The 55,893-nt window shown below is 66.4% G+C and carries 52 protein-coding genes and 2 tRNA genes; 23 read left to right on the top strand and 31 right to left on the bottom strand.

Features of this window, described 5'->3' with window-relative positions:
- Positions 1-23 precede the first annotated feature (23 nt).
- The gene (locus tag ML540_RS03525) at positions 24-1,031 is read left to right on the top strand and encodes a zinc-binding alcohol dehydrogenase family protein (protein WP_243358565.1); all 1,008 of its coding nucleotides are present in this window, start codon (positions 24-26) and stop codon (positions 1,029-1,031) included.
- Between the two features lie 56 nt (positions 1,032-1,087).
- Here the strand turns inward: ML540_RS03525 and ML540_RS03520 are convergent, their stop codons facing one another.
- Positions 1,088-1,681 (bottom strand): peptidylprolyl isomerase, encoded by a 594-nt coding sequence (locus tag ML540_RS03520; RefSeq protein ID WP_243358564.1) that lies wholly within the window; start codon positions 1,679-1,681, stop codon positions 1,088-1,090.
- Positions 1,682-1,851: 170 nt separating this feature from the next.
- On the opposite strand from ML540_RS03520, the gene ML540_RS03515 reads away from it, so the two are divergent.
- Complete coding sequence (locus ML540_RS03515; protein WP_243358563.1) at positions 1,852-3,114, top strand: ADP-ribosylglycohydrolase family protein; 1,263 nt, start codon at positions 1,852-1,854, stop codon at positions 3,112-3,114.
- A gap of 79 nt (positions 3,115-3,193) precedes the next feature.
- Here the strand turns inward: ML540_RS03515 and ML540_RS03510 are convergent, their stop codons facing one another.
- The 9 genes from ML540_RS03510 to ML540_RS03470 all read right to left on the bottom strand — a co-directional run bounded on the left by ML540_RS03510 (position 3,194) and on the right by ML540_RS03470 (position 13,797).
- A complete protein-coding gene (locus tag ML540_RS03510) occupies positions 3,194-5,335 on the bottom strand; it encodes a response regulator (protein ID WP_243358562.1) in 2,142 nt (713 codons plus the stop codon).
- 122 nt (positions 5,336-5,457) lie between these two features.
- Positions 5,458-6,063 carry a PqiC family protein gene (locus ML540_RS03505; protein WP_243358561.1) on the bottom strand — a complete coding sequence of 202 codons (606 nt, stop codon included), beginning with the start codon at positions 6,061-6,063 and terminating at the stop codon, positions 5,458-5,460.
- 3 nt (positions 6,064-6,066) lie between these two features.
- The gene (locus ML540_RS03500; protein WP_243358560.1) at positions 6,067-7,074 is read right to left on the bottom strand and encodes an MlaD family protein; all 1,008 of its coding nucleotides are present in this window, start codon (positions 7,072-7,074) and stop codon (positions 6,067-6,069) included.
- 51 nt (positions 7,075-7,125) lie between these two features.
- A complete protein-coding gene (locus tag ML540_RS03495; RefSeq protein WP_243358559.1) occupies positions 7,126-7,899 on the bottom strand; it encodes an ABC transporter ATP-binding protein in 774 nt (257 codons plus the stop codon).
- Between the two features lie 7 nt (positions 7,900-7,906).
- The gene (locus ML540_RS03490; RefSeq protein WP_243358558.1) at positions 7,907-9,061 is read right to left on the bottom strand and encodes an ABC transporter permease; all 1,155 of its coding nucleotides are present in this window, start codon (positions 9,059-9,061) and stop codon (positions 7,907-7,909) included.
- Positions 9,062-9,303: 242 nt separating this feature from the next.
- A complete protein-coding gene (locus ML540_RS03485; RefSeq protein ID WP_243358557.1) occupies positions 9,304-9,684 on the bottom strand; it encodes a response regulator in 381 nt (126 codons plus the stop codon).
- On the bottom strand, positions 9,677-11,089 hold the full coding sequence (locus ML540_RS03480) for a sensor histidine kinase (protein ID WP_243358554.1): 1,413 nt from the start codon (positions 11,087-11,089) through the stop codon (positions 9,677-9,679). The genes ML540_RS03485 and ML540_RS03480 overlap by 8 nt, the downstream gene beginning before the upstream one ends.
- Positions 11,079-12,308: a general secretion pathway protein GspE gene (locus ML540_RS03475; protein ID WP_243358552.1), complete on the bottom strand. Its 1,230-nt coding sequence runs from the start codon at positions 12,306-12,308 to the stop codon at positions 11,079-11,081. The genes ML540_RS03480 and ML540_RS03475 overlap by 11 nt, the downstream gene beginning before the upstream one ends.
- Positions 12,298-13,797 carry a YidH family protein gene (locus ML540_RS03470; protein ID WP_243358551.1) on the bottom strand — a complete coding sequence of 500 codons (1,500 nt, stop codon included), beginning with the start codon at positions 13,795-13,797 and terminating at the stop codon, positions 12,298-12,300. The genes ML540_RS03475 and ML540_RS03470 overlap by 11 nt, the downstream gene beginning before the upstream one ends.
- A gap of 422 nt (positions 13,798-14,219) precedes the next feature.
- On the opposite strand from ML540_RS03470, the gene ML540_RS03465 reads away from it, so the two are divergent.
- Positions 14,220-16,133, top strand: a complete 1,914-nt coding sequence (locus tag ML540_RS03465) for an autotransporter outer membrane beta-barrel domain-containing protein (protein WP_243358550.1) — start codon at positions 14,220-14,222, stop codon at positions 16,131-16,133.
- Positions 16,134-16,312: 179 nt separating this feature from the next.
- Here the strand turns inward: ML540_RS03465 and ML540_RS03460 are convergent.
- From ML540_RS03460 to ML540_RS03415, 10 genes are all read right to left on the bottom strand, one after another.
- Positions 16,313-16,388: transfer RNA gene (locus ML540_RS03460), tRNA-Glu, on the bottom strand.
- Between the two features lie 6 nt (positions 16,389-16,394).
- Positions 16,395-16,470 (bottom strand) — tRNA-Lys (locus tag ML540_RS03455).
- Positions 16,471-16,538: 68 nt separating this feature from the next.
- Complete coding sequence (locus tag ML540_RS03450) at positions 16,539-17,477, bottom strand: Lcl C-terminal domain-containing protein (protein WP_243358549.1); 939 nt, start codon at positions 17,475-17,477, stop codon at positions 16,539-16,541.
- 6 nt (positions 17,478-17,483) lie between these two features.
- Positions 17,484-19,067, bottom strand: a complete 1,584-nt coding sequence (locus ML540_RS03445) for a GHMP family kinase ATP-binding protein (RefSeq protein ID WP_243358548.1) — start codon at positions 19,065-19,067, stop codon at positions 17,484-17,486.
- Positions 19,068-19,098: 31 nt separating this feature from the next.
- Positions 19,099-20,529, bottom strand: coding sequence for a B12-binding domain-containing radical SAM protein (locus tag ML540_RS03440; RefSeq protein ID WP_243358547.1), 1,431 nt, complete (start codon positions 20,527-20,529; stop codon positions 19,099-19,101).
- A gap of 58 nt (positions 20,530-20,587) precedes the next feature.
- Positions 20,588-21,277, bottom strand: coding sequence for a GNAT family N-acetyltransferase (locus tag ML540_RS03435; protein ID WP_243358546.1), 690 nt, complete (start codon positions 21,275-21,277; stop codon positions 20,588-20,590).
- A 9-nt stretch (positions 21,278-21,286) separates the two neighbouring features.
- On the bottom strand, positions 21,287-21,988 hold the full coding sequence (locus ML540_RS03430) for a nucleotidyltransferase family protein (RefSeq protein ID WP_243358545.1): 702 nt from the start codon (positions 21,986-21,988) through the stop codon (positions 21,287-21,289).
- Complete coding sequence (locus ML540_RS03425; RefSeq protein WP_243358544.1) at positions 21,988-23,094, bottom strand: radical SAM protein; 1,107 nt, start codon at positions 23,092-23,094, stop codon at positions 21,988-21,990. Before ML540_RS03425 ends, ML540_RS03430 begins: the two co-directional genes overlap by 1 nt.
- A 168-nt stretch (positions 23,095-23,262) precedes the next feature.
- Positions 23,263-24,021 (bottom strand): NYN domain-containing protein, encoded by a 759-nt coding sequence (locus ML540_RS03420; protein ID WP_243358541.1) that lies wholly within the window; start codon positions 24,019-24,021, stop codon positions 23,263-23,265.
- A gap of 118 nt (positions 24,022-24,139) precedes the next feature.
- Entirely contained in the window at positions 24,140-26,692 is a 2,553-nt protein-coding gene (locus tag ML540_RS03415) for a molybdopterin-dependent oxidoreductase (RefSeq protein WP_243358538.1), read from the bottom strand.
- 168 nt (positions 26,693-26,860) lie between these two features.
- Here ML540_RS03415 and ML540_RS03410 point away from each other — a divergent pair, with 168 nt between their 5' ends.
- Positions 26,861-27,472, top strand: a complete 612-nt coding sequence (locus tag ML540_RS03410) for a phage adaptor protein (RefSeq protein ID WP_243358537.1) — start codon at positions 26,861-26,863, stop codon at positions 27,470-27,472.
- Positions 27,473-27,583: 111 nt separating this feature from the next.
- Positions 27,584-28,480 (top strand): NAD(+) diphosphatase, encoded by an 897-nt coding sequence (gene nudC / locus ML540_RS03405; RefSeq protein WP_243358534.1) that lies wholly within the window; start codon positions 27,584-27,586, stop codon positions 28,478-28,480.
- Positions 28,481-28,559: 79 nt separating this feature from the next.
- Here the strand turns inward: nudC and ML540_RS03400 are convergent, their stop codons facing one another.
- Positions 28,560-28,952: a hypothetical protein gene (locus ML540_RS03400; RefSeq protein ID WP_243358532.1), complete on the bottom strand. Its 393-nt coding sequence runs from the start codon at positions 28,950-28,952 to the stop codon at positions 28,560-28,562.
- A 92-nt stretch (positions 28,953-29,044) separates the two neighbouring features.
- A complete protein-coding gene (locus ML540_RS03395) occupies positions 29,045-29,632 on the bottom strand; it encodes an ERICH6/C3orf20 family protein (RefSeq protein WP_243358530.1) in 588 nt (195 codons plus the stop codon).
- Positions 29,633-29,788: 156 nt separating this feature from the next.
- Here ML540_RS03395 and ML540_RS03390 point away from each other — a divergent pair, with 156 nt between their 5' ends.
- The 4 genes from ML540_RS03390 (at position 29,789) to ML540_RS03375 (ending at position 35,254) form a co-directional block, all read left to right on the top strand.
- A complete protein-coding gene (locus ML540_RS03390) occupies positions 29,789-31,099 on the top strand; it encodes a terminase large subunit domain-containing protein (protein ID WP_243358529.1) in 1,311 nt (436 codons plus the stop codon).
- A 9-nt stretch (positions 31,100-31,108) separates the two neighbouring features.
- Positions 31,109-33,283, top strand: coding sequence for a portal protein (locus ML540_RS03385; protein WP_243358528.1), 2,175 nt, complete (start codon positions 31,109-31,111; stop codon positions 33,281-33,283).
- Positions 33,280-33,570, top strand: coding sequence for a hypothetical protein (locus ML540_RS03380; RefSeq protein WP_243358527.1), 291 nt, complete (start codon positions 33,280-33,282; stop codon positions 33,568-33,570). Before ML540_RS03385 ends, ML540_RS03380 begins: the two co-directional genes overlap by 4 nt.
- A gap of 94 nt (positions 33,571-33,664) precedes the next feature.
- A complete protein-coding gene (locus tag ML540_RS03375) occupies positions 33,665-35,254 on the top strand; it encodes a lytic transglycosylase domain-containing protein (protein ID WP_243358526.1) in 1,590 nt (529 codons plus the stop codon).
- 14 nt (positions 35,255-35,268) lie between these two features.
- On the opposite strand, the gene ML540_RS03370 is transcribed toward ML540_RS03375, so the two are convergent.
- Positions 35,269-35,826 carry a hypothetical protein gene (locus ML540_RS03370; RefSeq protein WP_243358525.1) on the bottom strand — a complete coding sequence of 186 codons (558 nt, stop codon included), beginning with the start codon at positions 35,824-35,826 and terminating at the stop codon, positions 35,269-35,271.
- A 332-nt stretch (positions 35,827-36,158) separates the two neighbouring features.
- Here ML540_RS03370 and ML540_RS03365 point away from each other — a divergent pair, with 332 nt between their 5' ends.
- Genes ML540_RS03365 through ML540_RS03350 form a run of 4 tightly spaced genes read left to right on the top strand, consistent with a single transcriptional unit; the run spans position 36,159 to position 39,234 of the window.
- Complete coding sequence (locus tag ML540_RS03365; RefSeq protein WP_243358524.1) at positions 36,159-37,523, top strand: PP2C family protein-serine/threonine phosphatase; 1,365 nt, start codon at positions 36,159-36,161, stop codon at positions 37,521-37,523.
- Between the two features lie 54 nt (positions 37,524-37,577).
- A complete protein-coding gene (locus tag ML540_RS03360) occupies positions 37,578-37,820 on the top strand; it encodes a hypothetical protein (protein ID WP_243358523.1) in 243 nt (80 codons plus the stop codon).
- Positions 37,817-38,485, top strand: a complete 669-nt coding sequence (modB, locus tag ML540_RS03355) for a molybdate ABC transporter permease subunit (RefSeq protein ID WP_243358522.1) — start codon at positions 37,817-37,819, stop codon at positions 38,483-38,485. The genes ML540_RS03360 and modB overlap by 4 nt, the downstream gene beginning before the upstream one ends.
- Positions 38,482-39,234, top strand: a complete 753-nt coding sequence (locus ML540_RS03350) for an ATP-binding cassette domain-containing protein (protein WP_243358521.1) — start codon at positions 38,482-38,484, stop codon at positions 39,232-39,234. Before modB ends, ML540_RS03350 begins: the two co-directional genes overlap by 4 nt.
- A gap of 207 nt (positions 39,235-39,441) precedes the next feature.
- Here ML540_RS03350 and ML540_RS03345 read toward each other — a convergent pair whose 3' ends face one another.
- The 5 genes from ML540_RS03345 to ML540_RS03325 form a co-directional block, all read right to left on the bottom strand.
- Positions 39,442-40,893: an outer membrane homotrimeric porin gene (locus tag ML540_RS03345; RefSeq protein ID WP_243358520.1), complete on the bottom strand. Its 1,452-nt coding sequence runs from the start codon at positions 40,891-40,893 to the stop codon at positions 39,442-39,444.
- A gap of 96 nt (positions 40,894-40,989) precedes the next feature.
- Positions 40,990-41,832: a menaquinone biosynthetic enzyme MqnA/MqnD family protein gene (locus ML540_RS03340; protein WP_243358519.1), complete on the bottom strand. Its 843-nt coding sequence runs from the start codon at positions 41,830-41,832 to the stop codon at positions 40,990-40,992.
- Complete coding sequence (gene mqnC / locus ML540_RS03335) at positions 41,829-42,908, bottom strand: cyclic dehypoxanthinyl futalosine synthase (RefSeq protein WP_243359642.1); 1,080 nt, start codon at positions 42,906-42,908, stop codon at positions 41,829-41,831. Before mqnC ends, ML540_RS03340 begins: the two co-directional genes overlap by 4 nt.
- A 5-nt stretch (positions 42,909-42,913) precedes the next feature.
- The gene (gene mqnE, locus ML540_RS03330; protein WP_243358518.1) at positions 42,914-44,005 is read right to left on the bottom strand and encodes an aminofutalosine synthase MqnE; all 1,092 of its coding nucleotides are present in this window, start codon (positions 44,003-44,005) and stop codon (positions 42,914-42,916) included.
- A complete protein-coding gene (locus tag ML540_RS03325) occupies positions 43,998-44,642 on the bottom strand; it encodes a TetR/AcrR family transcriptional regulator (protein WP_243358517.1) in 645 nt (214 codons plus the stop codon). The genes mqnE and ML540_RS03325 overlap by 8 nt, the downstream gene beginning before the upstream one ends.
- Before the next feature lie 25 nt (positions 44,643-44,667).
- On the opposite strand from ML540_RS03325, the gene ML540_RS03320 reads away from it, so the two are divergent.
- Complete coding sequence (locus ML540_RS03320; RefSeq protein ID WP_243358516.1) at positions 44,668-45,525, top strand: 1,4-dihydroxy-6-naphtoate synthase; 858 nt, start codon at positions 44,668-44,670, stop codon at positions 45,523-45,525.
- Positions 45,526-45,557: 32 nt separating this feature from the next.
- Here ML540_RS03320 and ML540_RS03315 read toward each other — a convergent pair whose 3' ends face one another.
- Together ML540_RS03315 and ML540_RS03310 are read right to left on the bottom strand one after the other, a co-directional pair.
- On the bottom strand, positions 45,558-45,995 hold the full coding sequence (locus tag ML540_RS03315; protein WP_243358514.1) for a hypothetical protein: 438 nt from the start codon (positions 45,993-45,995) through the stop codon (positions 45,558-45,560).
- Between the two features lie 20 nt (positions 45,996-46,015).
- The gene (locus tag ML540_RS03310) at positions 46,016-46,813 is read right to left on the bottom strand and encodes a bestrophin-like domain (protein ID WP_243358512.1); all 798 of its coding nucleotides are present in this window, start codon (positions 46,811-46,813) and stop codon (positions 46,016-46,018) included.
- A gap of 101 nt (positions 46,814-46,914) precedes the next feature.
- Between ML540_RS03310 and ML540_RS17910 the strand changes: the two genes are divergently transcribed.
- Entirely contained in the window at positions 46,915-47,064 is a 150-nt protein-coding gene (locus tag ML540_RS17910) for a redoxin domain-containing protein (protein WP_341482619.1), read from the top strand.
- A gap of 12 nt (positions 47,065-47,076) precedes the next feature.
- The gene (locus ML540_RS03305; protein ID WP_341482631.1) at positions 47,077-47,403 is read left to right on the top strand and encodes a peroxiredoxin; all 327 of its coding nucleotides are present in this window, start codon (positions 47,077-47,079) and stop codon (positions 47,401-47,403) included.
- An 18-nt stretch (positions 47,404-47,421) separates the two neighbouring features.
- Here the strand turns inward: ML540_RS03305 and ML540_RS03300 are convergent, their stop codons facing one another.
- The gene (locus ML540_RS03300; protein ID WP_243358509.1) at positions 47,422-47,625 is read right to left on the bottom strand and encodes a hypothetical protein; all 204 of its coding nucleotides are present in this window, start codon (positions 47,623-47,625) and stop codon (positions 47,422-47,424) included.
- Between the two features lie 155 nt (positions 47,626-47,780).
- Here ML540_RS03300 and ML540_RS03295 point away from each other — a divergent pair, with 155 nt between their 5' ends.
- From ML540_RS03295 to ML540_RS03265, 7 genes are all read left to right on the top strand, one after another.
- The gene (locus ML540_RS03295; protein WP_243358507.1) at positions 47,781-48,446 is read left to right on the top strand and encodes a TIGR04211 family SH3 domain-containing protein; all 666 of its coding nucleotides are present in this window, start codon (positions 47,781-47,783) and stop codon (positions 48,444-48,446) included.
- A 222-nt stretch (positions 48,447-48,668) separates the two neighbouring features.
- The gene (locus ML540_RS03290) at positions 48,669-49,640 is read left to right on the top strand and encodes a chromate resistance protein ChrB domain-containing protein (RefSeq protein ID WP_243358506.1); all 972 of its coding nucleotides are present in this window, start codon (positions 48,669-48,671) and stop codon (positions 49,638-49,640) included.
- Positions 49,641-49,694: 54 nt separating this feature from the next.
- The gene (locus tag ML540_RS03285) at positions 49,695-50,906 is read left to right on the top strand and encodes an MFS transporter (RefSeq protein ID WP_243358505.1); all 1,212 of its coding nucleotides are present in this window, start codon (positions 49,695-49,697) and stop codon (positions 50,904-50,906) included.
- Complete coding sequence (locus ML540_RS03280) at positions 50,896-51,648, top strand: LamG domain-containing protein (protein ID WP_243358504.1); 753 nt, start codon at positions 50,896-50,898, stop codon at positions 51,646-51,648. Before ML540_RS03285 ends, ML540_RS03280 begins: the two co-directional genes overlap by 11 nt.
- Positions 51,641-52,813: an MFS transporter gene (locus ML540_RS03275; RefSeq protein ID WP_243358503.1), complete on the top strand. Its 1,173-nt coding sequence runs from the start codon at positions 51,641-51,643 to the stop codon at positions 52,811-52,813. The genes ML540_RS03280 and ML540_RS03275 overlap by 8 nt, the downstream gene beginning before the upstream one ends.
- A gap of 74 nt (positions 52,814-52,887) precedes the next feature.
- Positions 52,888-54,165 carry a chromate efflux transporter gene (chrA, locus tag ML540_RS03270; RefSeq protein WP_243358502.1) on the top strand — a complete coding sequence of 426 codons (1,278 nt, stop codon included), beginning with the start codon at positions 52,888-52,890 and terminating at the stop codon, positions 54,163-54,165.
- Positions 54,166-54,187: 22 nt separating this feature from the next.
- Complete coding sequence (locus ML540_RS03265) at positions 54,188-55,789, top strand: ammonia-forming cytochrome c nitrite reductase subunit c552 (RefSeq protein ID WP_243358501.1); 1,602 nt, start codon at positions 54,188-54,190, stop codon at positions 55,787-55,789.
- Positions 55,790-55,893 lie beyond the last annotated feature (104 nt).

The raw sequence follows: 55,893 nt of genomic DNA, 5'->3' as shown, positions 1-55,893 counted from the left end.
ATGCCCCCCGGAGGAAGACAGACATGATCACCATCGCGGCGAAAGGCGGCAGCGACGCCCGAGACCCCGGCGCGTTCCGGGTCGTGGAGGCGGACGTCCCGGCTCCGTCCGGCAGGGACATCCTGGTGAAAGTCCAGGCAATTTCCGTGAACCCCGTGGATGCCAAAGTGCGCAAGCGCACCCCGGCCGGGCAGGACATCGTGCTCGGCTGGGATGCCTGCGGCATCGTGGAGGCCGCTGGCCCCGAGGCCGGTTTCTTCCGGCCAGGCGACCGCGTTTATTACGCGGGAGCGCTGACCCGGCCCGGCACCTACGCCCAATACCATCTGGTGGACGAGCGCCTCGCGGGCGCGGCCCCGAAGAAACTCCCGGCGGCCGAAGCGGCTGCCATGCCCCTGACCACGGTGACGGCCTACGAGGCGCTGTTCGACAGGCTGGGGTTCGTCCCCGAGGCCGGGGGCAACGCCGGGCGCACCCTGTTGATCGTGGGCGGCGCGGGCGGGGTGGGCTCCATGGCCGTACAGCTGGCCGCCTGGGCGGGCATCGACACTGTGGCCACGGCCTCGCGCCCGGACACCGTGGAGTGGTGCAAGAGCCTCGGCGCGCGCCGCATCGTGGACCACCGCCAGCCCCTGTCCAAGGCCGTGCGGGATGCGGGCCTTCAGTTCGTGGACGCCGTCTTCTGCACCACGCACATGGAGAAGCACTGGACGGAGATGGCGGAGATCGTCGCGCCGCAGGGGAAGGTGGCGCTCATCGACGACCCGTCGGGGCCGCTGGACATCACGGCCTTCAAACGCAAGTGCGCCAGCATCCACTGGGAGTTCATGTTCGCCCGCTCGCTCTACGCCACGCCGGACATGGACCGCCAGGGGCAGATGCTCTCCCGGGTGGCCGGACTGGTGGACGCGGGCATCATACGCAGCACCCTGCGGGAGACACTCGCCGGGCTCACCCCGGAGAACGTGCGCGACGCGCACATCCGCCAGGAGAGCGCCACCATGATCGGCAAGCAGGTGATCGTGCTCTAGGAGCGAAAAAGCCGCCGCGCGCAATCGCGCGCGGCGGCCTCCCATCTTAACCCGCCCTACTTCGTCACGATCTCGGCCTTGATTATTTCCACGGGCTCCAGGGGCACGTCCGCCATGCCGCCCTTGCGGCCGGTGGGCACGGCCTTGATGGCGTCCACCACCTCCTTGCCCTCCACCACCTTGCCGAACACCGCGTAGCCCCAGCCGGACATGGTCTTGCCGGTATGGTTCAGGTTGGCGTTGTTCACCACGTTGATGAAGAACTGCGAGGTGGCCGAGTCCGGGTCCGAGGTGCGGGCCATGGCGATGGTGTAGGCATCGTTCTTCAGGCCGTTGTCCGCCTCGTTCTTGATGGGCGCGCGCCCGGGCTTGGGAGCCAGATTTTTGTCCATGCCGCCTCCCTGGATCATGAAGCCGCTTATGACCCGGTGGAAGACCAGGCCGTCGTAGTAGCCGTCCTTCACGTACTTGAGAAAGTTGTCCACCGTGGCCGGGGCCTTGGCGGGGTCGAGTTCCAGCACGATGACGCCCTTGCTGGTGGTGAGCTTCACCTGGGGGTTGGCCGCCTGGGCCTCGGCCGGTCCGCACAGGGGCAGGACGCAGGCCAGGCCCAGAAAGGCAGCGATCAGGACGGTGAAAATGCGGTTCATGGGTCTCTCCTCGAAATGGTGTCGCGGCGCACGCCGGGCGGGCGCGCCTGCGGATTGGTACAACGCTTCGCCCGCCAAGGCCAGCGCACGGCGGCTCCGGCCCGGGCTTGACCTTGCGCCCCGCGTCCCCCTATGGACGTTTCATCGTAAAACCCGTCCGGGAGGCAGCCATGACCAGCACGAAAGCCATACGCGCCAGGCGCCTGCGAAACGCCCTGTGGGGCCTGTTCGCCGGTGACGCCCTGGCCATGCCCGCGCACTGGTACTACAACATCGGCAACATCCGCCGGGACTTCGACGGCGGGGTGCGGGGCTACGAGGCCCCGCGCCATCCCCATCCCGAAAGCTTCATGACCGGCATGACCTACGAGCCGGACGTGGACACCGCCCGCCGTCTCGGCAGGCCGTTCGACATCCTCCACGGCAACGCCCGCTTCTACAGGACCACCTACACCACCCTGGGCATCGACACGCCCGAGCGAGAGACCGCGCACGGCCACCTCACCCCGCGCCTGGCGGAGCGCTACCACTACCACCACGGTCTGAGCGCCGGGCGGAACACCCTGGGGGCCGGACTTGCGCGGGTGCTCATGCGCTCGGTGGCGCGCTGCGGCAGGTATGACCAGCGGGCCTTCCTGGAGGACTTCATCACCTACATGACCACCCCGGGAGCCAACCCCGACCCGTACACGGAGATCTACCTGCGGCGCTGGTTCGAGAACTACAGCCGCGGGCTGGCGCCGCACTCCTGCGCCTGGCAGCAGCGCGCGCTGTGGTCCATAAGCGGCCACGGCGGGGTGGTCCGCCCCCTGCTTTTGGGCATGGCGGCCGGATCCGCGTACCAGGGGCTCGGGGTGGCCGTGGGGCACATGGTCCTGACCCACCGCTCCGAGACCGTGGCCTCGGCGCTCGGCGTGCTCACGCCGCTGGCCCACGAGCTTCTGGACGGCTCGGACGCGCCGGAAGCCCTGGCGCGCCACGCCCGGTCCGTCCGCATGCCGAGGATCACCGGGGCGGAACTTTTCGCGGCCTACCGCGCCCACGGCGGGCCCGACAACATCAACCCGGACGAGATGTGGCGGATGCACAACGAGCTGCGCGAGGAGGCGTTCGACCTGGAGCGCTTTACCCGCGAGCACCCGGAGACAGAATCCGCTGCGGCGGTGCTGGCCACGGCCTGCTATCCGGAGCACGGCCTGCCCCTGATGCTCCATCTGGCCTTCAGTCACGGGGCGGCCCTGGACGCGGTCCTTCTGGCCAACGCCAACGCCGGGGGCGACAACGTGCACCGGGGGATGATCCTGGGGCTTTTGCTCGGGGCATCTTGCGGTGAACTGCCCGGATGGCTGCTCGAGGGTCTCACGGAGCGCGAGGCCCTTGAGCAGGAGATCGGAGCGTTCGTGGAACTGGCCGCAAGCGGGAAGGTCTGCTGAGGGGCGGCTGCCCGGGCACGCTCCGGATGCTCTCCGGGGAGTCTCGCTGGAATCGCCCCGGCCTGGAACGTCAGCCATGTCACCTTCCGGCCAGCACCCGCCTGATGACTTCGGCCAGCTCCGAAATGCGCACCGGCTTGGAGACGTAGTCGTCCATGCCGGCGGCCAGGAACCGCTCCCTGTCCCCGGCCATGGCGTAGGCCGTCATGGCCACGATGGGAATCCGGGCCTTGTTCCCGATGGAACGGTCCGTCCGGATCTTTCGGGTGGCCTCGAGGCCGTTCATGACCGGCATCTGTATGTCCATGAGAACGAGGTCGAAATCCCCGGCAGCGACCGCTTCCAGGGCCTCCTGCCCATCGCGGGCGGTTGCGACCTCGTGCCCCCTTTTCTCGAGCAACCGCTGCATGCTCATGCGGTTCACCGCCTCGTCCTCGACCAGCAACAGCCGCAGGCCGGACTCCCACGCTTCGTATGCGGCCCTGTAGGCCTGCTCCCCGGCGAGGGCGGCTCCCTCCCGGGGCAACCCGAGGGGCAGCGAGCAGTAGACAGTGGTGCCGTGGCCTTCCACGCTGTCGATGGTCAGCGAACCGCGCATGAGGTCTACCAGGTGCTTGGCGATGGAAAGGCCCAGCCCGGCTCCCTGGCGGGTGCGGGTGTAGTCGTTCTCCAACTGAGTGAAGGGATCGCAGACCAGGGAGATCTTGTCGTCGGGAATGCCCATGCCCGTATCAGCCACCACGAAGAGGAGCCGCGCCATGCCCGGTTTCGGGGGCGTCAGGGGGTGCACCTCCACCCGGACCTCGCCGTGGGTGGTGAACTTCATGGCGTTGCCCACGAAGTTGAACAGCACCTGGCGGATGCGCACGTCGTCGCCCACCAGAACGCGGGGGGTGTCTGGGTCCACGCTGATGTTCAGGGGCAGACGGGCCTCGTGGGAGAGCGGCTGGAAGGTCTCTGCGATGGAAGACAGGATGTCCTCCAGGGTGAAGGTCCGCTCGTACAGATTCATCCGCCCGGCCTCGATGCGCGAAAGGTCCAGGATGTCCCCGAGCAGCCGGGTCAGCCTGTTGCCTGAGCGGATGGCCATGTCCACGCATTCGCGCTGCTCGTCGTCCAGGTGGGTGGTTTCCAGTATCTGGAGCATGCCCAGCAGGCCGTTCAGGGGCGTGCGTATCTCGTGGCTCATGTTGGCCAGAAACTCGCTCTTGACCACGCTCGCGGCCTCGGCGGCGGCCACGGCCCGCTGCAGTCTGGCCTCGGCCAGGCGCTGCAGTTCCTCGGCCCGGTCCACGGAGCCGCCGATGGTGCGCCCGGCGTGGACCACCACGGCGATGGACAAAGACAGGAACACCACGGTCCAGATGCTGTGCAGGAGCGCGGTGTTGATGTCCACGGAGCGCAGGATGAAGACGCTCAGCATGGGGTAGAGCAGGATGCACGCCCCCAGCACCGGGGGGAACGTGCGCATGAGCCTGGCCTGTACCGTCCCGCCGCTCAAAAGTCTCAGGGGGAAGCGACGCTCCCCGGCGGCGAAGACGATGCCGTGGCCCAGGATCAGAAAACCCAAGGCCGTGGAGGCCGCCACCGGCACCGCGCGGCTGCCGTAGAACAGCGGAGAGCCGTACAGGTAGCCAAGCAGGCAGGTGAGACCGGCCAGGATGCAGGCGGCCCCGAACAGGCCCGCACCGTGGCCGCGCCCGTCATCGACGGATGCGGGCGCGCCGTCCGGTCCCAGCAGGAAAAGTCCGGTCCCGCCAAGGAGAAAGAAGCTCGCCGTGGCCGGAGACATGGGCGTGAAGGGGATGGCCAGCAGCGCCTGGATGTGATGCGCCAAGAAATCGAGGGGGTTGGCGGACACGCGTAGGAAATACCCCAGGATGACCAGCAGTCCGACCGCCATGGCCGAACCGGCGGCCAGCCACAGCAAGGCGGCGCGCCAGCGCCCGTCCGGTCGGGGAAGGGAGCGGCAGGCCAGGCCCGCCCCCATGAGCACGAGAAGCAGGGACGTGCTCAAAGCCATGGGCACGTATCCCGGCACGAGGCTGCTCAGGAAGAGCCAGCCCGTAAGCCCGGCCGCGAGGCCCAGCCCCCCCACCCCAGCCGTGGCCAGGCCGCATATCGCGGCCAGGCGCCGCGCGCGGATCTCCGACGTTCCTAAGACGCTCGCAGCAGGCAGTTGGATTCGGGCAGCCGATTGCTGGCGCAGGGTCGTTCCCATACTCCTCCCGGTGAAACCGTGCGCCCTGGACGAAACCGAGCACGGACGAACACATTAGCACGCATTCGTCGCGATTAGGAAGCCCATCCTTGCATCTCGCGGGGACTTGCCCGCACATTTTTCTACCGGGCAATCGAGGAGAGCGCAGCGGCCACTTCCTTGGCGAAGCGGTCAACCAGTCGGCCCTGGGCGGCCACCAGGGCCGCGTGGTCGATGCCCGCGCAGGGCTCGCGCAGCACGGAGCTCTTCCAGGCGAGCACGCGACCGTCCTTGTCGGCGATGGACCAGTCCGCGTGCAGGAGCGCGTCCTTGCCCAGGGAACCGTCGAAGGTGCGTACCTGCACGGCCACCTGGTAGTCCGGCCGCACGCCGCCCGGCCAGGGGTAGCCCATGACCGGCCGGGCGCAGACCATGCGCGAGAGCGCGTCGGTGAGGGCGCGGGAGAAGTTGGCCTGGACCGGCTCGATCCACTGGTCGAACTCGGCCAGGAGCATGCGGTTGCCCTCGCCACGGGTCACGATCTGGGTGCGGTCCAGGTAGGCGGGGGTGTCCACCGGCCCGATGCCCAGGCTGTAGCAGGGACCGGCCGGTTTCTGCTCAGGCTCCGGGGCCTCGGCGGCCAGGGAGTAGAAGCGGGTCGGGGCGCTCTTGCCGCACGCGCCCAGCAGGGGAAGCATGAGGGCCAGGCAGGCCAGGAGGGTCACGGAAAACTGTGCTTTGCGGTGCATGGTCTATCTCCTGTTGCCGCCCTTGCCCTGGATGAGGGCTTCGGGGTGGCGCTCAAGATAATCCGCCAGGCCCCTGATGGCCTTGGCGGCCTGGGCGATCTCGGCCAGGGCGCGGTTCAGTTCCACCACGGTGGCGGCATCCGGGCTGACCACCTTCTGGAACTTGGTCAGGGCGCTCTTGCCGTCGGCCACGGCCCCGTCCAGGGAGTCCAGGGTCTTGCGCGTGGAGGCGGTCAGCTTGTCGGTGCGCTGGTCCAGGTTCACGGCCAGCTCGTTGTAGCTGCGCACGGCCTGTTCCAGGTTCTTGGCCAGCCCGTCCACCCTGCCCCGCAGGTCGTCCACCAGCTGCGTCCCGGAGGTCAGGGCGGTGTCGATCTTGGCGGGAATCTTGGCCGTCTCGGGCGAGTTGACCAGGCGCTCCACGCCGTTGACCGCGCTCAACAGGTGGGCCACCAATTCCTCCAGGGGGAGCGACTTCAAGGTCTGGGTCAGCTTCTCGAATTCAGAGGGGATGGTGGGTATTTCCAGGTCGTCGCCGTCGCCGTGCAGCCTGACCGGCGTGTCCGGGCGCATGTCCAGGGACACGGCCAGCTGGCCGGTGACGAAGCTCTGGGTCACGAGCTGTGCGCGCAGGCCCTTGTCGATCAGGGCCTGCACGAGTGCCTTCGGGCTCTGCTTGCGCGCCTCGAGAAGCGTTTCCCCTTCCGCCGCTCCTGCCTTCTGCAGGTTCACCTTGCCGCCCACGATCTCGACAACCACGGGGATGGCGAACTTGAGCCCGGTGGGATCGGCCTCGATGCGCACGTCCTTGACCGAGCCCAGCGGGACCCCCCGGAAGATGACCGGAGACCCCACTTCGAGCCCGGACACGGACCCGTCGAAGAACATGATGGCCGTCATCTTCTTGGTGAAGAACATGCCCGAGCCGAATGCGGCCATGGCCGCGACAGCCAGAAGCGCCGCGCCCAGCACGAACAGGCCGATCATGGTTTTGTTCGATTTCGCGCTCACGACCGGAGCTCCTCTTGTGTGCGTCTGCACGTGCGGTTGCTTGGCATGGCCCTACTCCTCGCCCCTGGTCAGGAAGTGGCGCAGGGCTGGATCTTGAGATGTTTCAAGAAGATGCGTGGGGTTACCGCTGGCGGTCATGGTGCGGGTGCCCACGTCGAGAAACACGGAATTGCTGCCGATGGCGAAGATGCTGGCCAACTCGTGGGTGACCACCACGAAGGTGGCCTGAAGGCTGTCGCGCAGTTCCAGGATCAGGTCGTCCAGCAGGCGGGCACTCACCGGGTCGAGCCCTGCCGAGGGCTCGTCGAAGAAGAGGATGTCCGGGTCCAGGGCCATGGCCCTGGCCAGCCCGGCCCGCTTGCACATGCCGCCGCTGATCTGGGAAGGATAGTAGTTCTCGAATCCGGCCAGCCCCACCAGGGCCAGCTTGAACGAGGCCATGTCGCGTATTTCGGCGTCGGAGAGCCTGGTGTACTGCTTGAGCGGCAGGGCGATGTTCTCGGCCAGGGTCATGGAGCTGAAGAGCGCGCCGCTCTGGAAAAGAAGCCCGGTGCGGCGAAGGATGCGCGTCCTGGCCGCCTCGTCCGCGTCCCAGAGGCTTTCGTCCCCCCCGTAGAGCACCTTGCCCTGGGCAGGCTCCTTGAGGCCCACCAGCACGCGTAGCAGGGTGCTCTTGCCGCAGCCGCTGCCGCCCATGATGATGAACACGTCCCCCCGGTTCACCGTGAAGTTGAGGCCGCGCATGAGCACGAAGTCCCCATAGGCCATGGTCAGGTCCTTCACGACGATGCCCGGCCGGGGTGTTTGCGTGGTCTGCTCCGTCATGCCCGCCTCAGATGCCCAGAATGTTGCACAGCCAGGTGAGCACGGCCGTGGCCACCACGATGCTGAGGATGCCCGTGACCACGGCGGAAGTCGTGGCCTGGCCCACGCCCATGGCGCTGCGTCCGCAGCGCATGCCCCGGTAGCACCCGGCCAGGGCCACCAGCACGCCGAACACCATGCTGTGGGTCAGCCCGATCCAGAAGTTGGCCAAGGGGATGGAGTGGAAGGTCTGGGACAGGTACAGCTCGGGGTTGATGCCGAGCATGGCCACGCCCACGACGAATCCGCCCAGCACGCCCATGAGGTCGGCGTAGACGCACAGAAGAGGCATCATCAGCACCAGCGCCAGCATGCGCGGCATCACCAGGAACTCAGCCGGGGAGAAGCCGAAGGTGCGCAGGGCGTCGATCTCCTCGTTGACCTGCATGGTGCCGAGCTCGGCGGCGAAGGCGGCCCCGGTGCGGCCGGCCATGATGATGCCGGTCATGATGGCTCCCATGACCCGGATCATGGAGATGCCCACGATGGTGGAGACGTATATCTGGGCCCCGAACTGAAGCAGCTGGATGGAGGCCACGAAGGCCAGGATCAGGCCCACGAGAAGGCTGATGAGCGAGACGATGGGCAGGGCGTCCACGCCGACCTGGCGCATGAGGAGCGTAAGCCCCGAGGCTTGGAACACCGCCCTGCCCCGCACCAGGTTCACGCAGGCCAGGGTGACGTCGCCGACGAATTCGAGAAGGTCGGGAATGCCGTGCCACGCTTCGAGGCACCAGGCGCCGATCCGGGACAGGAACGGCTCGCGGGCCTTGGAGGAGGCCGCGCCCGTGCGCTCGGGCACCTTTTCCGCCAGCTCCAGGAGCGCGCGGGCCCCCTCGGGCAGGCCCGACAGGTCGGCGGGAACGGAGCTTGCCCGGGCCAGGGCCAGAAGCGACCGGCAGAAGATCAGCAGCCGGCTGTCCCAGGCGCCAAGGCCGGACGAGTCGAAGCGCAACGCTCCGGGCTTGGGGGAGGCCGCGAGCAGGCGCTTCGCGTCCGCCGCACCCGGGACGGTGGCCCCCATGTCCCACGTGCCCGACAGGGTCACGAGCACGCCGCCCCCGGCCGAAGCCACGCTGCAGAGGGCGTCGGAAGCACCCGGATTCAGGATTTTTCCAGCCATGCGTTTTTCCTAACGGAAAAAGTCTGTCCGGGGAACCCCCCAATGGTGAGCTGGGGCGTCCCCCCCCAACACATGGCAAAGTTGTCGTCCCTGCTGACGGCCTCCCACGCCAGCAGGCGCGAAAGCCGCCCCAGATCCGGTTCGGCTTGGGGCACCCAGGCCTCCGGCCTGGCGCGAGGGGCAGAATCGGCACGCCGGCGCGGGTTCATCCGTCACGCGGGAGCGCGCCCGCACCCGTTGCGTCAGGCGGCGGGCGGAACGCTTTCGAGCGCCCGGCTCACCGACGCGACGAAATCCTTGATCTTGAACGGTTTCGGGAAGAAGTCGAAAACCTGCCCGCGAAGGGCCTCGATGGCGGTATTCAGGTGCGCGAAGGCCGTGATCATGATCACCTGGGTCCTGGGGGAGGCCTGCTTCACGACCTTGAGCACCTCCATGCCGTCGATATTCTTCATCTTCAGGTCGGTGACCACCACGTCGAAGTGCTTCTCCTTGAAACGCTCCAGCGCCTTGGCGGGGTCGATGAACGTCTCGACCTCGAAACCGGCGGCCTCGAGATGGTACTTGGACATGTCCCCCACGATTTTCTCGTCGTCGATAACCATGACCGTCGGCTTACTCATCGTCATCCTCCATCGGTTTCGCGGCCGGAAGCACAATTTCGAAGGTGGTTCCCTTGTTCACTTCGCTTTGCGCGGTGATCGTCCCAAGGTGGTTCTTGATGATCCCGTAGCTGACGGAAAGCCCGAGCCCGGTCCCGTCCACCCCCTTGGTGGAGAAGAAGGGATCGAAGATGTTGCTCAGTATTTCCGGAGGAATACCCTTTCCCGTATCCTGGAAATCGATGACGACGCCCTCATACCCCGGGGCAGGCTTGGTCCTGATGGCCAGGGTCTGCCCGGGGGACATTGCCTGGATGGCGTTGGTGATGATGTTCACGAACACCTGGCAGATCTGGTGTTCGTCCATGCGCACGCACGGCAGGCCCTCGGCCAAGTCCAGGACGACCTCGATGTTCGACACGTCGAGCATGTTCCGGACCAGCTGCAGCGTCCGCCTGACGACATCGTTCACATCCCCGCACAGGAAGGAGGCCACCTTGGGCTTGGCGAAATCCAGGAGGTTGATGACGATGGCCTGGATCCGCTCGCATTCCGCCGTGACCTTGCGCATGAAGCCGATACGCTCCTCCCGGGGGAGGATGTCGTACACGGCCTCGTATGTCTGGGCGATCATGGAGATGTTGTTGAGGGGGTTGGTGATCTCGTGCGCCACGCCGGCGGTGAGGATGCCCAGGGAGTTGAGCTTCCTGGATTGGACGAGCTCGTCCTCGCGCAGGCGCAGTTGCTCCGACATGGTGTTCATGGCCCTGATGACGGCCCCCAGTTCGTCGCTGGACACAGGGCCGTCGATCTTGCGGAAACGGCCCTCGGAGATGTCCATGGCCAGCTGGCTCACCTTGTTCAGGGAGGCGAGAATCCGGCGGTAGATCAACGGCGTGAAGAACACGGCCAGGATCAGGATCAGGAGGAAGGACGCGAGCATGCCCTGCTTGGTCTTGGTTATGAGAGCGCCGATCTTGGTCCGCTCGTCCTCGGTGAGGCGGTTGGACACCTCCATGAGCCGCCTGCCCGCCTCCCGGAGGATGTTCTCCGAGGCCTCGTCCCTGCTCTTGCCGGTGGCGATGCGTTCGACCTGTTGCCGGTATTGTCCCAGGGCGAGCCGCAGGTCCTGGTATTTCTGCAGTCCGATGGCCCGGACCATGTCCTGGTTGAGGCTGTCCAGAGTTTCGCCGGCGGCCTGGACCATGACCAGGATGTCGTCGATGGCGAGGTCGTCCTTGAACAGGAAGTAGTTCTTCTCGGAAAGGCGCATCTCGAGGAAGGACGAGTTGAGCCGCTCCTGTATCTCCATGTACCGGCTGGAGGCGCTCAGGTTGCCCACGTCCCGGACGGCGAACACCCCGGTCAGGACGAGGAGCCCGATGATGATGGCTCCGTGCAGGATGAGCGTCTTTTTAATCGTCATCTTGGTCGAACCATATGCAGCGGGGGGTTTCGGCATATTCCTTGCGAACGGGCCAGTACCAGGCGGCTCCGTCGGCGATCATCGCCACGCCGGCCGCTATGAGCAGGACATCCAGCGAGCTCTGGGCGCTCAAGCCGAAATAGCTGAGCAGGCCGAGGCCAAGGCTCAGGATGGTCACGCCGGTGCGGAAAAAGGCCAGCCCGGTGCGGGCGCGCGCGGCCAGGGTGCGGTAACAGGCCAGCACGGTCCGCTGGGCGGCCAGCACGTTGCGCTCCCGGGCCAGGGTGATGCGCTCCCGGTACCCACCCCTGGGCATGGTTATGGAAGAATAGGTCGTCAGGCAATCCCCCAGGCGCCCGAGCATGGTCTGCTTCGAGTCCTGATCCGCGGGGCGCGGCAGATCGAGGAAATGGTACTCTTCCAGGAAGTGCAGCACGGCGGAGGTGGCCTCGACCAGGCTCTGGTCGGAGGTGTGCTTCCAGGCCCGCCGCTGGCGGACGTAGGCCCACAGGCTGACGGCGCCCAGGCCGAGGCCAACCGCCACGGCGATCCAGGGGAGCAGGGGAATCGCGGCAGGCTGCCCCATCCGGAACAGGCTGTTGCCCATGCCGATCAGTCCCAGGCTCCACCGCATGACGTTGAGCCAGGTGCGCCCGTACGCGAGGTTCGTCCTCTGGCAGGCCAGCTTGGTGCGCCACAGGGCCATGGTGTTTCGCCAGAAGGCCATGGCCGTCCGCTGGACGCCGACGGGGCCGTTGGCGTCGCGCATGGCGAAGTCCTGGGCGAACCATTCCACCTCCTCGCGCAGGCAGGCCATGTATTTCTTCGGCCGCCCGGGGAAGAGGCTTTCGATCTCGCGCATGGTTTCCGGATCGTCGAACACGCTCACCGCGAACGTCAGCATGTCCCTTTCGCGGCAGACGGGGAACCAGTGCCCCGCAACAGGCCCCTTGGCCTGGAAGGCCAGCCGGGCCAGATCCTCCGGGATCGGCAGGCGCTCGTCGTACGCCAGGACGGGAAGCTTGTAATACTCGCCCAGGGCCTGGCGGAGATCCCCCCGGGTCAGGCCGAGCCGCTGCCGGAAGAACACCTCGGGGTGGACGGCGTCGGCGAGCCAGGCCTTGTCCGCCGCTTCCAGGTCCCGGCGGGAGAGAAGCCCGCGCGACTCAAGCGGGGAGTAGGGGCGCGTCGCCTCAGAGAGCACGGCGTCAGCGGTCATTGCCCAGCTCGAATGTTTTCCACTGCCCGGGGGGCAGGGAGTAATCCGGCACCGCGATTTCCATCTCGCAGTCGCAGAAGGGAAGCTGCCAGCGATCCCGCCGGGCAGGAAGATGCCAGTAGAGGCCGTCGGCGAGCAGCAGGACGCCTACCGCCATGATGACGCTTTCCAGCACGACCCAGGCCAGGCCGTGCCCGGGGCCGGTCAGGAGAAGGCCCAGGCCGACGGCCACGAAGTTGACGCCGGTGCGCACGTAGGCCATCCCGGTGCGCGAGCACGCCAGGCTCGTCCTGAACCGGGACATGACATTGCGCCGTTCGGCCAGGAGGGTCCTTTCCAGGGCCAGCCCGGTCGACCCCCATATCCCGGGGCTGCACCCGGGCGCGACCAGCGGGACGCAGCGGTAGCGCCGGTCGTCGTGCTCCTCGTGCGCGGGCGGCAGGAGCATCCCCCACGCGCCGCCCTTTTCCCCGGCCCTCTCCGCCTCGTCCAGGCTGGTCTTCCCCGCTCCGTGCCCGGCCAGATACCAGCTCAAGCCTTCCAGCGTGAGGACCACTCCCACCGCCATCAGAAAGAGCCCCGCCGCGTCGGCCGGCTGCGCGTGCAGCCTTCTCAGGAAGGCGATGCCCAGGCCGCAGAGGGAAATGCCTGTACGCACCAGGGCCATGCCCGTGCGGGACTTGGACATGACGGTGCGGAAATAGGCTTGCCGGGTCCTCTCCATGGCCAGTTCGGTGCGTTCCAGGGCCAAAAAACGCCTGCGCATCACCGGCGAGTGGCGCTCGCAGTCCTTGACCCATCCGCCCGCGCCCGGGACCGGCGGAGTGCGCGTAATGGCGATGCGCTCATCTTCGAGCCGGGCGACGGGAACGGTGATGTCCGGCCCGGGCGGGGCAGGAGCCCTCAACGGCCTGCGGCGGGCCAGGCGGCGGGCCGGGATGTACCAGATGAGGCCGTCCACGACCAGGATGCCCCCGCAGACCGCCAGGACGGCCTCCGGGATCAGGGCCAGGCCGGTACCGAACACCTTCACGAGCACCAGGGAAACCGTGATCAGGGCCAGGCCGGTGCGCAGCATGGCCAGGCCGGTGCGGCCCTTGCTGAGCAGGCTGCGGTAACTGGAGAGCTGGGAGCGGACCGCGGCCAGGAAGGTCCTGGTCCGGGCCAAGCTGGTGCGCCCAGCGACAGGGGGAAAGCCGGGGTTCACGTCCTGGGCGTGTTCGATAAAACGCCGGACAGTGGCTTCATCGGCCTTGGAGAGGGAGACGCTGCCCACCTTGAGCAGTTCCGCGGCTTCGCGGATGACCTGGGCGGAATCTTCACGGCAGGTGGCAACCCAGGCCCAGCCGCCTTCCTTGCGCAGAGGCGTCCAGCCCCGAGCCTTGAGTTCCTCCAGGTCGATCCCGGCGGCGAGGGATTCCGGAGGCGCGAGGGCTTCCTCAAATAAGACGACAGCCGGTACACGGCTGTTCTGCACGGAATCGTCCACGAGCACTCCCCCATTAAAAGACATGGGAAATGATACATCGACTCATGGCTTCCCTACCCGGTTCAAGGCTGGCAAAGCCGACGGATTCCCACCGCGGTCCATAACCCGGACGCACCAGCGCCTTTGACATACCACTTCTGTTTAATCAAGGCTGCGTTCCCCCGTGACCAGGCACAAGAAATAGGCGGTGCACTGATTTCCACGTTCTCGCGTCAGTCCGAGCGGCATATTCAGCTCTTCAATTGATGGGGCTGGGACCATATACTCATGTACCGTTTTTTTTAATCACTTATTCGCAAAAACATTCCAGAAAGCACTACCGTAATCACGCGAAAACATATATGCGTCTTCCCGGCTCAACCATCATTATTCGAGGATCTTTGACCGTAGTGTGATCTCCCCTCTTATCCGGAAAGGCCACAATGAAACAACTCGCCCTTGTCGCTGCCTTGTTCGTCTGCATCCTCCTCGGCACGCCCGGCGCAGCCGACGCGGCCAGACTCAACCAGTATGTGGGGTTTGGCGACAGCACCCAGGACAGCGGCTATTTCCGCTACAACACTACGGGAAGCGCGGTTTTCGATAAAACCATTGCCGACGCCGTGGCCCGCGGCGCCAGCGGTGCATTCGTCGGCCCCGGAGTGATGAACTCCGCCATTTTGGCCGGCAAGTTTGGCTTGAACGGCGCGGCGATCGGCGGCGGGGGGTTCAACTACGCCAACGGCGGCGCTTTTTCGGCCCCGCTACGCCCTTCCGCCGGCGATCCCTATCTTTCCGGCGTATCAGCCCCCACCAACGTGTCCACCAACCAGCAGATACAGAACTACCTTCTCTCAACCGGTGGCGCGGCCAATCCCAACGCCCTCTATGTGATCAAGACCAGCGACAACGACCTGCAGTTCGTGCGGGCCATGCCCCCGGCCTGGGCCGCTGCCAATCCCAATTTCCTCTCCAACCTGGCTGCCGGCGAGGCGATGAGCGCGGCGGCTCTTCAGGCGGCCGGAGCGCGAACCCTCATGGTTCCCAATTCGTACAACTACGCCGTCTTCGCCGGTCTGGGCGGGGGGCTCGCCCCGGAAAACGCGGACCTGTACGCGAGGTCCCTCTCTTACGGGCAAGCACGCTGGGCAGATCTGGCGGCGGCCGGAGTGCGCTTCATCCCCGCCGACATCGACAGCCTGATGCGCTTCGTGGTGCTCCATCCAACCATGTTCGGGTTCACCCCCTCCTCGGTACTGTCGGCCAACACCTTGTCCCCTTCGCTCAGCCCCCTGCTCGTCAGCTGGGACAACGTCACACCCGCGCAAATGCAGTCCAACCTGTTCATCGGCGCCAACGGCGTGCACTTCACCACGGCGGGCCAGCAGATCGAGGCGGATTACGAGCACGGCCTGATCGTGGCTCCGAGCCAGATGTCGTTGTTGGCGGAAGGCCCGGTGCAGGGCGGCTTGGCGCGCGCGGCCACCATCCAGGGGCAGATCGATCTTTCCGGGCAGCATCGCGGACAAAGCGGCGTGAACGTATGGGCCACAGGAGGGGTCGGCTCGCTCAATATCAGGAACACCTCGGGCTTTCCCGATGAATCCGGCACCCCCTTCACGGGCTCGGCGGGCGTGGATTACCAGACGGCCTTCGGGCTGATCCTGGGCGCGGCCTTCACGGCCGGAACCCAGACCCAGAACTTCAACCAGGGAGCCGGCCACTTCGACCAGACCGATCAGGCGTTCAGCCTCTACACCGCCTGCAAAGCCGGGCCGGTGTGGGGCAACGCGGTGGCGTCCTACGGCCTGTACCAGGACAAGATCACCCGCATCGTGCCCCTGGGTCTGTTCACCGACCAGAACAACGCCAACACCACCGGTCAGTCCCTGGCCCTGGCCTTGCGCGCCGGCGGGGACATCAAGCTGGGACCGGTCACCACCGGGCCGGTTGCGGGGCTGGTGCTGCAGCAGGTGACTATCAAGGGCTTCACCGAATCAGGGACCAGCGGCGTCAACGCCTTGTCCTTTGGCGGCCAGACGCGTGAGTCCGTCGTCAGCCAGTTGGGCTGGCGCGTGTTGGTGGACGTGGCCAAATGGCGGCCTTTCGCGGAAGCCAAATGGAACCACGAGTTCGCCGGCCAGGGCCGCATGGTCAAGGCCTCGATCACCACAGCCACGGCCAAGCCCTATTCCATGGACGCCGCCCCGGTGGCCACGGATTGGGGCACCGCGTCGCTTGGCACCTCCTACAAGATCAACGATCAGTGGATGCTGCGAGTCGCGGGTTCAGCCATGTTCACTAATCCGCAGGTGGTCAGCTACGGCGGGGAACTGGGCGTGAGCGTCAGTTTCTGAGCGCCGGCCGTCCGGAGATCATGCTCCCCTGGGGCGGCAATGCCAGGCGGCGTGCCGACTCGCGCCCCACTTTATGGGAGCGCCCGGCCGGAAACCGGGCTGTGTAAAGCCAATGTGAACAGAACCGTTTCCCCAAAGAAAAATGGGCTAGGATTTTCATCCTAACCCGTTGATTTCTTTGGCGTCCCCAAGGGGATTTGAACCCCTGTTAGCGGCGTGAGAGGCCGCCGTCCTAGGCCACTAGACGATGGGGACGCGATATGGTGGGCCGTGCAGGATTCGAACCTGCGACTCTCTGCTTAAAAGGCAGGTACTCTACCAACTGAGTTAACGGCCCATCCGCGTGAGCGGAGGAACCGTTTAACCGCACGGCCTCGCGCTGTCAAGAAAATTGCGTTTACATGTTCACTCTTTGCTCGTCAATAGAAATTTGAAGTGTTTGCCGGGTTTATGCCCAACCCCGACCGCCCCCTTGCCGAAATACAAAACCCAGGCCCAGGCATGGTCGTAGCCGCTGCTGGTGGAGGACCACACGCCGTCAAGCACTTGTCCGAAGGGATGATCCGGCGCCAGGGCGGGCCAGGCCCGCGATGTATCCACTAGGCTCTCCAACTCCCATATCGTGGGTAAACGCCAGCCGCCGCTCCCCGCCGCCGTGTCCGACGCCTCCTGCCAGGTGACCTCGCCCTGCCCGGGCAAAACACGGCGGGACCAGACCAGACCGGTCAGCCGGTCCAGGGCTTCGTCCCCCGAGGTTTCAAAGCGCGGTTCGGGCCAGGGGCGGCCTAGGACGCGCGCCTCCTGCGGCGTCTCACCCGGCAGCCAAGACGCGCCGTGAACCGGCAGGATCATGTGGGTGGCGCCCTGAGGTCCGGGAAACATCCGGCCTCCCTCGAGATGGACGCGCCAACGGTACCCGGGCGCGTTGGCCGCCAGGGTGGCCGTCCAGTGCCAGTGCTGGAAAAGATTACGGAAGAGATGGCCCGGCGGCAGGGCCGGACGGGCGTGGGCCAGGCTCACGAGGGCCAGAAGCTCCCGGCGGCGCGGCAGCCGCCAGTCGGCGAATCCTAGCCAGCCCTCACGGTTGCGCTCCTCCAGCCAAGTCAATGCCTCGTCCCAGGTCATGGGCCAGCCAGCCGCCGAGGCGTCCCGGGGCCAGGCGAGCCCGGTCAGCCGGTCCAAGGCCAGGAACTCCCCGGCCGCCTCGAAGCGCACAACCGGCCAGGGACGGCCGGGCCGGAACTCTGCGTCCTGCCCGCTCCCAGCGCACAGGACCGCTCCGCCCGAGAGGTCGAAACAGCCTTCCTGGCCGGACCAGGGATAGCAGGCTCCCCGCGCGGCCACGGCAGGCTACTCTCCGGCCAGACGCTCGCGCACCACGCTGGTCAACAGATGTACCAGCATCATGTGCACGTCCTCGATGAACTGGTAGTTCTCCGAGGGCACCACGAAGCATTCCTCCACGGCGCACTTGAGGTTGCCGCCGGAGAAGCCCGTCAGCCCCACCGTGCGTGCGCCCCGCTCGCGCGCCAGGTCCATGGCCTTGAGCACGTTGGGGCTCATGCCCCCGCCCGAGATGCCGATGACCACGTCGCCGGGGTTGAGGAGGTTGCGCAGCTGCCCGGAGAAAATGTCCTCGAAGCCCACGTCGTTGCCCCAGGCGGTCATGAGCGGGATGTTGTCGGTGAGGGGAATGGCCCTGAAACCGCGCTTACCGTTCACGGCAACGGTCTTGGCCAGGTCGGAGCAGAAGTGCGAGGCCGTGGCCGCTGAGCCGCCGTTACCCATGATGAACACCTGCTTGTCGGCCGCATAGGCCGCGTGGAGCATGTCCGCGATGCGCCCGATCTGGTTCTTGTCCAGGCGGCTGACCACCGCGCGCATGCCCAGCAGATAGCCCTCCGGGGTGATGGTGGACTTGAACCGCCCTGCGTGGTCCAGGGTGATCTGGGAGCCGCCCTCCTCGAAATCGAAGACCAGCTCCTGCAGGCCCAGGGCGGTGAGTTCGCGGCTGATGCGCTCCTGCCGGTCCGGCTCGGCGAACACCAGCAGGAAGCCGCCGCCGCCCGCTCCGGTGATCTTGCCGCCCAGTGCCCCGCAGCGCATGGCCGTCTCGTAGTAGCGGTCGATGTCCGGGTTGGACACCGAGGACGAGAAGCGCTTCTTCTGCTGCCACGAGTCGTGGAGCAGGCGCCCGATCTCCAGGATGTCCCCGCCTTCGAGGATCTCGCGCATGCGGTAGGCGGTGGCCTTGACCGCATGCAGGGCCTCAAGCACCGCCTCGTCGTTGTCGCTGGTGGCCTGGCGCTGGCCTTCCAGGATGCGGGCCGAGTCGCGCGAGGAGCCGGTGTGGAAGAGCATGAGGTGGCGGCGCAGCTCCGTTAAGCGCGAGCGGCTGACGGAAACGGGCTCCACGGTGGTGCCCGAGGCGTCGAAGGTCATGAAGTTGAGCCCACCGAAGGCCGAGGCGTACTGGTCCTGCATGCCTATGGGACGGCCCAGCACCGTGAGCTCGATGTGGGTGGCCAGTTCGGCCACCTGGGCCTTGTCCAGGGACGACCCGGCGTAGGCCCCGACGCACCGGGCCAGGCTGGTGGCCACTGCCCCGGACAGCCCCAGGCCCGAGCCGGGGGGAATGTCCGACTTGAGCTGGAGCATCACCCCGTCCTTGATGCCGAAGTGGCGGAGCATGGCCTTGGGGATGCGCAGGGCGTCCTTCAGGTTGGCTTGGTCCAGGTCCGGGATGCGCTGGTGGAGCTGATAGTCGGAGGAGGATATCTCCACCTCGCGGCCGGGGATCTCCTGGAGCACGGTGTAGAAATACTTGTCGATGGTCACGGAGAGCACGGCCCCGCCGTGGGCCTCGTAGTAGGCCGGAAGGTCGGTGCCGCCGCCGCCGAAGCTCAGGCGGACCGGGGATTTGGCGATGATCATGATACGTGTCCCATTCAGGATGCCCGGGGCATCAGATATAGCTTTTGATTCGTTTCCATCCGGCCTTGAGGGCGTCCACGGGGGCGCGCCAGCCAGCGAAAGGCCAGTTGAGCCCCACATAGCGCGACAGGGACGCCCCAAGCATGGCGATCCGCTCCAGCAGCTGGATGCGCCGCCTGGTCAGCCGCATGAGCACGGGCTCGAGCGCAGGATGGCGGGCCATCCAGTAGAAATAGGCGCTGAAGGCGGCCAGGGCCTCGGTGTCCGCCTGGCGGATGGTCAGGCTGTCGAAGCGGCGCGCCCCGCTCTCCGCCTGGGAGATCAGCCCGGCGTTCAAGGCCAGGTCGTACACGCCCGTGCCCCGGTAGGGCTGCAAAAGGCCGGACCAGGGATAGTTGAGCCGGCCCAGCTGCTGATTCAGCCTGAGCGTGGCCTGGGCCTTGTCCAGGGTCTCCCCCGGCAGGTTGAACATGTTGAAGGTGGAGAAGCGGATGCCGTACTTGGTCAGCAGCGAAGCCGTATCGCGGATCTGCTTCTCGGAGATGCGCTTGGCCAGCACGGTGTTGCGCAGTTCCTCGTCCCCGCTCTCCACCCCGAAGGAGACCATACCGCAGCCGGAGCGCGCCAGGAGCGCCACAAGGGCCTCGTCGGTCAGGTTGGCGCGCACGGAACTCATGTAGGGCAGCCCCACCTGGCGGGAGTAGAGCCCCAGGAATTTCTCCAGCCAGGCGCGGTCCTGCACGAACAGGTCGTCCACGAAGGAGAGATACCGCAGGCGCTCGCCCCGCAGCTCGCGAAGAGCGACGATCTCGGAGACGAGCCGCTCGGGGGAGTGGCGGCGGACATAGGTCCCCTTGCCCTTGTACATCTGCCGGATCATCTTGTTGTAGCAGAAGCTGCAGTTGTACGGGCATCCCCGGGCGGCCATGACCTCGGCCCCGGTGCCCGAGGCCAGGCCGGGGTAGCGCCTGGCGTAGAGCAGGCGGTCCGGCGGCAGTATCTCGTCCAGCTCAGAGCGCAGGGGGTAGAGGTCGTTTCGGATCACGCCCGAGGACGTTTTGACGAAAAATCCCGGCACGTCCGAGCCGTCGCGGCCGCTCGCCAAAGCGTCCATGAAGTCAGGCAGGGCGTCCTCGGCCTCGCCCCTGCAGATGGCATCGATGCCCGGCTGGTCCAGGAACTCAGGGAAGAAGGTGCAGTGCGTGCCTCCGGCGATAACCGGCACGCCAAGCATGGCCTTGACCTTCTGGGCCGTGTCCGCGGCCCACTCGTGCAGGCCGCTCATGAGGGAGAAACCCACTACGTCGGGGTTGGCGGCGCGAACGGCCTCCCAGAATCCCTTGCCCTCCTCGGCCTGAACCACCACGTCGGCCTCATGGCCCCGCGCCTTGAGGGCGGAGGACAGGTACATGGGCCCGAAGGCTTCGTAGCCGTCTCGCTGCAGGAAGAGAATCTTGACCATGCTGGTGCCGCCGGATGCGCTGCGCCTCAGGCCCCGAGGCCCACGCGGACAAAAGCGTTCATCGCCCGGCCCCGGCGTGAAGGTGAAAGGCCACCGAGGCCCGGTCCAGGCGGAAGCCGTTTTTCTGGTAGAACAGGCAGGCCGTGACGTTCTCGCTTTCGGTGGTCACTTCGACGCGGGTCAGTCCCTTGGAGGCCGCCCAGGACCGCAACCGGCCCAGGAGCAGCGAGCCGCGTCCGCGTGCCTGCGGCAGCACCGAGATCAGGTCGATCACCGCCGCCTTGTCCTTGAGCTTGAAGCTCACGAACGCTCCCGGCTCGATGAACTTGAGGATTTCGCCGGAGGCCATGCTGTTCGCGATCCAGCGCCGCTGGTGAGCGACGCGCGCCGCCTGGGCCACGTCCGGGTCCAGGCCGAAGCGGCTGAAGGGAAAGTTGGCCGCGTGGGCGTCAAGCTCGGCTTCGGGCATCGAGGCCGCGCCCATGGGCTCGCCGCAGGCGGCCCCGGCCGCGCCTGTCAGGTCCTGGGAAAAAGTCGGTTGCACGCACATCTTGCGAAAACCCAGGCGCATGAGAAGCTTGGCCCCGTCGATGTCCTGGGCATGGGCTTTGGCATCGGCCATGTACGGGAGGGGGAGCGCGGCCAGCTCCCGCCCGAGAATATCCGGGTCGATCCGGGTGGCGCGGTAGAAGTCCAGGCCCAGGGCGTCACTGTCGAACTGCTGGCGGACCAGGCATTTCATGTCCATGAAGACTCCCTATCTGCCCGAGAAGATCTCATCGGCCCGGGCCAGCTTCTCGGGCGAGCCGATGTCGATCAGGCAGTCCTCGATGGGGTAGCCGTACAGGACCGCGCCCGCCTCCAGCATGGCCGGGAACACGTCCTGGCCGAAATCGGAAAAACCCGAGGGCGGAATGAAATCGAGCACCCCAGGCTGGCAGGCGTACACCCCGGCATTGGCCAAGTCGGTGAAGGCCACGGGGGGCTTCTCCACGAAGCGGGTGATGCGCAAGGCCGGGTCCATGTCCACCAGCCCGCACTGGGTGGGGTTGTCCACCCGGTAGAGGCCGACCGTGGCCATGCCGCCCTTGGCTTCGTGGTAGCGCCAAAAGGCGCTCACGTCGAACTCCGAGAGCACGTCCCCGTACCAGACCAAAAACGGCTCGCGCAGAATGTCGCGGAAGGCATTCAGCGCTCCGGCCGTGCCCAGGAGTTCCTCCTCCACGGTGAAGTGGAGCCTGACCCCGAAGGCCGCATCGCCCGGAAAATGGTCCCGCACCGCCTGGGGCAGGTGGTGCAGGTTGACGCACACGTCCGTTACCCCCTGGGCGGCCAGATGGCGGATGGTGCGCTCAAGCAGCGGCACCCCGGCCACGGGGACCATGGGTTTGGGGCAGGTGTCGGTGAGCGGGCGCAGGCGCGTGCCCAGCCCCGCACTCAAAACGACGGCCGTCCTCATTACTCGGCGGCCTCGGCCAGGGCGGCGTCGGGCTGCGGGGGCTTGGAGCCCGGCAGCACGGTTTCCACCTGGATGAAGGCGGCCCGGTCGTTGACGTTCATTTCCTTGTACTGGGGGCACTTGGCGCAGGTGGACATGGCATTGGGCGTATTGATGGTGGCCCGGACCTTCTGGAACTTCTCGTTGTTCCAGATGTCCTCCACGCCCTCCACGTTCAGATCTCCCATAATGTCCTTGGAGAGCATGCACAGGCGCACCTTGCCGTCGGACTGCACGAAGATCTCCTCCCAGGGGCGGGGGCACTTCTTGTGCAGGCTCGCGACCGGGGTGAGCGCCGCCTTGCCCGAAAGGTCGAAGCGGTCGGGGATGGTGAGCTTGATTCCGTGCGCCTTGGCGCGGCGCTCGGCCTCGTCCAGCACGGAGTTGGTGAGCTCCTTGTGGTCGAAGAGGATCTCGTCCACCATCTCCTTGCCGTAGGCGATCATGTGCACCATCTTGGCCTCGTCCATGCCCAGGCTCGCCGCCAGGTCCACGAAATCGGGGAACTCCTCGACGTTGGAGCGCATGCCCACAAACACCATGCGCAGGTAGGGGTGCGAGACGCCCAGTTCGCGCTTCTTGGCCACCACTTTCCTGATGTTGCCGATCACCGTGTCGAAGTCCGCGCCCTTGCGGATGCGGTTGTAGGTCTCGGCCCTGGCCCCGTCCACGGAGAAGTTCAGGAAGGCCAGCCCGCCGTTTATGAAGCGGTCGATCATCTCCTGCTTGAGGAGCATGGCGTTGGTGAGCACGAAAATGCGCGGACCGCGCGGGGCCAGCAGGTCGAAATAGCTGCCCAGGTGCTTGTTCATGAGCGGCTCGCCCCAGCCGAACAGGGAGGCGTCGTGCAGGGCGTCCCAGTAGGGCTCGGTCTTCTCGAAGACCTCGGGCTGGAGGTCGCGGCCCACGAAGTCGCGGTGCGACTGGCCGCACATGGCGCAGCGCAGGTTGCAGCGGTTGGTGGTCTCGAAGACCAGACGCTGGGGCTTGGACGAAAGTATGGTGCGTTCTTCGGCCAGTTCGCGGTCGTTGAGCGCCTTGTTGTCGATGGCTTTCTGGCTTGGCATGGGAAGGTCCCTCCTGGCGGGAGGCGGATAGAAGCATCTTTTTTCGGGCAAGGCAAGGCCGCAAGACCCTTGAAACGCCCCGGCCCGCGTGGGCGCGCGTCCGCCGGTGACGGACGCGTGTCCTGCACTGTTCCGGGCCGCCGGCCCCGGCGCGGGGCCGGGTCGCGGCTAACTGTTGCCGGGGGTGTCCTCGCTCTCGGCCAGGTCGTCTTCCAGGATGGGGCTTGGCGCGGCGTGGCCGTTGCCGGGCATGGAGACCACCCGCGCGGCCGGGGCGGAGGCCCGCTCGGGGGCGGGCAGGTTGAACTCCACCACGCCATCGGCGTGGTCGCGCAGCTTGTCGGACAGGTAGTAGCCAAACTTGGCCACGAAGACCAACAGGCCGTGTTCCCGGGCGAAGTTCATGGCCGGGATCATGTCCGCGTCGCCGGTGAGCAGCACGATCTTGTCCACCATGCCCCGGGCGGCCATCCAGGCGATGTCCAGGCCCATGAGCATGTCGACCTCCTTCTGCACCAGGTTGATGGACACGTCCTGGGGCTGGAGGGGGAGGTTGCGGCTTAAGCTGTCCATGATGGCGCGCATGTTCTTCTTGTTGAGCTTCCAGCCCTGCATGGCCAGCGACCCCAGGCGCAGGGCCATGCGCGGCATGCGGCGAAGCTGGTCCAAGTAGTCGTGCTTGATGCGGTACTGTTCGGTGGCGCTGAACTCTATTTCGCGCTGGGATATGGGGTGGACCGCACGCCCGCCGTAGGGGGGCGAATCGTAATAGTAGGCGCGGAACAGCCTGTCGTCGTCGAATTCGGGATCATCCATGATCAGGTCACAGGCCAGCCGGACCGAATCGGCCGACGGGGGCTGTCCGAGCCGGGCTTCCAAGTGCTTCATCCAAAAAAAACTGCCATCGATGAGAATAGAGACGTTCATATCGAAAACTCCAATAGCCGGCATTATGTTCGGGAGTGTAGGCCTTGTGCTGCAACCAGTCAAAGGGTGGCCGCACATATTTCGCTCCCGCGCTCCTTCTTCTCCAGGCCGGACACGACTACCTCGTTTCGAGAAGCGGAAGCCGCCTGAAACGCCTGCCGGTCGCGGCGGACAACGCGTTGGCGACCGCCGGGGCGATGGGAGGCACCCCGGGCTCGCCCACTCCGGTCGGCTTTTGGGCCGAGGGGACGATGTGCACCTCCACCTCGGGCATGCGGTCGAAACGCATGGCCCGGTATTCATTGAAGTTGGATTGCTCCACCCGCCCCGAATCCAGGGTGACGGCCTCGCCCAGGGCCGCCGACAGGCCGAAGGCGATGCCGCCCTGCATCTGGGCGCGGATGATATCCGGATTGACGGGCATGCCGCAGTCAACAGCGCACACGACCCTTTCCACACGGAACGCGCCGTCCTGTCCCACGGCCACTTCGGCCACCTGGGCCACGTAGGTGTCGAAGGACTTGTGCACGGCCACGCCACGCCCGCGCCCGGCCGGCAGGGCCGACCCCCACCCCGCCTTCTCCGCTGCCAGGTCGAGCACACCCAGGTGGCGGGGGTGGTCCGCCAGGAGCGCCCGGCGCAGCTCCACGGGATCGCGACCAGCCGCCTGGGCCACCTCGTCCAGAAAGACCTCAACGGCGTAGGCCGAATGGGAATGGCCCACAGAGCGCCACCAGAGCACGGGCACGCCCACTACGACGGTGTGCAGCTCAACCGACAGGTTGGGTATGGCGTAGGGCATGTCGTGGGCGCCCTCCACAGAGACGGCGTCGATGCCGTCCTTGACCATCATGGACTCGAAGGGCGTGCCGGTGAGGATCGATTGCCCGGCCACACGCTGGCGCCAGGCGATCAGGTTTCCTCGTCCATCGATCCCGGCGCGCAGCGCGTGGACGAACATGGGCCGGTAGCGGCCGCCCGCTATGTCGTCCTCCCTGGTCCACACCAGATGGACGGGGGCTGCCCCTCCCAGAGCCCGGGCCACATGCACGGCCTCCACGATGTAGTCGGAGGCCGGGTTGGCCCGGCGTCCGAAGCTTCCGCCCGCATACAGTGTGTTGATCCGCACCTGCCTGCGCTCAAGGCCCGCGGCCGAGGCGGCGTTGGCCTGATCCACGGTCTGGAACTGGTCCCCGGCCCAAATCTCGCAAGCGCCGTCCGCCAGCCGGACCACGCAATTGAGGGTCTCCATGGGGGCGTGGGCCAGGTACGGGAATTCGAAAACAGCTTCCACGGTCTTTCCGGACAAGGCCAGGGCCTCCTCCACGTTCCCGTCGGCCCTGGCGGAAAGCCCGGGAGAGGCGGCCAGGGCCTTGTAGTGCTCAAGAAGCTCGGCCGTGCCGCGCGTTTCCGCTCCGCTTTCGTCCCACTCCACCCGCAGCGCGTCCCGCCCGCGCCGGGCGGCCCAGGTGTCCACGCCCGCCACAGCCACGCCCTGGGGGATCTCCACGACGTGCTTCACGCCCGCAACGGCCAGGGCCGGAGCCGGATCGAAGCCCTTCACCCTGGCGCCGAAACGCGCGGGCCTGGCCACCACCGCGGTCAGCATTCCCGGCAGGCGCACGTCCATGGCGTACAGGGCCGCTCCCTGGACCTTGGACTCCACGTCCAGGCGGCGATCCTGTTTGCCGATGAGCCGGAAGCCCGCCGGATCCTTGAGCGGCGCGTGGGTGGGCTCAGGCCGGCCGGCAGCCGCTTCGGCCAGTTCCCCGAAGCCGGCCTGGCGATCGCCCGATGCGTGGCGCACAAGGCCGTTTTCCACCACGATCTCCCCCACCGGCACGCCCCAAACCTCGGCCGCGGCATGGGCGAGCCTGGCCCGCGCCGACGCCCCGGCCTGGCGGTACTGCTCGTGGGAGTTGGCGATGCAGGTGCTGCCGCCCGTTGCCTGCAGGGGGCCTAAAAAGAGGTTGTTGTAGATCCGCTCGTCCGCCGGAGCCGACACGGCGCGTACCCGGCTCCAGTCGGCTTCCAGCTCCTCGGCCACCAGGGTGGCCAGGCCGGTGTGGCTGCCCTGCCCGGCCTCGACATGCTTGGCCAGCACCGTCACCTGGCCGTCTTCGCCGATGCTCACGAAGGGATTCATGGCGAAGCTGCGGCCCTGGGCCGTGGCGGAAGGCTGGGAAAAGCCGCCCGCCGGGACGGCCGCATGTTGCGGATGCCCCGCCATGGCCCTGGCCGCGCGCCTGACCGCCGCCTTGATGCGTCCGTAGGTGCCGCACCGGCAGAGGTTTCTCTGCATGGCCCTGGCGATGTCCTCGTCGCTTGGGTCGCGGTTTTCTGAAAGAAGCGCCACCGCGCGCATGATCTGCCCCGGCTGGCAGTAGCCGCACTGCGGCACCTGCTCCTGTATCCAGGCCTGCTTGACCGGGTGGTCCGGGGCCACTCCCTCGATGGTGACGATCTCCTGGCCGCCCACGGCCCCGAGCTTGAGCGAGCAGGACGGCCGGGCCTTGCCGCCGAGCAGCACGGTACAGGCCCAGCAGAGTCCGGCCCCGCACCCGTATTTCGTCCCGGTGAGCCCAAGTACGTCGCGCAGCACCCACAGAAGCGGCATCCCCGGGTCGGCGTCCACCTCGTAGGCTCGTCCGTTCACGCTGATGCTGACCATGGCGTTCCTCCTCCGGGCGGAGCGCGCCTGCCCCCGTCCGAATCCAGCCTCAGGGGGTCTCGGCTGGCGTACGGCGTTTTTTTCCGGTTTCTTCCCACATAGCCCTATATGGGCTGCAACGTCTCCGGAAGCAAGCTATGACTTGTGCGCCCTGGCAAGGGAGCGCGCATGACCATCGCAGATTTGATCGACGAAATCAGGCTGGAGCTGACCGATGAACAGAAAACCCGCTGGAGCGACGAACAGATGCTCAGGATCGTGGGCAAGGGCTTCCGCAGGCTCTCCCACGTGCTCTTCCGCAATGACGTGGAGCTCGGGCGCAGCATCTACCGCTTCGACACCGAGCCCGGCCGTGAGGACTATCCCCTGCCCGCCGACTTCATGGCCGACTACGGCCTCTACCGCGACGGTACCAGCACCAAGATCGCCAAGCAGAGCGACGACTCCTGGGAACAGCTTTCGAGCCCCGCCGAGTGCTCGGCCTGGCTCATCCGGGGGGACTCGCTCTACCTGGCCGGGGCCCCCGGCGCCGCCTACGGCCTGACCCTGGTGTACTGGCCGCTTCTGGACTCGGCCTCCCTGGAGATGGATTCGCCCACGCCCTTTGGCGGCAAGCTCGACGACTTGGTGGCCGAATACGCGGCCCTTCGGCTCAAAAACATCGACGAAATGGACGTGAGCCTGGATTCCCAGCTCCTGCAGGACATGGAGAACAACCTGCTGAGCACCTATTCGGCCCTCTCGCCCGTCACCGTCTCCCGGCGGGGCTGGCTGGCGTGAGCCGCAAATGCCGGGGCCGGACAGGACTCCGGCCCCGGCCGGACTCGGCTGGATTCGGCCGGCGGGCGAGGCCGCGTTGTCAGCGCAAGGGTCTTGTGCGAAGGGATGGGAATGAAAATGCATTCCGCGACACCTGGCGCGCCCTATCCGCATCAGGTCAACCTGCCGTTCAACGCCACGGCCGTCCAGGGACTGTTCCAGCCCGGAACGCCCGACCAGGACGATTCCTCCGTGCCCGGGTATTGGCTTTTGCTGCAAGGGGACGCCTTGCTGCTCCGCCACGGCGGCGGCGCGCCGGCCCTCCCGGACGGCTTCCTCCCCCCGGCCCTTGCGCTGGTGGAGAGCCCGTTCGCCATCGGCGCCTGGCGCGGCAAGCCCCTCAGGGTCGGCCGGATCGAGGCGGATGCGCCCATACCCGGATCGTGGACCCCCATCCCGATCAACTTCCGGGAGGAAACGCTCGACGACGAACTCATCACCCTGGCTGGCATGGCCCGCCAGATTGTTCATTGGCGCAGCCGCAGCGCGAGATGCCCGGTCTGCTGCACGGCGATGGACAGGATCGAGCGCACCTGGGGGGTGCGCTGCGGGAGGTGCCGCGACGAATACTACCCTCCCATCCATCCGGCAGTCATCGTCCTGATCCGGCGGGGAGAGGAGTTCCTTCTGGCGCGTAAATCCATCTGGCCTGCGGGACAGTACGCCCTGATAGCCGGCTACCTGGAATTCGGAGAGTCGCTGGAGGATTGCGTGGTGCGTGAAGTCAGGGAGGAGACGGGCATATCCGTTCGCGACGTGCGATACGTCTGCAGCCAGAGCTGGCCCTTCCCCAGCCAGATAATGGCCGGGTTCACGGCCGAATACGCCGGTGGCGAACTGGTCGTGGACAAAACCGAGCTGGAGGACGCCCGTTGGTTCAGTCCGGACAACCTGCCGCCCGCCCTGTCCCCGCGCCGCAGCATCTCCCGGTACATCATCGACACCTTCGCGCTCAATATCAAAGCCTGACATCCCGGGACGAGCCGGATGCGCCGGGCCGCAAGGGCCGCAAGGGCCCAGGCGCGCTCCGGCCAGCCATGGAGCGTGGCTACCAGCGGAACACCACGGTCTTCTGCCCGTCCTTGCCCACGGTGACAGACTGGGTTTTCGCCATTCCGGCGCTTTCGGCCGTCACGGAATAGATGCCAGGCGGGACCCGCACCAGAAACCAGGGTCCTTCGGAAACCGCGTCCAGGGAAACCGGCCCCCGCAGAGTCACCCGCACGTCCCCCAGGTAGTTGCCTTCGGACACCGCGAACTCGAGTTTGAGGTTGTACTGCGAGGCCATGCCCTGCATGGCCTCCCTCTCGTCCAGCCCGACGCCTCCGCTGAGGTAGGGAACGCCCTGGGGGCTGGTATTTTGCGCCTGCGCCATGATCGCGCCGCAGAAAGACAACCAGATCGCCAGAACCACTCCTGCCGTGAAAGCCAATCCTGCCATGATAAGCCTCCTGGGATGGGGAATGCCGTGGCTTCCCGCCATCGTGGGCCCGGCACGCATCTGGCGTGCCGGGGACAAACCGGTCCGCCTCGCTACGGACGCAGGCACTGTTCCTTGTCGTAGTCGCAATTCTCCTGGCAGTTTTTCTTGTTTTCCAACCCTGGAGCTTCCGAGCACTTTTGCATGCACTTTTTCCACTGGCTGTCGCAATACACCATGCTTCTTCCCGTCTCGAGCCTATTGCTGACGCTTGATCCGCGCAGGATAGGCAACGGGTCGATGACATGTCCCGGGCCGCTCTCTTCCAGGTAAACGACACTCCTTCCCGATCCGTAATAATACATCCTCCCGGAATCATCCATGTAGTACTGGATCGGGTTGTCATCGACGACGTAGTACAATCCGCCAGTCCCTGTCTCCACGCGCTCCGTCCTCTGGATGATGTGCAGCCCCCCTTGCGGGTCGGCATAATAGAGCTGGCCGCTCGTATCGCGGAAATAGCGGCGGGGGCTTTCCGGACTGCGCTCGACCACCACGACCCTTTCCTCCGGAGGTGCTGGGGCCTGGGCCAGGGTGCGGGTGTCGGTCCTGTCGCGTGGGCCGCACCCGGCGGCGGCCAGCATGGCCAGGACCAAGGTCGAAAGGACGAATAGGCAAAGCGGGCAGCGGTTGCTTCTCATGGCTCCTCCCTTGCTGAAGGGTTTTTCCGATCTTCGCCTACCGCCAGATATTCCGGGGCATGTCAATGGCTCTTTCCCCGAATTTTTTCCGCCTTTCTTCCCACATAGCGCTATATGGGGTGACGCGGCCGGATTCCCGGCTACACTGCCCGGTTCATGAAGACCGGCATCACCATCCATACCGGCTACACGCCGCACCGTTTCCAGCAGGATATCCACGCGGGCTTGAGGCGGTTCTCCGTGCTCGTCTGCCACCGCCGCTTCGGCAAGACCGTGCTCTGCGTCAACGCCCTCATCGACGCCGCCCACCGGGACGGCCCTCCCGACCAGCGCCTGGCCTACGTGGCCCCCACCCTCACCCAGGCCAAGCGCGTGGCCTGGGACTATCTCAAGCGCTACGCCCTGGGCATACCCGGCTCCAAGGCCAGCGAGAACGAACTGCGCATCGACTTCGAGAACGGCTCGCGCATCAGCCTGCACGGCGCGGACAACCCCGACAGCCTGCGCGGCCTCTACCTGGACGGCGCGGTCTTGGACGAATACGCGGACTTCCGCCCCGAGGCATACGCCACGGTCATCCGCCCGGCCCTGTCCGACCGGCGCGGCTTCGCCATCTTCATTGGCACCCCGCGCGGCCACAACCACTTCTTCGACCTCTACCAGGCCGCGCTTCGCAACCCCGGCTGGTTCGCGGCCCGCTTTCCGGCAAGCGCGACCCGCCTCCTGCCCGAGGACGAGCTCGACTCAGCCCGCTCCCAGATGACCGACGCCCAGTTCCGCCAGGAATACGAGTGCGACTTCGACGTCACCGGCGAGGACACCCTCATCCCCCTGGCCCTGGTGCTGGATTCCCTGGACCGCCAGGTGGGCTACCGGGATGCCCCGGCGGTCATGGGCCTGGACGTGGGCATGTCGCTGGGAGGTGACCCCTCGGCCATCGTGGTGCGCCAGGGAGGCAGGGTGGTCCACGCCGAGGAGTTCCGCCTGGACGACACCTTGGTCGTGGCCGGACGCGCCCGGGAATGCTTCCACGATTTCCGCCCCGAGGCCGTCTACGTGGACGCCGTGGGCTGGGGCGCGGGCGTGGCCCACACCCTGTCCGGCTGGGGACTGCCGGTGACGGCGGTGAACGTGGCCGAGTCGTCCTCCTCGTCGGAGCGTTTCAACCGCCGCCGCGACGAGCTGTGGTGGAAGGCCCGGGAGTTCTTCGCCTCACGCGTGGTCTGCCTGGACGAGGCCGCGCCCCTGGTCCGCAAGCTGGCCGCCGAGCTTTCATCCCCCCGCTTCGCCTACCTGCCCTCGGGCCGCATCAAGGTCGAGGGCAAGGACGAGCTCAAGCGCCGGGGCGTGAGCTCCCCCAACCTGGCCGACGCCTTCGTGCTGACCATGGCCCACGCCGACCGATTCCGGCCGGCGGACGACACCTCAAACCTCGAGGAGGGCCAGGATCCCTCCCGATTCCTCTAGGAGACCTGCATGCCCATTTCCGACGACGACCTGCTCGTCCTGCTGCGCCAGGACATGGACAAGGCCCGCGCCTACCAGGCCGAGCTGTCCGCCGAGCGCGAGAAGCATTACCGCTGGTATCGCGCCGAGCCTTACGGCAACGAACGCCCCGGATGGTCCCAGACCGTGCACCCCACCATCTTCTCGGTGGTTGAGTGGATGAAGCCGGGACTGGTGGAGGTGTTCACCGGCGACTTCTTCGCCTTCAATCCCGTGGGAGCCGGGGACGATCCCGCGCGCGTCAAGGACACCCAGCACGCGGCCGACCGGCTCAAGCGATACGTGCGCCACAAGCTGTTCAACCAGTTGGACGGCGAACAGCTGGTGGAGGATTTCGTCCACGACTGCCTGGTGAACCACTACGGGGTGATGAAGATCACCCAGCGGGACGACTTCGACCTCACCACCGAGCTCCTGCCCGAGATGACCACCGAGGAGCTGGAAGCCCTGGCCGCGTCCGACTCGTCCATCGTGGACATCCGGGGCGGCAAGCCCTTCAGGCGCCCCGACCCCCTCACCGGGCGCGAAGCCACGGGCCTGCGCGGGGCCAAGGCGGTGCGCCGGCGCGGCAAGTACCAGGGCTTCCACCTGGAGGTGGTCCCCCCGCGCGAGCTCTACATGCTGCCCGGCTACCCCGACCTGGACAAGAACCCCTTCGTGGCCCACGTCGTGCGCCGCGACCTGGACTCCATCCGCCGCCAGGAGATGGCCGGGATCTACCGCAAGGGCAGTTTCGCCGCCGTGTCCGCCAAGGTGAGCAGCCGCCGGGCCACCGAGGAGACCTCCGGCGAGTACGACACCCTGCACTCCGTGGACGGCCTGTCCTCGCCCGACGCACTGGGAGGCTCGGAGGGCTCGGCCCTGGCTGCCGGACGCGCCCAGGGCGAGGTTTGGGTGTGGGAGTGCTACACCCGCCTGGCCCTGGACGAAACCAGGCTCCTGAAACCCAGCATCATCACGGTCTGCGAGGACGTCATCCTGCGCGGCCCGGTGGAGAACCCCTACGGCGGGCCGCCCTTCGAGCTGGGCTTCGTCTACAAGGAGCCGCACAAGTCCGTGGGACGGCCCATCGCCGCCGTGCTGGACCAGCGCCAGCGCGTGCTCTCCAACCTTCTGCGCAACATCCAGGACGCGGCGGCCATGAGCACCTACCGGGGCTTTCTCACCACCGACGCCCGGGCCAAGAAAGTCCTGGCCAGCATGGGTCCGGGCGACGTGTCGCTCGTGCCGTCGCTCGGCACCACGCAGGAGATCGTGCCCGCCCCGGCCGACACCATGCTCCTGTCCGCCTTCAACGCGACCCTGCAGGAGGTGGCCAAGGAATCCGGCGTCAACGAGAACATGCAGGGACTGGACAACAACTCCCTCAACCGCACCGCCGCCGGCATGCAGATGCGCCTCACCGCCGGCATGCAGCGCCAGAAGCTCTACGCCCGGCGCATCGCGCGCTCCTTCCGCCGCATCCTGTCGCGCGTGCTGGACATCATCCGACTCTACCCGCCCGAGGACGACCAGCGCATCGTGGGCGCGGACGTGGCCATCGAGCCCGGCGACACCATGGGGCAGTACACCGTGTCCATCGACGTGGGCGTCGGCCCGCAGGAGCGAATGGACTCGGCCCATATCATGGACGAACTCATTCAGCTCTTGCTCAAGGCGGGCCTGCCCATGGGAATCTGCGAGCCCCGGGGCGTGGTGAAGGCCATCAAGGCCAAGTACGAATACCTGGACATCGACGTGAGCGAGTACCTGCTCCCGGAGGAGCGCATGGACCAAGTGAAGGACCTGAAACGCCAGATCGAGGAGCTCCAGGGCCACAACCAGGGCCTGCAGAAGGCCATCGAGGAGCACGCGGGCGAACTGCGCAAGACCGGGCCCGAGGGAGCCGGACCGGGCGGCCCGGGAGCTCCCATGGGACCCGGGGGACCCGGCCCTGACGGACCCGCTGGGCCGGGAGCCCCTGGAGGCCCCGTCCCGCCTGCCGGATTCCCCGGCGCGGGAGGACCGGCCGGTCCCGCCGGTCTCGTCGGTCCCGTTGGGTCCGGCATGCCGGACGCGATGACCATGCCTGCGAGCTTCCCCCCGACGGGCCCCATGCCACCCATGGGCGCGTCCGGTGGCATGCCCCCGGGAGGCCCCCAGTGAGCCGCCTGGAACTTGAACGCCAGACCGCGCGCGGCGAGGAGGTCGGGCGGTTCCTGGCCTGCGACGCCGTACGCGAGGTGATCGAGGAGCAACTGGCCGCCAAGCGCGAGGCCATCCTGAATCTCAAATCCGCCCAGGCGGGGGAGTTCACCCGGATCAAGTCCGCGTTTGAGGCCCTGGAGGAGCTGGTGGCGGCCCTGACCAGCGTGGCCGAGCTTGGAGAGCAGGCCCGGGAGCGCCTGGGCCAGGACGAGAGCGGACCGGAGAACGGAGGGCGCGTGCTGTGAATGTAATGATCCTGGGTGGAAGACCCGAAAACGCGCCGCCGAAACCTTGCCCCGCGCATCTGGAGCTGGTCTCGCGCATCGAGCGCATCGAGAAATGCGTGGAGGCTATCGAAAAGGCCTTGGCCGCTGGCAGGCGCGCCCGGACCGGCGAGGCGAAATCCTCCCGCGCGGCCGAGGCGGCAACTCCGGCAAAGCGGACCAGGTCCGCCGCGAACAAGGGCTGAAAACCGGCCCGCAGCGGGCGGCCGGGGAGGAAGCCTGGCCGCCCGAACACGAAACCAGGAGGTTTTCCGTGCTCTTACCCGAATCCGAAGGCCATCAGAACGGTCTCGGCCTGCCGGCGCCGGCAGCCAGGTACGTACCGACCCTGTTGGGCGCGCTCTTCCAAGGCGTCCGGCCGCCTGAGCCCTTGGCTGGTTTGTTCCGGCCCGAAAAGACCGGATACCCTTCCCATGATGATGACGATCCCGGCGGCGTCAAATTCCCCGGCGATCCCGGCTACAATCCCGACCCGGGCTTTGCCCCCATGCCGACCGGCCTTGCGGGACGCGACATCGACCCAGGTTTCAACCGTCCGATGCCCGGCCTCGATTCCGGATCGGAAAATGCCCCGCCGCGCCCAAAGCCCGGACCGGACGGCTACGTGGAATACGCTGCCGGGAGCGACGCGGACGGGAGCCGTCCGGATCGCGGCCCTGCCAGGGCCAGCTCCTTCATGGACCCGGCGACCGGCAAGCTCGACTACTGGAGCTGGCTGGGAGCCGGGGCGGACAGGATCGGCCAGGGCGGCGACGTGCTGGTGGACGATTCGCCTGACTTCATGGCCCGAAACGGCATCCTGGGCAGGCCCGCCGCAGCCATCGCGGCCGGAAATCCCGAGAACGCCTCACCGCCGAAGGATGTTTTCGTGGAGAGCGGGCCGGACGGCGGCAAGAACCCCACGCGGGACGTGAACATGGCCGCGAGCGACACTACGGCCGATGGCGGGGACCCCTCCGGCTCTGGCACCGAAGGCGGTTCACCTCCTCCGAGCGGGGGAGGAACGAGCCAGCCACCCGAGTCCGGCGACGGCCGCCTCAAACCCGAGGATGTCGCCCCGCCGGTCTCAGGCGATGCGTGGAAGCAGACGCCGTGGGGGCAGGGGACTAGGTGGAAAAAAACACCTCCTTCTCCTGATGCGAACCAGAAGGTTGACCCTTACGCGTATGCGTATCCCAAAGTTCCGGACCCGAAGGATCCGAAAACAAAGGAACTCATCATATCGACCGCCAACAAGTACGGGGTTCCGCCTGAGTTGATGCTGATCAAAGCCTACAATGAGTCAGGCTACGATCAGGCAAAAGTATCCGACCAGGGGGCGGTAGGCATTCTTCAGGTGTTGCCGAGCACGGCAAAGGAATATGGGGTGGACCCCAGCACCCTCGAAGGAAACATTGAGGCGGGAACGCGATACATGCGAAGACTGCTGGACAAAGCCAACGGCAACCCCGTGCTTGCCGAAGCCGGGTATTTCGGGGGCGACGGACTCATCACGAATGGGAAGCCCATCGGCCCCAAGACCATGGCCCATGTCAAGAAGCTGCTCCCGGGTCTTGGCGACGACGTGGTCAACAGTCGCTATCCGTCGGATTTCGCGAGCAACCCCTACACGTTCTGGCGCTACATGTACCCGTACAGGAAATGATGGATAACCCCTGGTCACGGCGAGGGGGGCGTAGGCTCCCCTCGCATTTCGTAAAGTGCTCCATAAAAATTCAGCGACACAGTGGATATGGCATTCGCCTTCTGCTGAATCTCCTCGCATAGTTCGACAAGATCGGCGCCTTTCCCGGCATCCAGTTGAAGCGCCAAATCAAATATCATCATGCTAACTCCATCGAAACTCATATTCGCCTGTTCAAACATTTTTGTCATCACTTCCACATTGACATTCTTGCACTTCATAGTCATGCAATATAGCTTAATTAAATCTTCCATGTGACACGCAGCCAGATATAGTGAATGCAAACCACCCGCGATCTCCGATAACGATTGTCTCTGAACACTTGGATTCTTTACTGTCTTTATTTTAGAATAAATTTTATTTCTTTGTCCAATAACATAATCAGAAAATTCGTGAAGCTTTGCAAGCTCATACTTTCCGCATGTTTTTGCATGGGACATGCCACATTGCAGTGTCAATACGAGGACACTAACGACAATGATCGCAGCTCGCGCCATCACTTTGCGGCAACACGCACTTTGAGGTCGCAACATACCAGGAAACCTCCCCGTCAGCTTGGCGGCTGACTGCCTATTCTTTGAAATTTATCCTCAAACGCCCCACTCGTAAACAGATCAATTAACATGCTGAACAATATTTATTCAAACATATACACTCCAACACGAGGCGATCCGACATATCATCCGGATCGACGATAGTCGCCTCAAACCCGATGACGCCGCCCCCGGTTTCAGGCGAGGCGGGGAGGCAGACGCCGTGGGGGCAGGAGGAAAATCCGCGGATGCCCGGCCCCTACGCGTTAAAGTCACGATTTCTTTTCTTCCCGCGCCTGGACACCGCCTGCGAATCCATGCAAGAAAATCCCATGCCCGAAGCCCTCGACGACCTTGACCCGGCCCATCTGCGCGAGCGCGTGGAGAGCCTGCGCCGCTGCTTCGAGCTGTGCGCGCTCATAAGCTCCTCCATCGACGTGGACGACGTGCTCGAGCGCATCATGACCGCCTCGCGCCAGGCCCTGGACGCCGAAACCTGCAGCCTGCTCCTCACCGAACAGGAGACGGGCGATCTCGTGTTCACCGTGGCCCAGGGCCCCGTGGCCGACAAGCTGCCCAAGGGGCACGTGCTCAGGCGCGGCGAGGGCGTGGCCGGGTGGGTGCAACTGAACGCCCAGCCCGTGCTCGTGCCCGACGCCTATGCCGACCCGCGCTTCAACCCCGAGGTGGACCGGCGCACCGGCTACCGCACCCGCACCATCATGTGCGTGCCCCTGGCCGTGAAGAACCGCCTCATCGGCGTGGCCGCGCTCATCAACAAGAACGGCGGCGGCCCCTTCACCGGCGAGGACCTGGAACTCTTCACCATCATCGCCGCCCAGGCGTCCATCGCCATTGACAACGCCCGGCTGCACCAGGCCATGCTGGCCAAACAACGCATGGAATTCGAGCTTTCTATCGCGGCCAGCATCCAGCACGACTTCATGCCCCACTCGCCGCCGTGCGTTCCGGGCTTCGAGCTGGCCGGAACCAGCGTCTCCTGCGACTCCACCGGCGGCGACTACTACGACTACCTGCCCCACCCCGACCCCGCCTGCACGGGCCTGTCCGTGGCCGTGGGCGACGTGAGCGGGCACGGCATCCCGGCGGCGCTGCTCATGGCCAGCGCCCGGGCGCTCATCCGGGCGCGCGCCTCGCAGCCCGGGATGCTCGGCGAGATGCTCTCCGACGTGAACCGCCTCATGAGCCGCGACACCGGCCAGTCCGGCCGGTTCATGACCCTCTTCTGGCTGGCCCTGGACCCGGCCTCCGGAACGCTCGCCTTCGTGCGCGCCGGCCATGACCCGGCCCTGGTCTACAATCCGCGCTCGGACTCGTTCAGCGAGCTGGCCGGGAAGGGCCTCCCGCTGGGCGTCGAGTCCTGCTACGGTTACGAACAGGCATCCCGGCACGGCTTCGAAAAGGGCGAAGTCATCGTGATCGGCACCGACGGCGTATGGGAATGCCGCAACGCCGCTGGCGAGATGTACGGCAAGGACCGCCTGCGCGAGGCCGTGGCCGGAAGCGCGAACCTCCACGCCCGGGACATCCTCCAGGCGTGCATGGACGACGTGGAGGCGTTTCGGGGCAAGACCCCTCGCCAGGACGACCTGACCATCGTGGTTCTCAAATGCCTCCAGGACGGCGGCCAGGAACCACAAAATTGTAATATTTTCAACAATGCGACAGTATTGTAACCATCCTCACGACCCTCTGCCACGATTACCGCAAATGATTCCGGGGTGTTGTCCATGAACGTCGTCTGGCATGGGAGTTGCCTCTACCGGATCGAAGCCCGCGAAAGCGGCTCGTTTCCCATCCGGGAGGTGCACGCCATGATCGACTGGATTTTGATCGGAACCCTGTTGGCAATTGTCGGCCTGCATTGGCTGTTCGAACTCATCCCCGGCCGCGCGCGTGGCATGTGGTGCTCCGAGCTGTCCCTGGAGCCCGCCGCCCTCGACCGGTCCGCCCCCGCCCCACACCGCCGGTGACCATAGGCCCCGTAATCCCCCCACTTCTCCTGACCCTCAAGGTGGCCGCCCTGGCCACCTTGGGGGCGCTCATGCTGGGCGTCCCGGCCGCATACGCCGTGGGCCGCGCCCGGTTCCCCGGCCGCTCGCTCCTGGACGCGCTGGCCACCATGCCCATGGTGCTGCCCCCCACGGTGCTCGGCTACTACCTGCTGGTGCTGTTCGGACGCCAAGGGGTGATCGGAAAGCTCCTGAATGACCTATTCGGAGTGACGCTGCTCTTCAGCTGGCAGGGCGCGGTGGTGGCCTCCTCCGTGGTGGCCTTCCCCCTGGTGTTCACTACCGCCCGGGCCGCCTTCGACGCCGTGGACCGCGACCTCACCGACGCCGCCCGCACCCTGGGCGCGTCCGGATTCTCGCTGTTTGCGCGCATAAGCCTGCCCCTGGCCTGGCCCGGCATCCTGGCCGGGTCCATGCTGGCCTTCGCGCGCGGCATGGGCGAGTTCGGGGCCACCCTCATGATCGCCGGCAACATCCCAGGCAAGACCCAGACCCTCTCCCTGGCCGTCTACGACGCGGTCATGGCCGGGCGCGACGATCAGGCCCAGTTCCTGGTCATTGTGGTCTCCCTGGCCAGCCTGGCCGTGCTCGTGGCCTCGGGCAAAATCCTGGGGGCGCGTCGATGAAAGTACGCGTGGACATCGAGGCCGCCCTCGGCAAAGGGGAGCGCGCCTTCCACCTGCGCTCCTCCTTCGAGGCATCGGGTAGCGCCGTGGTGCTCTTCGGCCCGTCGGGCTCCGGCAAGACCCTCACCCTCCAGGCCATCGCCGGGCTCGTGCGCCCTCGCGGCGGCCGCATCGAAATGGGCGGGCGCACCCTCTTCGACAGCCGCGCCGGCATCGACCTGCCCCCGAGCGCGCGAGGGCTGGGATACCTGTTCCAGCACTATGCGCTGTTCCCGCACCTGAGCGTGGCCGCCAACGTGGGATTCGGCCTGAGCCCCGGATGGCCCGGGAAGCTCACGAGCGCCCAGAAGGACGACGTGCGTGCCATGCTCGACGCATTCGGCCTGGGCCATCTGGCCGACGTCCGCCCCGCCAGTCTCTCCGGCGGGCAACGCCAGCGCGTGGCCCTGGCCCGGGCCATGATGCCCAGACCCCAGGCGCTTCTCCTGGACGAGCCGTTCTCGGCCCTGGACCCCATCCTGCGCGTGCGCATGCGCCGCGAACTGGCTTCAACCCTGGAACGTTTCGGCATGCCCGCCGTGCTCATCACCCACGACCCAGAGGACGTGGCCGCCTTCGGCAGCACCCTGGTGGTCTACTCGGGCGGGAGGGTCGTCGAACAGCTGGAAATGGACGGCGAAGACGAACGCAGGCGCAGGATGGCCGACGTGCTGGCGTTGCTGGAAGAGAAAGAGGCGAAAGAAGAGTAAGATGCCTCCGGCGGCCAGAGGGGAAACTTTTTGAAAAAAGTTTCCTCTCTGGACTCTCCTTCAAAAACTTCAATAAGCTTCGCGCCCCTGAGCGGTTACGCTCAGGGGCGCGAAGCTTATTGAGGGTCCAGGGGGATCATCCCCCTGGCGGGAGAGTCCAGAGAGGGCAGCGCCCTCTCTGACCGCCGGAGGCGTGTTCCTCCAGTCTTAGAACTTGTACTTGAAGCCGGTCATCACCTTGAAGGCGTCGCCGTTGCGGGTGGCGTTGGCGAAGCGGTGCCCCCATACGGAGGTCTGGAAGCTGCCGTGGGACCAGCCGGTGTCCAGGATCAGGGCGAGGTTCTCGTAGACGTTGTACTGGTTGTCGAAGCCGATGCCGATGACGGATTCCTTGTCGCTCAAGTCGCGGCCGATCTGCACGTAATTGCCGGTTCCCTGCAGGGCGTTCGCCGCACGCAATGCGGCCGGGCTGTTGGCGCCGTGGGCGTAGCTCAGCGTCACCCGGTGGAAGAGATTCTTGACGAAGGTCATCTTGTCCACGGCCGCCACGAAGCCCCAGGCACCCACGGGGTTGATGTTCATGAACTCGTTGTTGAACGGCTGGTCGCCGTCGAACAGGAAGGAGTTGCTCGGGCACCAGTAATTGACCACCGACGGCAGCCGCTCGGAGCCGTTGCGCGTGGAGCTGTCCTCGCCGGGGGAGTACCAGAACGTGAGCTGCGGGGTCACGCTTTCGAAGCCGGTGTATTCGGCGGCCACATCGACGAAGAGGCCGTGGCGCCTGAACCTGGCCCGGTCGTTGTCGTTGCCCGAACCGTAGATCACGTCGGCGTAGAACTTGAACGGATCGAGGGCGCTCAGGACGAACGCGGAGCCCACCCACCAGTATGCGTTCTGGGCGTTCTTCCAGGTGGCCGCGGTTCCCAGGGACGCCGCGGACAACAGGTTCACGGCCAGAGTCTCGTTGGAATACCCGCCGTTGCCCACTTGCACCGAGCCGTAGCCGGCATTGCGCCCGGCCACCGCCAGCATGCCCCAGGGCGTGGCCTTGAAGCCCTTCACTTCCACCGGGAGGGTCAGGATGTAGCCGTCGAGCTCGTCGGCCTTCTGCGTGGTCGTGGGGTCGAAATCCTTGTTGGCGTCCAGCAACCGGGTGAATCCGCTCACGATCGAGAACTGGTCGGAGACCGGAATCCGCACCATGGCCGCCGCGGTGCGCGTGCTGCCGAACACGGGGTTCCCGTCCATCCAGTCGGCCGAGAAGGGCAGGTCCATGTCCTGCAGGCCCACGGTGAACTCGATGTCCGTGCCCGGCCACCTGAACTGCATGAACGCCTGGTAGACCTTGAAGACGCTGGTGGGGTTGTCCACGGTGAAGGTGGACGCGCCCCAGGGAATGTCGCCGCTCTTCCAGGAGAGACGGAAGCGCAGGCCTTCGTTGGCGATGAAATCGGTGCGCACGCGCACACGCTCGAAGATCGTAAAGGCGTCTTGGGTGCGCGTGCCATTGAAGTTCCATCCGGTATACTGCGGTTGCCGCCAGTAAGCCCCGTAAACGCGCACGTCGCCGCTCATCTTGATTTCTGTTTCCGCCCGGGTTGGGAGTGCGCAGCAGAGCAACAAGGCCAGAAGAATAGGCAGGGCGAGCAGGCGCTTCATGGGAGAGACGTCCTCCTGTAGAACGGGGATGGAAGTGTTGTGGACCTCCTCAGTGTATGATTATTAGGAGCACGAATCAACCCTTGATGGTTCGATCTAGAGTATCGATAGAGCCGGAGCCTTCCCGATGATGCCGTGTTCGGCCAGACAGTCGAAGAACCGCGACAGGCCCGTCTGCTCCGGTTCCCCCAGGTCGTAGCTCAGGTGGCCGAAGTAGCGCCTGATCTCCGCCCGCCCCAGTTTGGGCTTGGCGAAGGACGCCAGCCCCACCACCTCCTCGATGGCGGCCACGCCGGTGCGCTTGGCCTCGCGCAGAAGCCGCGCCCCCCGGGCCACTCCCTCGGGATCGGCCTCGGCGGCGGCGCGCCGGGCCACCCACACGCCGAACACGAAGGGCAGCCCCGTCCAGTCGCGCCACACCTCGCCCAGATCCAGCTGGTAGGGGAAGCGCTGGTCCTGGCGCATGGCCAGGGCCTCGTCGCCGATGGCCAGCACGGCGGGATCGTCCGCGCCCTGGGCCAGGGACTGGCGCACGGAGCCGGGCGCGGCCTTGAATTTCGGCCGCACATGGTAGACCCGCTCCAGCACGATGCGCAGAAGCGCCGCCGAGGTATGCGTCTCGGCGGTGACCAGGAGGCTTAAGCCGTCCAGGTCCTCGGGGGGAATACGGCTTAAAAGCAGCACGCTCTTGACCGGCCCCTTGCTGCCGATGGCCAGGTCCGGCAGCAGGTAGTATTGATCCGGGTTGCGGGCGTACTCGATGGAGGAGCAGGCCGAGAGGTCCAGCTCGTCCGCGCGGATGAGCTCGTTGAGCCTGGCCGGGGGGCCGGACACGATGTCGAAATCGTGCTTGATCCAGCCCGCCTCCAAGGGATGGTAGATGGGCAGCACGTTCAGGTAGCTGATGCGCCCGAGGCGCAAGGCGCGGGAGGCGGTCATAACGGCTCCACGATGGTGTAGTCCATGGCCCGGCGGCGAGGGGTGAAACCGGCGGCACCGATGGCCTGGCGCACGCCCGGCTCGTCCATGCGGAAGCGCACTCCGGCGGCGGCTACCACGTTCTCCTCGATCATGGTGGAGCCGAAGTCGTTGGCCCCGTACCACAGCGAGGCCTGGGCGATCTCGCGGCCCATGGTCACCCAGGACGCCTGGAGGTTCTGGAAGTTGTCCAGCACCAGGCGCGAAATGGACAGTACCCGCAGGTACTCCTGCGGGGAGCACTTCTTTCCGCCCAGCGCCGTGTTGTCGGGCTGGAAGCCCCAGGGGATGAACGCCGTGAAGCCCCGGGTCTCGTCCTGCAGTTCGCGCAGGGCGAGGAGATGCCCGATGCGCTCCTCCCAGGTCTCCACGTGGCCGAACATCATGGTGGCCGTGGTGCGAAGCCCCTGGAGATGCGCCTGGCGCATGACGTCCAACCACTCGGCGCTCAAGCACTTGGCCGGGGCCACCGCCTTGCGCACGCGGTCGGAGAGGATCTCCGCACCGCCGCCGGGGATGGAGGCCAGACCGGCGGCCCGAAGGCGCCTGATGACCTCGGAGTGGTGAATCCCGGCCAGACCGGAGAAATACATGATCTCCGGGGGCGAGAAGCCGTGCACGTGGATGTCGGGATAGGTTTCGCGCACGAAGGTGAGCAGGCCCTCGTAGTATTCCAGGCCCATGTCCGGGTTGTGGCCGCCCTGCAGGAGTATCTGCCGCCCGCCCAGGGCCAGGGTCTCCTCGATCTTGCGGCCGAGCTCCTCGCGGGAGAGCACGTAGCCGCCCGCCTGCCCCGGAGCCTTGAAGAAGGCGCAGAAGCGGCAGCCGCACTCGCAGATGTTGGTGGAGTTGACGTTTCTATCCACCACGTAGGTCACTGCCATGGCCGGGTGTTTGGCCATGCGGACCCGGTGGGCCAGGCTGCCAAGCGTGGCGAGGCTGGCCGAGGCGGCCAGGGTCATGGCGTCCTCGAGCTCCAGGCGCTTCCCGGACTCCGCCTTGCGGGCGATAGCCAGCACCGCTTCGTCGTCGAACATGGCGGTCACTGCGTCGCCTCCCTGAATAGCCCGTCGCGGCGCACGGGAGTGAATCCGCTGGACCGGATGGCCTCTTCCAATTCGGGGATGGTCAGGGCCTGCTGCGTGCCGCTGCCCGCCTCGTGTCCGATGTTCTCCTCCACCACGGTGCCGTCCAGGTCGTCCGCGCCGTAGGACAGGCACAGCTGCGAGAGCTTCAAGCCCAGCATCACCCAGTAGGCCTTGATGTGCGGGATGTTGTCGAGCATCAGCCGGGCCACGGACATGGTGCGCAGAACGTCCATGGCCGAGGGGCCGCTGGCTTCCTCGCCCAAGGGGTTGTTTCCGGGCAGGTAGGGCAGCGGGATGAAGCAGACGAAGCCGCCCGTGGCGTCCTGCTGGCGGCGCAGGGCGTCCATGTGCTCCAGGCGGTGGGTGGTGGTTTCCAGATGGCCGAAGAGCATGGTGGCGTTGGAGCGAAGCCCCGCCGCGTGGGCCTCGGCCATCACCGACAGCCAGGCCTCGCCCCCGATCTTCTCGGGGCAGAGCGTCTTGCGCGGGCCTTCGGCGAAGATTTCCGCGCCGCCGCCCGGCAGCATGTCCACCCCGGCGCCCTTGAGCCGGTCGAGAACTTCGCGGATGGACACGCCCGAGACCTTGGCCAGGTGGTCGATCTCCACGGCGGTGAGGGCCTTGATGGACGCCTTGGGGTAGGCCGCGCGCACCCGTGCGGCCAGGTCTTCGTAGTAGCCGAGGCCCAGGGCCGGATGGCAGCCGCCCACGATGTGCACCTCGTCCACGGGACCGGCCGCGCGAAGCTTTTCAAGCGCCTCCTCGGCCGTGAGCACGTAGGCCCCGTCCTGCCCCTCGTCGCGGCGGTAGGCGCAGAAGCGGCAGCGGTTCACGCAGATGTTGGTGGGGTTCACGTGGCGGTTCACCACGTAATGAACGCGGTCGCCATGCAGGCGGGTGCGCACGTGGCGGGCCATGAGGGCCGGGACGTGCAAGTCCGGGCAGTCGTAGAGTGCTTGCCCCTCGCCCATGCTCAGGCGCGCCCCGGCCAGGACCTTGTCCAGCACGGGTTCGAGCCCCAGGGATGCGATATAGGATCTATCCAACGCGAAAACCTCCAGCCAGCATTTCGGCCAGGCGCGAAGCGGCCCGGCGCGACGTTTCGGGGTCCGAGAGTGACAAATGAAGGCCCGTGTCCATCCAGGACTGGGCCTGGGACTGGACGAAGCGGTCCAGCACGGCGTCCAGCACGAACACGGCAAGCGGCGTCTCCAGGCTCGCGGGGAGCTCGCCGGAAGCCTTGGCCTGTTCGATGATCGGCGTGAGAAAACGGGCGGACAAAGCGCGCACCTGGCCGAGAAAGCGCTCACGCAGAGGGAAGTCCTCGTTGAAGAGCATCTTCAGGTAGATGCGGTAGATGTCCGGATGGGTGCGCACGAAGTCCGTGCCCACCACCAGCAGGCGCTCCAGGCGCTCGGCCAGGGGACGGCCCACGGTTTCATCCCGGGATTTGCGCAGAAAGCCCGAGAAATGCTCCACCGCTCCGTCGAACACCTTGGCGAAGAGCCCCTCCTTGCTACCGAAATACTTGAATATCGACCCCTTGGCGATGCCAAGGCGGGCCGCCAGACGGTTCATGCTGGCCCCCAGGAAGCCGCGCTCAGCGAACTCCTTCTGGGCCTCGTCCAGCACCCGCCGCTGCTTGTCGGGGGGGATGTTCTGAAAAGTGGGGCTTGCTTCCATGGTTCGTCCCGGCTAAAGTGACCGGGTGGTCACCGATACTCCCCCAAACACTCCCCGTCAACTGAGTCTGGGCATCTCCCCCTGCCCCAACGACACCTTCATCTTCCACGGGCTCATACACGGGCTGGCTCCCGCCAATCCCGAATTCGGCCTGTCGCGCCTGGTCATGGCCGACGTGGAGGAGTTGAACGCCTTGGCCGCGTCGGGAGAGCTGGACGTGGTCAAGATCTCCATGGCCGCCATGGCCGAGGCGAGCCGGCACTACCGGCTGCTCTCCTGCGGCGGTGCGCTGGGGCGCGGCTGCGGCCCGCTGCTGCTGGCGCGCAAGGGATACGATCCGCGCCAGGCGTTCGAGACCCTGGCCCTTCCCGGGGCGCGCACCACGGCGGCGCTCCTGGCGAGCCTGGCCGGAACGCCGGGCAGGCGCGTGCAGCTGCGCTACGACGAGATCATGCCGGCCATCGCCTCCGGGCAGGTGGATGCGGGCGTGGTCATCCACGAGGGACGCTTCACCTACGCCCAGCACGGGCTCGACCTAGTGCTCGACTACGGGGCCTGGTGGGAGGGCTGCTACAAGCTGCCCCTGCCCCTGGGGGTTATCGCCCTGAAGCGATCGCTTGGCCCTGACGTGGCGGACATGGCGGCGCGGGCCATCCGGGCAAGCCTCGTGCACGCCTGGAAGCACCCGGAAGACAGCCGGGAGTTTATCGCCAAGAACGCCCAGGAACTCTCGCCCGAGGTGACCAAGGCCCACATCGAGACCTTCGTCACCCCCTTCAGCCTGGATGTGGGCGACGAGGGCAGGCGGGCCATCGAGGCCATGGCCGGGGCGGCCTTCAGACAGGTCGGGAACCACCTGGGGGGGGCGGACCTGTTCTGGTGAGTTTCCCCGTCCGAGACCGGGAACGCAAGAAGCTAGGCCTGCTCCTTGATCACCCGTCCCGAATCCTGCTCCGGCAGCGCCGATGCAGGACGGAACTCGGCGGGCATGTCGGCCGTGTTCGACGCGGCCTGGGGCACGGGAGCCTGCGCCTTTTCCAGCGGTTCCAGGATAGTGCTGGGATTGTCCGGGCTGCTCCTGACCACGCCCGGCTCCTCGCCTTCGGCGTAGGGCGCCTTGAACGCGCTGTTCGCAGCCAATATCTTGGACGGGTTGTCTATCTCGGGCAGGTCCTTGGCCCGCTCCATGGCCGCGCGCTCCATGTTGTCGGGCCGGTCGGGGCTGTCCTTGGGCTTTTCGTAGGTGAGGCCCGAAACGTACGCGTTGTGGGCCTTGCGCTGCTCCTTGCGCATCTGGTTGGCCGGTTCGACCCCGGCGTACTTGAAGAAGTGGCGGTCCCAGATTTTGCTCACGGCGCGCTCCTGGCCCTCACCTACCCGGCCGGTCCCGGCATGGCCAGCATCCTGGCGTAGACGTCCTGGAACGGCGACGGCCCGACGCTCAGGGCGCCCGAAAACGGCGTGGACAGGTCCGAGATCAGATACACGCAGGAAAACACCATGAACGCCACGATGATCTCCATGAGCACCATGGTGGCGGTCTGCTCGGGGTTTGTGAGCAGAAGGCCGGCGAAAACCCCCACCAGCCCGAATCCCAGGACCACCCAGATGGGCGGAAAAAGGTTGCCCGACAGAGTCTGGGAGCGGGAGAACCGCTGGCGGTTGACCTCCGCCAGGGACTGCCCCACCCCCGAATATTGCGACCACGAGTCCTTATCCGCCGGTTTCATGGCGTAATAGGCGTTCCAGACGTCCGCGAAGAGTTCGGACGAGCGTTCGCTCATGGCGTCGCCGTTGTCCATGGCGGGCCATTCGTCCTCGATGACGCTCCTGACGTACACGGCCAGGGCCTGCCGGAAAGGCTCGGAGCGATCCAGGGGAACGGACATGCGGGCGGTAGTCAGCACCGCCCCGGCCTCGGCGTTGACCACGTTCTTGGCGGAAACGAAGCATCCCCACAGGGTGACGATGGAAAAACCCAAAAAAAATGCGTACAGGGACGCGAAGAGGGAGAATATCTCCGAGGACAAAAGCTTGCGCGGCCCGGACTGACGTCCGATGGTCCTGCGCCTGAGGATGTAGAGCATCCCGGGCGCGGCCATGGCCAGGCAGAATATGACAGCGAACACCTTCAGGTATTCGGGATTGAAGGCACTCAGTTCGGGGGGCATGCCGTACACATAACGCGTTTGCGGGCGTCTGTGAAGTTCCGCGGCCGCCCGACGAGCGGCTGCGCGGCTGGCGCCCCCCCCGGTCAACAAGGAGAAACGTGATGATCATACCTGCCGAAGGCGAACGGGCCCCGGATTTCACCCTGGAGGCGGCCCTTCCGGACGCGCGCGTGCGCTCCGTGAGCCTGGCCGGCCTCACCGGGCGCTGGACCGTCGTGTACATCTACCCCAAGGATTCCACCTCCGGCTGAACGGCTGAGGCTCTGGAGTTTTCAGAGCTGGCGGCCGCATTCTCAGGCCTGGGCGCGGATGTGTACGGGTTGTCCAAGGATTCGATCAAGTCCCACCACGGGTTCATCGCCAAGCAGGGGATCAAGGTCGCGCTCTTGAGCGACCCGGGTGCCGGGACCATCAAGGCCCTGGGCGGCTGGGGGATCAAGAAGATGTACGGCAAGGAATCGGAAGGGGTGGTGCGGTCCACGGTGCTGATCGCGCCGGACCTGACCGTGGCCAGGCGATGGCCCAAGGCGTCCAGCAAGGGCCACGCCGCCGAGGTGCTGGCGGCTCTCGAGGAACTGGTCCGGGGTTGAGCGGCCTGCCGCCCGCGCTCAGGCTTTCGACGCCGGGGCGATGGGCAGGTGCTCGTCCTTGGCCTTGGCGTTCCAGCGGTCCTTGACCTCCTGGGCCTCGTCCTTGGTGAGGGTCCGGTCCACAAGGCCGAAGTAGCGCGAGCGCAGGATGACCAGGTCGTGGTAGCTTCCGGCCTCTTCGATCAAGCGTTTGTAGTATGCCGCGTTTTGCTGCTCGTCCATGGAGGACATCTACTCGAAGAAGATTCCCTTAGCAACGCCGGGAGCGGGAATGTCTTGAACTGCAAAGCGTTCTTGGATAGTCTCCCCACCGGTGTTCCATCGGCTGGGGTAGGTGTTCTTTTGTTTTTCCTTTATCGACATTCCGGCGGATGACCATGCGCATTCTGCGATATATTGCCGCCCTGGCGGCGTTGCTGTTTTTGCCATCCCTGGCGTTGGCTCAGCAGCTCTTCGTGTCCGACGTCCAGGAAATCACCCTCCGGACCGGCCCCTCCCTGGACAACAAGATCGTCCAGATGGTGAAGAGCGGCGCGAAGCTGGAAAAGCTCAAGGAAGAAGGCGAATGGGCCCAGGTGCGCACCGATACGGGCAAGGAGGGATGGGTGCTCAAGCGCTACCTCTCTTCGGAAACGCCCACGAAGGTGCAGTTCGAGGATTTCAAGTCCCGCAACGCCGAAATGATCGAAAAGGCCGGCAAGGTCGAATCCATCGTGGGCAAGTTCGAGGAGGAGAACAAGGGGTTGCAGAAGACCCTGGCCTCCACCCAGGCCGAACTTTCCAGGATCAAGACGGAATACGAGACGCTGTCCAAGGCCAACGCCAACGTGGCCGAGATGACCCGCAGCTTCCACGACATGAAGGCCGCAAGCGAGGCCGCCAAGCAGGAGATGGATCGCATCAAGCGTGAAAACGAGACCCTGCGCGACATCTCCGACGTGAAGTGGTTCCTGGCCGGGGCCGGGGTGTTCTTCGGCGGGTGGATTTTCGGCTATCTGCTTGGGCGCGCCGCGCGCAAGAAGTCCAACCGCATGTACCTCTAGCCTCATTAATAGCCTGTCAATATTCACGGGGGCGGTCCGAATGGACCGCCCCCGTTTCTTTTCACGCCGATCGTCGCGAAGCCCAGGGGGATTCCAAAGGGACTGGTCCCTTTGGCCGCCGGAGGCATCCGGCTCTCTTCTCTCCCGCCTTTGGCCGCCGGGTGCATCTTCCCCTTTCCTCCCGCCCTTGACATCTGTTATATCTGTGACATTATATGTCACATGAATAACGAAAACTGGCTCTTCTTCTCCTTCTCGCTGCCCGCCAAAAACCAGTCCGGCCGCATGCGCATCTGGCGGCGGCTCACGGGGCTGGGCGCGGTGATCCTGAAAAACGCCTTCTACGCCCTGCCCGCCCGGGAGGACCTGCGAGAGCAATTCACCTGGCTGGCCAAGGAGGTGGAGGGGCTGGGCGGAGAGGCCCTGTTCCTGGAGACCGGCCCTCCGGCCAACATGACCGGCGAGGAAGTGGCCGCCCTTTTGACCCAGGCCCGCGACGCAGACTGGCGTGCCCTGGAGGCCGAAGTCCTGCCTCTCCTGGACCAGGCGCGCGCTCCCGGCGCGGACACCCACGCCCTGGACGCGTCATGCCGCCGCCTGGCCAAGCGCGCCGACGCCCTGCGGGTCATCGACTACTTCCCCGGCGGGCACGGGGATCGCGTGGAGGCGCTTCTGGCGGAAGCAACGGTCCTGCTCTCGGGCCAGGCCCCCGGCAACGCGCCCGCGGTGCCCGGCCGGGACCCCGCCGCCTACAAAGGGCTCACCTGGATCACCCGTGAACATCCCTATGTTGACCGCCTGGCCTCGTTCTGGCTGGTGCGGCGGTTCGTGGACCCCGAAGCCCGCATCGCCTTCGTCCCGGCCGCGACGAAGGCCGGGGCGAGAGAGGGTTCGGTGCGTTTCGACATGGCCGAGGCCGAATTCACCCATATCGGCGGGCTTACCACATTCGAGGTGCTCTGTGAGTCCTTCGGCCTGTCCGGGCGGGTTCCGGCGCGGCTGCGCGGGATCATCCGGGCCATCGACCTGGGCGGCCTGGAAACCGGGCCTCCGGAAGTCGTGGGCGTCAAGCTGGTGCTGGACGGCCTCACGCGCAGCGCCCGGGACGACATGGCTCTCGTCGAGCAGGGGCTCGCGTTGTTCGACGCCCTGCTCGCTTCCTGCTCCCCGGCCGGAGACGGAGAGGAGCAATGAATGGGCTCGCCGCTCAGGCGGCCTGATCTCCCGGCGGATTCAACGGGTCACACAATGGACGCTTTTAACAATCTCTGCACCGTGGGCTTTTTGGCCCGCTTCTCCTACGCCCTGGCCCGCAACCCCGTGTTGCCCCTCTTCGCCCTGTTCCTTGGGGCCGGGCCGGAGGCCATAGGCCTGGCGGTGGGCGTGTCCACGGTGACGGGCATCTTCTTCAAGCTGCCTTCCGGCGCGCTCTCGGACGTGATCGGGCGGCGGCGCACCATGCTGGCGGGGCTCGTCGTGTTCGGGGTGATGCCCTTCTGCTATCTGTTCATCACCTCCTATGGCGGGCTGCTCGCCGTGCGCTTCCTGCACGGCCTGGCTACGGCGGTGTACGGGCCGGTGGCCATGGCCGTGGTGGCGGACGTGGCCGGGGCGCGCAAGGGGGAGATGCTGTCCTGGTTCTCCTCCGTGGGCATCATGGGCGGACTGTTGGGAGCGCCCATCGGCGGCCTGATCCTGGACGTGGGGAACGGCGGCGCTCCCGTATTGTGGCAGTTCCGGCTGGTGTTTGCGGTGAGCGCCGTAAGCGGCATGGCCGCGCTCGTTCTGGGGCTTCGCACCTTGGGGCTCGCAGAGTCCGTTGAGCACGGCCTGGGGTTCGGCGAGCGCCTGCGCCGCTTCGGAGAGGGCATCCGCGAGGTGCTCTCGGACAAGCGCATCGTGGCCGCCTCCTCCATGGAGGGGCTGCAGAACATGGTCATGGGCGCGCTGGAGGCGTTTCTGCCGGTATACGCGGTGAAGATCGCGGGCCTCTCCGAATTCCAGGCGGGCCTTCTGTGGGGCGCGCAGATCGTGGTCACCATGCTCTCCAAGCCGTTCATGGGCCGCATGTCGGACGCCCGCGGCAGGCGCGGGCTCATCGCGGCCGGGATACTGCTGTGCGGGGCGTCCTTTGCGGCGGTGCCCTTCATGCACGGGTTCTGGACGCTTCTGGGGTGCTGCCTGGTGTTCGGCGCGGGCGAGGCGCTGGTGGCGTCGTCCTCGGCGGCCATGGTGGCGGACCTGTGCCGCAGGCGGCACTTCGGCTCGGCCATGGGGGCCTTTGGCACCATTTTCGACGTGGGGCACGCATCCGGCCCCATCTTGTCTGGACTTCTCGTAGGCTGGGTGGGATATGCAGTAAGCTTCCCCCTCATGGCCTGCCTGCTTTTCGCGGCCGTCCCGGTTTTCCTGGCGAAAGTGCCGGCCGAACTCAACGGAGGAACCAAAGATGACCTGTAGAAGCATCAATACTCACGTGAAGCGGCTTGCCGCCGCACCGGGAATCCTGGCGATGGCGTTTCTCGTGGCCTTTTTCGGCTGGCGGGCCTCGCTGGCCGCCACCGCCACGGCGGACCTGGGCAAGGAACAGCCCGGAACCCTTCTCACAAGCTTCGCCCCGGCCGTGGGCGCCTGGTCGGCGGTCAAGGACGGCGACCGCACCGTGCTCAAGGTGGACGGTTCGGGCTGGACGCGGGGCAAGCCGTCCCCCGAGCTGGCCGCCAGCGCCCGCACCCTCTACGGCGAACAGGGGGCGGCGTTCGAGAAGGCCGTGTCCGCCCATGCCGGCTTCCCCTTCGCCGTGTTCACCGGGCTGGGTGGATTCAAACAGGGCGAGGTCTCCTTCCGTTTCAAGTCCGTGGCGGGAAAAGAGGACCAGGCCGCCGGGATCATCTTCGACCTCAAGCCGAACGGTGACGCCTTGATCCTGCGCGGCAACGCCCTGGAGGACAACCTGATCCTGTTCCAGTTCGCGAACGGGCGCAGGACCGCCGTGAAGACCGTGGAGGGCGTCCCCACCGCCAAGGGCGTCTGGCACGACATCAAGCTGGTGGTGAACGGGACGCGGATCGAAGGCTTCATGGACGGCAAGCCGTACCTGCAGCACGATCTGGGGCGGACTGTGGACGGGCGCGTGGGCGTCTGGTCCAAGGACGACAGCGTGATGCTCATCGACGGGTTCACGGTCACCACCCATGAATAATCGGTTCCAGGACATGCTCGCCTCGCCGTTCAGGCTTTTGTGCGCCTGCGGTTTCCTGGCCATCCTCTCCACCACCATGGCCAAGAACCCGGTGCTGCCGCTCTTCGCGCAGAGCCTGGGGGCCGGGCCGGAAGGGGTGGGCCTGGTGTCGGCGCTCTCGCCCCTGGCCGGGGTGCTGGTGAGCATCCCGGGCGGGTTGTGCTCGGACGCCTTCGGCCGCAGGAGGATGCTCCTGGTCTCGTCGCTGGTGTTCGCCAGCGCCCCCTTCGCCTACCTCTTCGTCACCGGCGTGTGGAGCCTTGCCCTGGCCCGGTTCTACCACGGCCTGGCCACGGGAATCTTCATGCCCGTAGCCCAGGCGGCCGTAGCCGACGCCTTCGACGCCTCGCGCGGCGAGAAGCTGGGGACGTTCTCCTCGGCCACCCTGGCCGGGCGCTTCGTGGCCCCCATGATCGGCGGCGCGATGCTCTGGATCGGATTCGGGGCCGTGTACGCGCTTTGCGGACTGGCGGGCATCGGGGCCATGATCCTGGCCTGGAGGCTGCCGCCCCTGTCCGGGGACGCCGGGACCAGAACCCGCCGCCAGCCGTTCGCGGCGAGCCTGCGCGAACTGGCCGCCAGCCGGGGCATCCTGGCCGGATGCCTGCTGGAGGCGGGCATCCTCTTCGCCTACGGAACCTTCGAGACCTTCCTGCCCATCGTCTCCCTGGAGCGGGGGCATCCGGCCTGGCTCACCGGCACGCTCTTCTCGGCCCAGGTGGTCGCAGTGGCCCTGACCAAGCCCTTTTTCGGGCGCTTCTCCGACCGCCACGGACGCCTCGGCCAGATGCTCGCGGGGGCCGCCCTCACGGCGTGCGCCTGCGCGGCCGTGCCCTGGGCGTCCGGCGTGGTCGCGCTGATGGCCCTGTCGATCCTTTTGGGGCTGGCCCTGTCCGTGGCCACCTCGGCCTCCTCGGCCTTCGTGGCTGACCTGAGCCGCCGGGAGAACCGGGGCGGGGCCATGGGCCTGCTTGGTTCCATCATGGATATCGGCCACAGCGCAGGCCCGCTGGCCGCCGGAGTCGCCGCCGCCCTGGCCGGAAGCGCCGGAGCCTTCGCCCTGGGGGCGCTCGCGCTGCTGGCCGCCGCCGCCGGGGCCTGGCGCATGGCCAGAAGCGCCCGGTAGGCACGAAAAGGAGATCCTCATGAGTCTGTTCGCGTTCACCGGCGGCACGCGCCACTTCACCTTCTGAGCCGAGTATGGACGCCACCGTCAGCTTCGCCCAGGCCCTGCGCTACTGGTTCAAGCTCGGGTTCATCAACTTCGGCGGCCCGGCCGGGCAGATCGCCATGATGCACAAGGACCTCGTCGATGGCTTCGGCTGGATCGAGGAGAAGATATTCCTGCGCGCGCTCAACCTCTGCATGCTCCTGCCGGGTCCGGAGGCGCACCAGCTGGCCATCTATCTCGGCTGGAGGCTGAACGGCTACCGGGGAGGGATCGCGGCTGGCGTCTTCTTCCTGCTGCCGTCGGTGGTCCTGATGCTGGGGCTTTCCTGGCTGACCATGGCCCAGGGCGGCCACCCCGTGGTGGCCGGCATCTTCCACGGCATAGCCGCCGCCGTGGTGGCCATCGTGGTGGAGGCGGTGCTGAAGATCGGCAAGAAGGCCTTGCGCCACCGGGTTCTGTACGCTTTCGCGGGGGCGGCCTTCATCCTGGGGCAAGTCTTCCAGGTCGCCTTCCCCTGGATCGTCCTGGCGGCGGGGATCGGCGGCCTCGTCCTGGCCAGGCTCAGGCCGGACATTTTCTGCAGGCGCGCCCCGGGCTCCAAGGACTGCGTCATGGAGGAAGAAACCGGCCCGACGGAGTTCCCTTCCCACTGGCACATATTCAAGGTCATCGCGGTATTCCTGGTGATCTGGGCGGCCGTGACCGGGCCTGTTTTCCTCTCGCGGGGCATGGAGGACATCCTGTCCCGCATCGCTCTGTTCTTCACGAAAGCGCCGTTCGTCACCTTCGGCGGAGCCTATGCGGTCCTCTCCTACATTACCGATTTCGCCGTGCGCCTGGACTGGCTGACCGAAAAGGAGATGCTCGCCGGGCTCGGCCTGGCCGAGACCACGCCGGGTCCCCTGATCATGGTCACCCAGTTCGTGGGCTTCGTGGCCGCCTGGAACAATTCCGGGGCCGCGAACCCGGCCGTAAACGGCATGCTGGGGGGCTTGGTGACCACCTTCTGCACCTTCCTGCCCAGTTTCCTGTTCATCTTCGCCCTGGCTCCGTACATCGAGGCCATCACCTCAAACAAACGCCTGACCGCCGCGTTGACCGGCATCACCGCCGCTGTCGTCGGCGTCGTGCTCAAGCTGGCCGTGTTCTTCGCCTGGAACACCTTCTTTCCCAAGGGCGCGCCCGCCGACATCTTTTCCATGGTGCTGACGGCGGCATGCTTCCTGGCGATATGGAAGTGGAAGCCATCCATACATGTCCTGGTGCTCGGCAGCGGCGCAGTCGGCCTCGTGTGGCAACTCATATGAATCATCCCTGAGGAGGTGAGCGATGCTGAGGAAAAGAAAATACGTCCTGGCGGGGGCGCTGGCCCTGGCCGCCGTAATCACGGCAGGAACGGCCACGCTGTGGGCCGTGGAGAAGAAAAATCCTCCGGCGGCGAAACCGGCGGCGCCCATGGCCGGGCTGCAGAAGCCCTCGGCCCCGGTGGATTTCCTGGAGGGTGCGTCCTTCGTGGGCTCGGCAGCCTGCAAGGACTGCCACGTCAAGGAGTTCACGCAATGGGCCGCGTCCGGCCACGCCAACATGCTGCGGCCCGTGAAGCCCGAGATCGTCAAGGCGGACTTCGGCGGCGTGGAGATCGCCTACGAAGGCGTCGAGGTGGAGGATGCCGACAAGAACAAGGTGAAGATTAATCCCAAGGTGAAGGCCGAAACCCGCGACGGCAAATTCTTCGTCACCCTGCTGGACGCCGACAATCCGGGTAACGCCCAGAGCTACGAAGTGGTCGAGGTGCTGGGTTCCCTGTGGGAGCAGCAGTACTACCTGACGGTGGGCGACAAGGTGTTCCCCAGCCCCGTGCGCTGGGTGGAGAACGACAGGCAATGGCGCAAGGCCGCCTTCGCCCCGTTCTGGTGGGCGGCGGACGGCACTCCCGACGGCAGGCCCAAGAAGCCGGAGGAGATGCCCACCAAGCAGACCGTGGACTACCAGTGCAACGGCTGCCATACGACGGCCTTCAATGCCAAAAAGGACGACCAGGGCAAATATTCGTTCACCCGCCTGGAAGGCGGCATCGGCTGCGAGGCCTGCCACGGCCCGGGCTCCAGGCACGCGGCCGCGCCGGGCAAGGACACCATCGCCAACCCCGGCAAGCTCGGCACCTGGCAGCAGGAACAGCTCTGCGGCCAGTGCCACATCCGCGTGACCAGCAAGCAGGACAAGGACTTCGCCTTCCCCCTGGGCTTCAAGACCGGCCAGACCGACCTGCAGGACCGCGTGGAGTTCTGGACTTACTCCACCAAGCCCCCCTTCTTCTGGCCCAACGAGGACGACAGGAAGAACCGGCAGCAGTACCACGACACCATGCGCTCCGGGCACATGGCCGCCGGAGTGACCTGCTCATCCTGCCACCTGGACCACGCCACGCAGCATCTGAAATCCAGCCTGAAGCTGCCGCGCGAGCAGCAGTGCATCGGCTGCCACACGGCACAGAAGGCCATGTTCGAGGGCAGCGTCCACGCCAGGAACGGCGTGGTCTGCGTGGACTGCCACATGGCCAGGATGGGCAACCGCGCCGGAGCCACCCAGAAGACCCCCAAGGACCCCTGGGATGTTTCCGCCCACACCATGCGCGTGGTCACGCCCGCCGAGGCGGAGGTGTTCAAGATGCGCTCCAGCTGCGACAAATGCCACAAAGACGCCGACCGCGCCGCCTACGGGCAGAAGATGTCCCAGGGGCGCGACGCCGTGATGGCCAGGACCTCCGAGGTGCGCGACGCCCTTGAGACCGGCAAGGCTCCCGAGCCCGCCCGCCTCAAGGCCAGGGACTCCTTCGGGGCTGTGGTGGCGGACGGCTCCGTGGGCGCGCACAATCCCGGGCGAGCCATGGAGCTACTCGCCCAGGCTGCAAGGAACCTGGGCCGAAAGTAGGCCAAACCGAGCCACCTGCGGCGCGCCGCAACCGCATGTCCGGCTGCGGCGCGCGCCGCGGGGGGCCGGACTGGGCCCCGGTAAGCGGCGGAAGAATCCGTCGA

The organism is Fundidesulfovibrio terrae (assembly GCF_022808915.1).
GTDB lineage: Bacteria > Desulfobacterota > Desulfovibrionia > Desulfovibrionales > Desulfovibrionaceae > Fundidesulfovibrio > Fundidesulfovibrio terrae.
Note: the sequence above shows the minus strand (reverse complement) of the source record. Positions and strands in the feature narration are given on the sequence as shown.

Coding starts and splice junctions, on each gene's coding strand:
- ML540_RS03525 (WP_243358565.1), top strand. CDS start 24: ATGATCACCATCGCGGCGAAAGGCGGCAGCGACGCCCGAGACCCCGGC.
- ML540_RS03520 (WP_243358564.1), bottom strand. CDS start 1,681: ATGAACCGCATTTTCACCGTCCTGATCGCTGCCTTTCTGGGCCTGGCC.
- ML540_RS03515 (WP_243358563.1), top strand. CDS start 1,852: ATGACCAGCACGAAAGCCATACGCGCCAGGCGCCTGCGAAACGCCCTG.
- ML540_RS03510 (WP_243358562.1), bottom strand. CDS start 5,335: ATGGGAACGACCCTGCGCCAGCAATCGGCTGCCCGAATCCAACTGCCT.
- ML540_RS03505 (WP_243358561.1), bottom strand. CDS start 6,063: ATGCACCGCAAAGCACAGTTTTCCGTGACCCTCCTGGCCTGCCTGGCC.
- ML540_RS03495 (WP_243358559.1), bottom strand. CDS start 7,899: ATGACGGAGCAGACCACGCAAACACCCCGGCCGGGCATCGTCGTGAAG.
- ML540_RS03490 (WP_243358558.1), bottom strand. CDS start 9,061: ATGGCTGGAAAAATCCTGAATCCGGGTGCTTCCGACGCCCTCTGCAGC.
- ML540_RS03485 (WP_243358557.1), bottom strand. CDS start 9,684: ATGAGTAAGCCGACGGTCATGGTTATCGACGACGAGAAAATCGTGGGG.
- ML540_RS03480 (WP_243358554.1), bottom strand. CDS start 11,089: ATGACGATTAAAAAGACGCTCATCCTGCACGGAGCCATCATCATCGGG.
- ML540_RS03475 (WP_243358552.1), bottom strand. CDS start 12,308: ATGACCGCTGACGCCGTGCTCTCTGAGGCGACGCGCCCCTACTCCCCG.
- ML540_RS03465 (WP_243358550.1), top strand. CDS start 14,220: ATGAAACAACTCGCCCTTGTCGCTGCCTTGTTCGTCTGCATCCTCCTC.
- ML540_RS03445 (WP_243358548.1), bottom strand. CDS start 19,067: ATGATCATCGCCAAATCCCCGGTCCGCCTGAGCTTCGGCGGCGGCGGC.
- ML540_RS03440 (WP_243358547.1), bottom strand. CDS start 20,529: ATGGTCAAGATTCTCTTCCTGCAGCGAGACGGCTACGAAGCCTTCGGG.
- ML540_RS03435 (WP_243358546.1), bottom strand. CDS start 21,277: ATGGACATGAAATGCCTGGTCCGCCAGCAGTTCGACAGTGACGCCCTG.
- ML540_RS03430 (WP_243358545.1), bottom strand. CDS start 21,988: ATGAGGACGGCCGTCGTTTTGAGTGCGGGGCTGGGCACGCGCCTGCGC.
- ML540_RS03425 (WP_243358544.1), bottom strand. CDS start 23,094: ATGCCAAGCCAGAAAGCCATCGACAACAAGGCGCTCAACGACCGCGAA.
- ML540_RS03420 (WP_243358541.1), bottom strand. CDS start 24,021: ATGAACGTCTCTATTCTCATCGATGGCAGTTTTTTTTGGATGAAGCAC.
- ML540_RS03415 (WP_243358538.1), bottom strand. CDS start 26,692: ATGGTCAGCATCAGCGTGAACGGACGAGCCTACGAGGTGGACGCCGAC.
- ML540_RS03410 (WP_243358537.1), top strand. CDS start 26,861: ATGACCATCGCAGATTTGATCGACGAAATCAGGCTGGAGCTGACCGAT.
- nudC (WP_243358534.1), top strand. CDS start 27,584: ATGAAAATGCATTCCGCGACACCTGGCGCGCCCTATCCGCATCAGGTC.
- ML540_RS03400 (WP_243358532.1), bottom strand. CDS start 28,952: ATGGCAGGATTGGCTTTCACGGCAGGAGTGGTTCTGGCGATCTGGTTG.
- ML540_RS03395 (WP_243358530.1), bottom strand. CDS start 29,632: ATGAGAAGCAACCGCTGCCCGCTTTGCCTATTCGTCCTTTCGACCTTG.
- ML540_RS03390 (WP_243358529.1), top strand. CDS start 29,789: ATGAAGACCGGCATCACCATCCATACCGGCTACACGCCGCACCGTTTC.
- ML540_RS03385 (WP_243358528.1), top strand. CDS start 31,109: ATGCCCATTTCCGACGACGACCTGCTCGTCCTGCTGCGCCAGGACATG.
- ML540_RS03375 (WP_243358526.1), top strand. CDS start 33,665: ATGCGTGGAGGCTATCGAAAAGGCCTTGGCCGCTGGCAGGCGCGCCCG.
- ML540_RS03370 (WP_243358525.1), bottom strand. CDS start 35,826: ATGTTGCGACCTCAAAGTGCGTGTTGCCGCAAAGTGATGGCGCGAGCT.
- ML540_RS03365 (WP_243358524.1), top strand. CDS start 36,159: ATGCCCGAAGCCCTCGACGACCTTGACCCGGCCCATCTGCGCGAGCGC.
- ML540_RS03360 (WP_243358523.1), top strand. CDS start 37,578: ATGAACGTCGTCTGGCATGGGAGTTGCCTCTACCGGATCGAAGCCCGC.
- ML540_RS03350 (WP_243358521.1), top strand. CDS start 38,482: ATGAAAGTACGCGTGGACATCGAGGCCGCCCTCGGCAAAGGGGAGCGC.
- ML540_RS03345 (WP_243358520.1), bottom strand. CDS start 40,893: ATGAAGCGCCTGCTCGCCCTGCCTATTCTTCTGGCCTTGTTGCTCTGC.
- ML540_RS03340 (WP_243358519.1), bottom strand. CDS start 41,832: ATGACCGCCTCCCGCGCCTTGCGCCTCGGGCGCATCAGCTACCTGAAC.
- mqnC (WP_243359642.1), bottom strand. CDS start 42,908: ATGTTCGACGACGAAGCGGTGCTGGCTATCGCCCGCAAGGCGGAGTCC.
- ML540_RS03325 (WP_243358517.1), bottom strand. CDS start 44,642: ATGGAAGCAAGCCCCACTTTTCAGAACATCCCCCCCGACAAGCAGCGG.
- ML540_RS03310 (WP_243358512.1), bottom strand. CDS start 46,813: ATGCCCCCCGAACTGAGTGCCTTCAATCCCGAATACCTGAAGGTGTTC.
- ML540_RS17910 (WP_341482619.1), top strand. CDS start 46,915: ATGATCATACCTGCCGAAGGCGAACGGGCCCCGGATTTCACCCTGGAG.
- ML540_RS03300 (WP_243358509.1), bottom strand. CDS start 47,625: ATGGACGAGCAGCAAAACGCGGCATACTACAAACGCTTGATCGAAGAG.
- ML540_RS03295 (WP_243358507.1), top strand. CDS start 47,781: ATGCGCATTCTGCGATATATTGCCGCCCTGGCGGCGTTGCTGTTTTTG.
- ML540_RS03290 (WP_243358506.1), top strand. CDS start 48,669: ATGAATAACGAAAACTGGCTCTTCTTCTCCTTCTCGCTGCCCGCCAAA.
- ML540_RS03285 (WP_243358505.1), top strand. CDS start 49,695: ATGGACGCTTTTAACAATCTCTGCACCGTGGGCTTTTTGGCCCGCTTC.
- ML540_RS03280 (WP_243358504.1), top strand. CDS start 50,896: ATGACCTGTAGAAGCATCAATACTCACGTGAAGCGGCTTGCCGCCGCA.
- ML540_RS03275 (WP_243358503.1), top strand. CDS start 51,641: ATGAATAATCGGTTCCAGGACATGCTCGCCTCGCCGTTCAGGCTTTTG.
- chrA (WP_243358502.1), top strand. CDS start 52,888: ATGGACGCCACCGTCAGCTTCGCCCAGGCCCTGCGCTACTGGTTCAAG.
- ML540_RS03265 (WP_243358501.1), top strand. CDS start 54,188: ATGCTGAGGAAAAGAAAATACGTCCTGGCGGGGGCGCTGGCCCTGGCC.